Genomic DNA, 57,671 nt, shown 5'->3' with positions numbered 1-57,671 from the left:
GACCTGCGGGAGGGCTCCCCTTGGTCGACTACACGAAGCGTCCGAAGTCCCCGCCGCCGCAGCCGCCGCCCCCGCAGCCGCCGGCCCAGCAGCCGCCGCCGGGACAGCCGTACGGGGCACCCCCGGCCCAGCCGCCGTACGGACAGCAGCAGTACGGGCAGCAGCAGTACGGGCAGCAGCCCCCGCCGGCCGGCGGCGTCAGCATGAGCAAGGTGTCGCTGACCAAGTCGGCGCCGTCGGTCTCGCTCACCAAGACAGCCGGCACCACCGGGATCCTGAGGGTCAACCTCAACTGGAACTCCAGGCCCGGCGGCGCCGGCGGCGGTGGCGGGTTCCTCAAGCGGCTCGCCGGGGCGGCCGGCGGCGGCGCCATCGACCTCGACCTCGGGTGCCTGTACGAGTACGCCGACGGCTCCAAGGGCGTCATCCAGGCCCTCGGCAACGCCTTCCGCGGGCAGCACAACCTGGGCAACGGGCAGTCGATCGCGTGGCTGGACGGCGACGACCGCTCGGGGTCGACCGCCGGCGGGGAGAACCTGCTCATCGACCTGCAGCACACGCAGCTGATCCGGCGGATCCTCGTGTTCGCGTTGATCTACGAGGGCGTGCCGAACTGGGGTCAGGCCGACGCCGTCGTCACGATGTACCCGGCGTCCGGGCCGCAGATCGAGGTGCGGCTCGACGAGCACGACCCGCGGGCCCGCATCTGCGCCATCGCGATGATCCAGAACCAGGGCGGTCAGCTCGTCGTCAACCGCGAGGTGCGCTACGTGCACGGCGGCCAGGACGTGCTCGACCGCACCTACGGCTGGGGCATGGACTGGACCCCCGGCCGCAAGTGAGCCGCTGAACCGCCGGGCCGGCGGGGCACCTGCACGACGACGGAAGGGGATCCCCCGTGGTGGAGCGCAGGCTGCCCCGCTGGTCCGAGGTGGGCGAGCTGGTCCGCCCGCGCCGGCCGCCCGGCGACGCCACCGACCGGCGGCTCGCCCGCGCGGCGAGCATCGGCGACCTGCGCGAGCTCGCCCGCCGGCGGGCACCGCGCGCCGTCTTCGACTACACCGACGGCGCCGCCGGGGCGGAGATCGCGCTGCGGCGCGCCCGCGAGGCGTTCCGGCGGGTCGAGTTCCGGCCCAGCGTGCTGCGCGACGTCTCCGTCGTCGACCCCTCGACGGTGCTCCTCGGCCGGCCGTCGGCGCTGCCGCTGGCGTTCGCGCCGACCGGTTTCACCCGGCTCATGCACACCGAGGGCGAGACGGCGGTGGGCCGGGTGGCCGAGCGGGTCGGCATCCCGCACGCCCTGTCGACCATGGGGACCACGACGATCGAGGAGCTGGCGGCCGCCGCACCCGCCGTGCGCCGCTGGTTCCAGCTCTACCTGTGGCGGGACCGCGCGGCCAGCGCCGCGCTGGTCGAGCGGGCCGCCGCGGCCGGGTACGAGGCGCTCGTCCTGACCGTGGACACCCCGGTGGCCGGCCCACGGCTGCGTGACGTGCGCAACGGCCTGACCATCCCGCCCGCGCTGACCCTGCGGACCGTCGCCGACGCCGCCGTCCACCCCCGCTGGTGGATCGACCTGCTCACCACCGAGCCGCTGGAGTTCGCCTCGCTGCGCTCCTGGGGCGGCACGGTCGCCGAGCTCGCCGACCGCGTCTTCGAGCCGGCCGCCACGCCGGACGACGTCCGCGCGCTGCGGCAGACCTGGTCCGGCGCGCTGGTGGTGAAGGGGGTGCAGACGGCGGAGGACGCGCGGGTGGTCGTGGACGCCGGGGCCGACGCGGTCGTCGTCTCCAACCACGGCGGACGCCAGCTGGACCGCGCGCCCACCCCGCTGGAGGAGCTGCCCGCGGTGGTGGCCGCGGTCGGCGACCGTGCCGAGGTCTACCTCGACGGCGGCATCCTGGACGGCGCGGACGTGGTGGCCGCCGTCGCCCTCGGGGCCCGCGGCTGCCTGGTGGGCCGGGCCTACCTGTACGGGCTCATGGCCGGCGGCGAGCGCGGGGTGCAGCGGGCCGCGGACATCCTGGCCGGGGACGTCACCCGGACCCTGCGGCTGCTCGGCGTGACCTCGATCGCCGAGCTGACGCCGGACCGGGTGCGGCTGCGCGACTGACCGGCGCCGGTTGCCCTGCCCACCTGCGAGTTCCTAGGGTGCGGCGATGGACGTCGTCGAGGTCGTTCCCCGGTTCGAGCAGTACGCGTTCACCTTCGGCGGCGTCGCTCCCCTGATGCGGATCAGGCCCGGCACGGCGCTGCGGGTCTGGTCCGACGACGCGTTCTGCGGCGCGCTGCAGAAGCCGACCGACCTGTCCGCGGAGAAGGTCGACCTGCGGTTCGTGAACCCGCAGACCGGCCCCTTCCACGTCGAGGGCGCCGAGCCGGGGGACACCCTGGCGCTGCACTTCGTCGCGATGGAGCCGGCGCGCGACTGGGGCGCCTCCGCGGCGATCCCGTTCTTCGGCGGGCTCACCAGCACCGACCGGACGGCGACCCTGCAGGAGCCGCTGCCGGACACGACCTGGATCTACGAGCTCGACCGGGCGGCGAACACGGTGACCTTCGCCGCGCGGCACAGCGAGCTGCAGGTGGCGCTGCCGGTGGCGCCGATGCTGGGCACGGTCGGGGTCGCCCCGCCGGGCGGCGAGGTGCGCAGCTCGCTGGTGCCCGAGCGCTTCGGCGGCAACATGGACTCCCCGCAGATGCGGCCCGGCACCACCTGCTTCCTCGGCGTCAACGTCGAGGGGGCGCTGTTCTCGATCGGCGACGGGCACTACCGCCAGGGCGAGGGCGAGGCGTGCGGCACCGCCGTCGAGGGCGCGATGACCACCACGCTGGTCGTGGAGCTGGTGAAGGGCGGGGCGCCGCTGTGGCCGCGCCTGGAGGACGACACGCACTGGATGACCGTCGGGTCGAGCCGGCCGCTCGAGGACGCCTGGCGGATCGGGCAGGTCGAGCTGGTGCGGTGGTTCGGCGAGCTGTACGGGCTGCACCCGATGGACGCCTACCAGCTGCTGTCCCAGATCACCGAGGTGCCGATCGCGAACGTGGTCGACGCGAACTACAGCACCGTGGTGAAGGCCCGCAAGTCGCTGCTGCCCCGCGCCGCCGCCTACGACGGGCTGCACGACGACCTCCGCCGCCGCGCGGCGTCCCTGCTCTGACCGGGAGGACCCCATGGACCTGCAGCTCACCGGCTCCCGCGTGCTCGTCACCGGCGGCACCCGCGGGATCGGCCGCGCGATCGTTGACAGCTTCGTCGACGAGGGCGCCGTCGTGGAGTTCTGCGCCCGCGACGCCGCGGAGATCGAGGCGACGCAGAAGGCGGTCGCCGAGCGCGGCGGCCGGGCGACCGGCGTGCGGCTCGACGTCCGGGACGGGCCGGCCCTGACCGGCTGGGTCGAGGCCGCCGCCGGCCGGCTCGGCGGGCTCGACGCCGTCGTCGCCAACGTCAGCGCGCTGGCGGCCGGGCCGGGGGAGGAGAACTGGTACGCCTCCTTCGAGGTCGACCTCATGCACACCGTCCGGCTGGCCACCGCCGCGCTGCCGCACCTGGAGGCCAGCCCGAACGGGTCGATCGTCGCGGTCTCCAGCGTCTCCGGGCGCGAGGCCGACTTCGCCGCCGGCCCCTACGGGACGATGAAGACGGCGATCGTCGGCTACGTCTCCGGGCTGGCGTTCCAGCTGGCCGGGCGGGGGGTGCGCGCCAACGTCGTCTCGCCGGGCAACACGTACTTCGAGGGCGGCTTCTGGCAGGGCATCGAGAACGGGAACCCGGAGCTGTTCGCCTCGTCGCTGGCGCTCAACCCCACCGGCCGCATGGGGACGGCGGAGGAGATGGCCCGCGCCGTGGTCTTCCTGTCCAGCCCGGCGTCGAGCTTCACGACCGGCACCAACCTCGTCGTCGACGGCGCCCTCACCCGCGGCATCCAGCTCTGAGCGTCGGGTCGGCGGCTGGACCGCTCCCGGGTCCACCGCGCCCTCCCGGGCTCCGTTGCGCCCGGTCACCGGGCCGAGGAGCCTCGGCGCATGCCGTTCCACTACTTCACCGACGCCGACCGGCAGGCCATGCGCGACGCGGCCGAGGAGATCCGGGTCTACTGGGACCTGGTGGATCGGTACACGGTGTGGCGAGAGCCTGACGACGGGCCGGTCACGCGGGGACAGCTGGAGATCATGGGCGGGCTGCGGAAGATCGACCCGAACCGCCGGAAGTAGCGGTCACGCCACCTCCTGCCGGTGCCGAGGCCACTGAGGACACATCCGGCGTCGAGGTCGAGGGCCACCGGACGCCGGGCGTGGGACTGGCGCAGTCGTGGTGCCTGGAGTACCGGGTGCGGACGCGGTAGCGCTCACCAGCCCCGGGCGCGCCACTCCGGCAGCGACGGGCGCTCGGCGCCCAGCGTCGTGTCCTTCCCGTGGCCGGGATAGACCCAGGTGTCGTCGGGCAGGGCGCCGAAGAGCCGCTGCTCGACGTCGTCGATCAGGCTGCTGAAGTCCTCCGGCGACCAGGTCTTCCCGACCCCGCCGGGGAAGAGGCTGTCGCCGGTGAAGGCGTGCGTGCCGGCGTCGCCCGGGCCGCGCCAGACCAGCGTGATGCTGCCGGGCGTGTGCCCGCGCAGGTGCACCACCTCGAGCGCCTGCTCACCGACCTCGACGGTGTCGCCGTGGGCCACGGTGCGGTCGACCGGCACCGGGAGGTCGCCGGCGTCGGCGGCGTGCGCCACCGTCCGCGCCCCGGTGGCCGCGACGACGTCGGGCAGCGCGCGGTGGTGGTCCCAGTGCCCGTGCGTGGTGACGACGGTGCGCAGGTCGGCGTCGCCGATCAGCGCGCGCAGCGTCTCCGGCTCGGCCGCGGCGTCGACGAGCAGCGCCTGCCCGGTGGCGGTGCAGCGCAGCAGGTAGGCGTTGTTGGCCATCTCGCTGACCGCGACCTTGCTGATCACGAGGCCGGGCAGCTCCCGCACGTCGGCCGGGCCACCCACCTCGACGTCGCCGGTGTAGGTCATCGGGCCTCCGTTCGAGAAGTGTCGGCGATCGCGGTTACGGTCGCGCCCATGGACGCTAGCGGAGGTCCCGGCGGCGGCCGGGTCGTCGGTCTGCCCGCCACCGAGATCGCCGCGCGGGTCCGCTCCGGCGAGGTCTCCGCCGTCGAGGTGGTCCGCGCGCACCTGGCCCACCTCGCCGACGTCGAGCCGCGGATCGGCGCGTTCCGCGTGGTCCGCGAGCAGGCGGCCCTGGCCGAGGCGGCGGCGGTCGACGCCCGGCCCGACCGCGCGTCCCTCTCGCTGGCCGGCGTCCCGGTGGCGGTGAAGGACAACCTGGCCGTCGCCGGCGAGACGGTCACCGACGGCTGCGCCGACCACCCCGGGGTGGAGGCCGTGGCCGACCACGAGGTCGTCGCCCGGCTGCGCGCCGCCGGGGCCGTCGTCGTCGGCGTCACCCGGGTGCCCGAGCTGTGCCTCTACGCCGCCACCGACGGGCCGGGCACCGTCACCCGCAACCCGTGGGACACCGCCCTGTCGCCCGCCGGGAGCTCCGGCGGCAGCGCGGCCGCCGTCGCCGCCGGCGTCGTGCCGCTGGCCCTGGGCAACGACGGGATGGGCTCCCTGCGGCTGCCGGCCGCCGCCTGCGGGCTGGTCACGCTCAAGCCCGGCCGCGGGCTGGTGCCCACCCTGCCGCTCGACTGGGACGGCATGGTCGAGAACGGCGTGCTGGCCACCACCGTCGCCGACCTCGCGCTCGGCACCGCCGTGCTCGCTGGGCAGTTGCCGGCCGCCCCGCCCGACCCGGGCCGGCCGCTGCGCGTCGCCGTCGCCCGCCGGTCTCCGGTCCCCGGCGCCCGCCCCGACGGCCCGGCCCGCGCCGCGGTGGAGCGGACGGCGCGGCTGCTGCGCGGCGCCGGTCACGTCGTGGTCGAGCGCGAGCCGGTGGTGCCGCTCGACGCGGCGGTCGGCGGCCTCGCCCGCTGGTTCGCCGGTGCGCACGACGACGCCGCCGCGCTCGGGCTCGACCACGCGGCGCTGCAGCCGCGCAGCCGTGGTCACGCCCGCCTCGGCCGGCTGGCCCGGCGCGCCGGCCTGGTCCGGCCGGCCACGGCCGAGCGGTTCCGGGCGCGGACGGCGGCGTTCTTCGCCGAGCACGACCTCGACGTGCTGCTCAGCCCCATCACCAACGGCCCGCCGCTGCCGGCGCGGCCCTGGCACGAGCGCGGTGTGTGGGCCAACGTCACGGCCGGCGCCCGCTGGGGCCCGTGGGCCTCGCCGTGGAACCTGGCCGGGTTCCCCGCCGCCGTCGTGCCGGTGGGGACCCGGCCCGAGGGGGTGCCGGTGGCCGTCCAGCTGGTCGGCCCCCCGGGCAGCGAGACGCGACTACTCTGGCTGGCCGGAGAGCTGGAGCGCCGGCAGCCCTGGCGGCGGCACGCGCCGGTCTTCGACCCCGCCGGAGCGCCGTCGCCGGCTCCCGTCTGAGCACACCCGCAGCAGACGGCAACGTCGCCGTCGTCACGGATTGCGCCCGGGCAGTGACGGCGTTGCCCGTATCGACATCTCGACACTGCCACCACATCACCATGCAGGGCCCGGCGAGACCGGCCGGCCCGGCTGACCGACAGGGATCACATTGGACCGTCTCGTCGTCCGCGGCGCCCGTGAGCACAACCTCAAGGACGTCCACCTCGACCTGCCCCGCGACGCCCTGATCGTCTTCACCGGGCTGTCCGGGTCGGGCAAGTCGAGCCTGGCCTTCGACACGATCTTCGCCGAGGGCCAGCGGCGCTACGTCGAGTCGCTGTCGGCCTACGCCCGCCAGTTCCTCGGCCAGATGGACAAGCCCGACGTCGACTTCATCGAGGGCCTGTCCCCGGCGGTGTCGATCGACCAGAAGTCGACCAACCGCAACCCGCGCTCGACCGTCGGCACGATCACCGAGGTCTACGACTACCTGCGGCTGCTCTACGCCCGCGCCGGCCAGCCGCACTGCCCCAACTGCGGCAAGCCGATCTCGCGGCAGACGCCGCAGCAGATCGTCGACCAGGTGCTGGCGATGGAGGAGGGCACCCGCTTCCAGGTGCTCGCCCCGGTCGTGCGCGCCCGCAAGGGGGAGTACGTCGACCTGTTCAGCTCGCTGCAGACCCAGGGCTTCTCCCGGGTCCGGGTCGACGGCACGGTGCACCCGCTGACCGAGCCGCCGAAGCTGAAGAAGCAGGAGAAGCACACCATCGAGGTCATCGTCGACCGGCTGACGGTGAAGGAGAGCGCGAAGCGCCGCCTCACCGACTCGGTCGAGACGGCGCTCGGCCTGGCCGGCGGCCTGGTGGTCCTCGACTTCGTCGACCTGCCCGAGGGCGACCCCGAGCGCGAGCGAACCTTCTCCGAGCACCTGGCCTGCGTCGACGACGGCCTGTCGTTCGAGGCGCTCGAGCCGCGCAGCTTCTCGTTCAACTCGCCGTTCGGCGCCTGCCCCGAGTGCACCGGCATCGGCACCCGCAAGGAGGTCGACCCCGACCTGGTCGTCCCCGACCCGGAGAAGAGCCTCGCCGAGGGTGCGGTCGCCCCGTGGGCCGGGTCGATGAGCAACGAGTACTTCCAGCGGCTGCTGTCCGGGCTCGCCGACCAGCTCGGCTTCTCCATGGACACCCCGTGGGAGAAGCTGCCGGCCAAGGTACAGAAGGCCGTGCTGCACGGCTCGCCGGACCAGGTGCACGTCCGCTACAAGAACCGCTACGGCCGCGAGCGCAGCTACTACGCCGCGTTCGAGGGCGTGCTGCCCTTCCTCGAGCGGCGGCACGAGGACACCGACAGCGACTACATGCGGGACAAGTACGAGGGCTACATGCGCGACGTGCCCTGTCCCGTCTGCCACGGCACCCGGCTGAAGCCGGAGATCCTCGCCGTCAAGCTCAACGGCCGATCGATCGCCGAGGTCACCGGCCTGTCGATCGGCGAGGCGGCCGACTGGCTGCGCGCGCTGGAGCTCGGCGAGCGCGAGCGGGCGATCGCCGACCGCGTCCTGAAGGAGATCCAGGCGCGGCTGTCGTTCCTCGTCGACGTCGGCCTGGACTACCTGTCCCTCGACCGGCCGGCCGCGACGCTGGCCGGTGGTGAGGCGCAGCGGATCCGGCTGGCCACCCAGATCGGTTCGGGCCTGGTCGGCGTCCTCTACGTCCTCGACGAGCCCTCGATCGGGCTGCACCAGCGCGACAACACCCGGCTGATCGAGACGCTGGTGCGGCTGCGCGACATGGGCAACACGCTGATCGTCGTCGAGCACGACGAGGACACCATCAAGACCGCCGACTGGGTGGTCGACATCGGCCCCGGCGCCGGCGAGCACGGCGGTGAGGTGATCGTCAGCGGCACCGTGGAGGAGCTGCTGGCCAGCGAGCGGTCGATGACCGGGCAGTACCTGTCCGGCCGCCGGGAGATCACCGTGCCGAAGGTGCGGCGGCAGCCGCAGCCCGGCCGCGAGCTGGTGGTCAAGGGCGCCCGTGAGCACAACCTCAAGGGCGTCGACGTGACGTTCCCGCTCGGCCTGCTGGTCGGGGTCACCGGGGTGTCCGGGTCGGGCAAGTCCAGCCTGGTGAACGACATCCTCTACACGGTGCTGGCCAACCAGCTCAACCGGGCGCGCATGGTGCCCGGGCGGCACCGTACGGTCACCGGCCTGGAGCACCTGGACAAGGTGGTGCACGTCGACCAGTCGCCGATCGGGCGCACGCCGCGGTCCAACCCGGCCACCTACACCGGCGTCTGGGACCAGGTCCGCAAGCTGTTCGCGCAGACGTCGGAGGCCAAGATCCGCGGCTACCAGCCGGGGCGCTTCTCCTTCAACGTCAAGGGCGGGCGCTGCGAGGCGTGCTCCGGCGACGGCACCATCAAGATCGAGATGAACTTCCTGCCGGACGTCTACGTCCCGTGCGAGGTGTGCAAGGGCGCCCGGTTCAACCGGGAGACCCTCGAGGTGCACTACAAGGGCAAGACGGTCGCCGAGGTCCTCGACATGCCGATCGAGGAGGCCGCGGACTTCTTCGCCGCGATCCCGTCGATCTCGCGCTACCTGCGCACCCTCACCGACGTCGGGCTGGGCTACGTGCGGCTCGGCCAGCCGGCGACGACGCTGTCCGGCGGCGAGGCGCAGCGGGTGAAGCTGGCCAGCGAGCTGCAGAAGCGGTCCAACGGCCGCAGCGTGTACGTCCTCGACGAGCCGACCACCGGCCTGCACTTCGAGGACATCCGCAAGCTGCTGCTGGTGCTGCAGGGCCTGGTCGACAAGGGCAACTCGGTCATCGTCATCGAGCACAACCTCGACGTGATCAAGAGCGCCGACTGGCTCATCGACATGGGTCCCGAGGGCGGGTTCCGCGGCGGCACGGTGGTGGCCGAGGGGCCGCCGGAGTTCGTGGCGTCGGTGCCCGAGTCGCACACCGGCCGCTACCTGGTGCCGCTGCTCGACCCCGCGGCGGTCGAGGCCGCCGCGGCCGGCCCGAAGAAGCGGGCCACCCGCAAGCGCGCCAGCTGACGCCTCCTGCACGACGGCGCCGGTCCCGGGACGTGCCCGGAGCCGGCGCCGTCGCGTCTCGGGCCTCGGCTGCGCTGCGGCGGCTCAGCCGCGGCGGCGGAGCCGGAGGACGACCACCGCGCCGACGGCGAGCAGGGCCACCGCGACGGCAGGGAGCACCCAGCCGGGGAGGCCCCCGTCGTCGGACGACGCGGACGCGGTGTCGGTCCCGGTGGCCGGGGCTGCCTCGTCGGGCGTGGGTGTCGGCGGGGCGGTGGTCGGCGGGGCGGTGGTCGGCGGGGCGGTGGTCGGCGGGGCGGTGGTCGGCGGGGTGGTGGTCGGTGCGGCGCTGCTCGGGATCGGTGCGGCCGGGGCGAACTCGAACCCGAAGGTGCCCTCCAGGGTGTGACCGTCGTCGGACACCGCCGACCAGGTGACGGTGTGCCGGCCCGCTGCGGTCAGCGTGACCGGCGCGGTGAGGACGGCGCCGTCGTGCGCCACCGGCCCGGACCCCACGGACGTGCCGTCGGGCCCGGCCACCGTGACCTCACCGCCGAGCACGGAGGCGCTGAAGGTGAGCGTCACCGCCTGCGGGGCGGTGGTGACGCTCGTGTCGGCCGTCGGCTCGGTGGCCCGCAAGGCGGTGTGCGCCGATGCGGTGCCGGGCGCGGCCAGGAGGAGGCCCAGGACGAGCACCACCGTCGCCAGGAGGCGCGCCGGTGGGGCGGGGGAGCGAGCGACGGCCGGCGACACGGGACCTCCAGGGGCACGGGTGTTCACGTGCATGGTCGTCGCCGGAGGCCGTGCGGTTCCCGCTGGTCCCTCTCAAGGTCCGGTGGCGTCGTCGCTCAGTAGGGCGGTGGGGCGGTGGTGGCCGGTGCAGTAGCCGGCCAGGTTGGCCGCGGTGGTCGGCCCGGCGGGCCGGAGGGTGTGGTGGTCGAGTTCGCCGCGGCGGGGGACGGGGTGGCGGCAGCCGATGAAGCGGCAGCAGCGGTCGCGGGCGCGCACGTACCGGTCCAGGCCTGCGGCGGGCCGGTAGCCGGGGCTGGCGCCGGGGGCGACGAGGCCGGTGCCGGCGCGGGCGGCCTGCCGCAGGGCGGGCAGGTCGGTGAGGGCCAGCAGGGCGCCGGTGAGGGTGTCGGTGAGGGCGAGGCGGGGCCGGTCGGCCAACCCGCCGCCGGCGGTGCGGCCGAGCAGGCCGGCGAGGTCGGCACGGGCCTGATCGGTGGCTGCGGCCAGTGCGGTCAGCGCGTCGGGCGCGGCCGAGACGCGGCCGGCGGGGCCGGCTGCCCAGGTGGTCTCCTCGGCGGTGTCGGCGCGCTCGGCGGTGGCCACCAGGCGGCGGGCGTGGCCGAGGGCGCGGTCGAGGGTGAGCAGGGCGGTGCTCGCGTCGTCGACGGCGCGGTCGGCGCGCGCCCACCACCCGTCCGGGACGGGCGAGACAGGGCGGTCCGGGGGTGGGTCGTCGGGCCCGGTGTCGGGTGGTGGTCCGTCCTCGTCGAGGTAGCAGGGGGCCGGTTCGGCGTCGAACTTCCCGGCCAGGATGCGGCGCTCCATCTCCTCCATCCAGCGTGCGAAGTCCTCCTCCTCGGACACAACCGCGGACGTGCACGCCGTGCCGGTCGGCGCCGTGCCGGTCGACGCCGTGCCGGTGGGCCCCGGATCGGTGGGCTCGGTGTCGGTGGCGGCGTCGATCCGGTGGCCGGTGAGGGCGGCGAGCAGCGCGCGGACCACCTCGGCGGGGACCACCTGCCCGTCGATCTCGCACGCGGCGTCTCCGCCGAGCAGCGCCCCGGCCGGGGCGACCACGGTGAGAGCCACCTGCACCGGCGGCAGCCCGCACTCGCCGGGGCGCAGCACCAGCTCCAGCAGGCAGTCGGCCATCTCCTGCCCCCTGGTGCGCCCATCGGCCGGGTCGGCGGGCAGCGCGTCGGCGTAGGCGCCCAGCGCCGCGAGCAGCGTGGCGGCCTCCGGCGTGGTCAGCAGCGCCGACACCACCGACATGCCGTCCACCCGGTCCGGGCGGGCGGACACGCCGCGCCGGCGGACGGCGCGGGCCAGGTCGCGGGCGGCGTCGCGGGCGGCGTGGGCGAGCACCATCCGGCGCACCTTGTCGCCCAGCTGCGCCGGGGTGGTCACCGACCGGCCGGCCAGCCACGAGAGCAGCTCCGATTCCACCCGGGCGCGCAGCGCGTCCTCCGCGATCGGCGCCACGTGCTCGAGCAGGCACCACAGGTGCCCGACGTGCAGCACCCCCGGCCTGCAGCGCGGCCAGCACCCGCGGCAGCCGGTGCACCAGCGTGAGGGAGCGGACCAGCTCCTCCTCCGCCCGCTGGGTGCTCACGTTCAGCGCGATCGCCAGCTCGGAGGTCGCCCACTCGCTCACCGGGCGCAGCACCTCCGCCCGAGAAGCCCACCGCTCCGCCGCCATCGCACCCGCCTCACCGGGCTGCCGATCGGCCGACGCCGGCCGCGACGCGGCAAAGGCAGCGATCGCCCGCGCCCGCAGCGCCGTCTGCCGGCCGATCTCCCGGTCGGCGGCCTGCACCGCGCCCAGCGGCCCCGACGCCCAGCCCACCGGGGGCTGGGCGACCGCCAGGACCTCCGTCACGGATCGATCATATGTTCTAACAAGCGGTCGATCATGCTGTGTGCGGAGGGAAACCGCTGCTCAGAGGCGAACAGCGGTGTCGTCCGCGAGTCCGAGCCGCCCGGTGATCACCCCTTGAGCAGAACCGGCCCCGGCCCGTATCGTCGCTGTGACCGGCGTCACGCCGTCGATCGGGCGTGACGGGGTCCTGCGATGGAGGAGACGCCGATGAGCGCGCTCACGCCCGACTGCGATCCCGACCTGTCCCACTGCGGCAAGCCCGCGCACAGGTCCGGGGGCGTGCGCTCCACCCTCGTCCTCCTCGCGCTGGTGACCGTCGCCGCGCTGGCGGTCACGGGCGACGCCGTCCCCGGAACCGTCGCCGTCCTGGCCGGCGGGGTGGGGCTGGTCGCGGCGCTCGTGCTCGGTGCCCGCGTCGTCCGGCTCGCCCAGCGGGCCGCCGCAGCGGTGACGCTTCCGGCGCTGAGCCGGTCCCGCGCCACCGGCTGACCCGGGTGGGGCAGGCTGACCTCCGACGACGAGTCCGAGGAGGCCTGCTCCATGACCGAACCCACCTTCGTCCCCGCCGCCGACGGCGCGCGGCTGGCCGAGCGCCGCTGGACGCCCGACGGCGAGGTCCGCGCCACCGTCCAGGTCGTGCACGGGCTCTCCGAGCACGCCGGCCGCTACGGCCGGCTGGCGTCCGCGCTCACCGCCCGGGGCTTCGCCGTCGCCGCGCTCGACCAGCGCGGGCACGGGCTCACCGCGCGGTCCACCGGGCCCGGCCGCTTCGGCGACCCCGCGGCCGGGCACGCGGCCACCAGCGACGCCGTCCTCGACGACGTCCGCGACCTCGGGGACCGGCTGGCCGCCGACCACCCCGACGTCCCGCGGTTCCTGCTCGGCCACTCCCTGGGCTCGGTCGTGGCGCTGGCCTCGGCCGAGCGCGACGGCGGCCACCTCGACGGGCTGGTGCTCTCCGGTCCCATCGGCGTCGCCCCGCACTTCGCCGCCGCGGCCGAGCAGCTGGCGGCCGCGGTCGCGGGCGGCATGGGGGAGCAGCCGATGGACGCCCTCAGCGGGTTCAACGCGGCCTTCGAGCCCGCCCGCACGCCGTACGACTGGCTCAGCCGTGACCCGGCCGAGGTCGACGCCTACCTCGCCGACCCGCTCTGCGGCGACGACGTGCCGCCCACCCACGGCTACGGCGCCGCGATGTTCGCCCTCGCCGCCCGGGTGGCGAGTCCCGAGGCGGTGGCCGGCCTGCCGGCCGGGCTGCCCGTGCTGGTCCTGTCGGGACAGCGCGACCCGGTCGGCGGGGACGACGCCGCCCAGGTCACCGCGCTCGCCGGGCTGCTGCGCGAGCGCGGCCTGCCGGTCGAACAGCACGTCTACCCCGACGCGCGGCACGAGGTCTTCAACGAGACCAACCGCGACGAGGTGACCACCGACCTGCTCTCCTGGCTCGAGGACCACCTGCCCTGACGGCGCCGGGTCCCAGGGGGACGACACCGTGAGCAGGGCCGGCGAGGACTCCAACCGGCGGATGCTGCGCGCCCGGGACGCCATGGACCGCAGCTACGGCGAGCCGCTCGACGTCGCCGCGCTGGCCCGGATCGCGCACGTCTCGCCGGCGCACTTCAGCCGCACCTTCCGGGCCACCTTCGGGGAGACGCCCAACAGCTACCTGCGGCGACGGCGGGTGGAGCGGGCCATGTTCCTGCTGCGCAGCACCGACCGCTCGGTCACCGACGTCTGCCTGGCGGTCGGCTTCTCCAGCCTGGGCACGTTCAGCCGGGTGTTCACCGAGATCGTCGGCGAGCCGCCGAGCGCCTACCGGCGGCGCGGGCCGCTGGCGCCGGTGCCCTCGTGCTTCGGGATGCGCTGGCTGCGGCCCAGCGAGAAGACAGCAGTTCCGGAGAAGCCCGCCGACGGTGGCGGCCCCTAGCGTCCTGCGCATGCTGACCTCGATCTCGATCACCTCCCTCTACGTGCTGGACCAGGACCAGGCGCTGGACTTCTACGTCGGCAAGCTGGGCTTCGAGGTCCAGACCGACCAGCAGTTCGGGCCGATGCGCTTCCTCACCGTCGCCCTGCCGAGCGACCCCGGGCACGCCGTGCTGCTCGAGCGGCCCGCCCCGCCGTCGGTGAGCGCGGAGGTCGCCGACACGGTGCGCGACCTGGTCACCAAGGGCGCCGGCGGTGGGCACCTGTTCCTCACCACCGACGACGCGCACAAGGCCCACGCCGAGCTGAAGGCGAAGGGCGTCGAGCTGCCCGAGGAGCCGGTCGTGCAGCCGTACGGCATCGACTTCGGCCTGCGCGACCCGTTCGGCAACTCGGTGCGCATCGCCCAGATGACGCCGGCCGGCTGACCCCCGGCAACCCGACGGTGTCGGCGGCGCCCCCGAGCAGCAGGACGTCGGGGCCGCCGCCCACCCGCTCGGTCCGGACGTCGAGGCCGCCGGTGCGGACGTGGGTGCCCATGGCCGCGCTCCTCCCGGGTGGCCGCCCCCCGCGCGGCCGAGGACGGTGCCCGGACCCGTGGGACAGGGCCGGAGGTCCCCGGGGGCCCGTGGAGGCCGCCGGAATGCCACCGGTGTGGTTCCCGGGACGGGAGACGGGCGGACCGTCGTCCTCCCCACCTAGTGTGGATGCGTGCCCGACCCGTCCACGTACCGACCGGCGGTCGGCTCCATCCCCGAGTCGCCGGGGGTCTACAAGTTCCGCGACCCCAACGGCCGCGTCGTCTACGTCGGCAAGGCCAAAAACCTCCGCCAGCGGCTGAACAGCTACTTCGCCGACGTCGCCGGCCTGCACCCGCGCACCCGCCAGATGGTGACGACGGCGGCCGCCGTCGAGTGGACCGTCGTCGGCACCGAGGTCGAGGCCCTCCAGCTCGAGTACAACTGGATCAAGGAGTTCGACCCCCGGTTCAACGTCCGGTACCGCGACGACAAGAGCTACCCGTCGCTGGCCGTGACGCTCAACGAGGAGTACCCGCGGCTGCAGGTCATGCGCGGGCCCAAGAAGAAGGGCGTCCGCTACTTCGGCCCCTACGCCCACGCCTGGGCCATCCGCGAGACGCTCGACACCCTCACCCGCGTCTTCCCCGCCCGCACCTGCTCCAACGGCGTCTTCAAGCGCGCCGGGCAGATCGGCCGGCCCTGCCTGCTCGGCTACATCGGCAAGTGCGCCGCGCCGTGCGTGGGCCGGGTCAGCGCCGAGGAGCACCGGCAGATCGTCGACGACTTCTGCGACTTCATGGCCGGCCGCACCGACCTCATGGTCAAGCGGCTGGAGCGGGAGATGACCGAGGCCGCCGAGGCCATGGAGTACGAGAAGGCCGCCCGGCTGCGCGACGACCTCGGCGCGCTCAAGCGCGCGATGGAGAAGCAGGCCGTCGTCCTCGGCGACGGCACCGACGCCGACGTCGTCGCCTTCGCCCAGGACGAGCTCGAGGCCGCCGTCCAGGTCTTCCACGTCCGCGGCGGGCGGGTCCGCGGCCAGCGCGGCTGGATCATCGACAAGGTCGAGGAGGTCACCACCGGCGAGCTGGTCGAGCAGTTCCTGCTGCAGGTCTACGGCGGCGTCGACGAGGCCACCGGCGTCACCGAGGGCGGCGAGGCGGTGCCCAAGGAGGTGCTCGTCCCCGAGCTCCCCGACGACGCCGACGTCTACGAGGAGCTGCTCGGCGAGCTGCGCGGCTCCCGGGTGTCGCTGCGGGTGCCGCAGCGCGGTGACAAGCGCAGCCTCATGGAGACCGTCGAGCGCAACGCCAAGGAGGCCTTCGCCCGCCACCGGGTCAAGCGCTCCAGCGACCTCACCGCCCGCTCGCTCGCGCTGTCGGAGCTGCAGGAGGCCCTCGAGCTGCCCGAGGCGCCGCTGCGCATCGAGTGCATCGACGTCTCGCACGTGCAGCAGACCGACGTCGTCGCCTCGATGGTCGTCTTCGAGGACGGGCTGCCCAAGAAGTCCGACTACCGGCGCTTCTCCGTCCAGCACGGCACCGACGACACCGCGGCCATGGCCGAGGTGGTGCGCCGCCGATTCGCCCGCCACCTCAAGGAGGAGGCCGACCGCCGCGACGAGCAGGGGGTCGCCGCGGAGGAGGGCCGGCCGCGCCGGTTCGCCTACCCGCCGAACCTGCTCGTCGTCGACGGCGGCGCCCCGCAGGTGGCCGCGGCGGCGCGCTCCCTCGACGAGCTCGGCGTCGTCGACGTCGCCGTCTGCGGGCTGGCCAAGCGCATGGAGGAGGTGTGGCTGCCCGGCGAGTCCGACCCGGTGGTCCTGCCGCGCACCTCCGAGGCGCTGTACCTGCTGCAGCGGGTGCGCGACGAGGCCCACCGGTTCGCGATCACCTACCACCGGCAGAAGCGGTCGGTGAGCATGCTGGTCTCTCTCCTGGACGACGTCCCCGGTCTCGGGGAGACGCGGCGGAAGGCGCTGATGAAGCAGTTCGGGTCGCTCAAGCGGCTGCGCGCGGCCACGGTCGAGGAACTCGTGGCGGTGCCCGGCATCGGCCGGCGCACGGCCGAGGCGGTGCTGGCCGCCGTCGCCGAGCCCGCGGAGGCCCCCACCGGGCCGGCGGGGGAGGGTCCCGCCGAGCAGGTCGTGGAGAGCACCACGGCGCCGGCCGGCCCGGCGCAGCGGGGCACGCCCACCCCCGGCGCCGGCGCCACCGCCGAGGTCGGCCGGGTCGCCTCGTGAGCGGGGACCGGATGACCGGCACCGGCCCCGACGCCCCGACCGCCGGGTCGGCCGCGCGCGAGGGGCAGGCCGGCCCGCAGGCCGACGTCCCCGCCGGGCTCGACGGCACGAGCACCGAGACGCCGCCGGTCGAGGTCGTCGTCGTCACCGGCCTGTCGGGCGCGGGCAAGAACAGCGCCGGGCGGGTGATGGAGGACCTCGGCTGGTACGTCGTGGAGAACCTGCCGCCGGCGCTGCTGCTGCCGATGGTCGAGCTCGGCGCCCGCGGCGACGTGCGCCGCTTCGCCGCCGTCGTCGACGTCCGCAGCCGGGCCTTCTCCAGCGACCTGCAGGAGGCCATCCGGGTGCTCGCCGAGGCCGGGCACCGCCCGCGGGTGGTGTACGTGCACGCCCGCGACGAGGTGCTGGTGCGCCGCTACGAGTCCAACCGGCGCGAGCACCCGCTGCAGGGCTCCGGGCGGCTCATCGACGGCATCACCGCCGAGCGGGCGCTGCTCACCGGCATCGCCGGCGAGGCCGACCTGTGGGTGGACACCAGCGACCTCAACGTCCACCAGCTGCGCGCCACCCTGGAGAACGCCTTCGCCCGCGAGGGCCGCACCCCGCCGCTGACGGCGACCGTGCTCAGCTTCGGCTTCAAGTACGGCCTGCCGCTGGACGCCGACCTCGTCGTCGACGCCCGCTTCCTGCCCAACCCGCACTGGCTGCCCGAGCTGCGGCCGCACACCGGGCAGGACCCCGACGTGCGCGACTACGTCCTCGGCCAGCACGACGCCGGGCCCTTCCTCGACCGCTACACCGAGGTGCTGCGGCTGCTCATCCCCGGCTACCGGCGCGAGGGCAAGCGCTACCTGACGCTGGCGGTCGGCTGCACCGGCGGCAAGCACCGCAGCGTCGCCATCGCCGAGGAGTTCGCCCGCCGGCTGGCCGCCGACGGCATCGACGCGGTCGCGCGCCACCGCGACCTGGGCCGCGAGTAGTGGGCGGCCCGAAGGTCGTCGCGTTCGGCGGGGGCCACGGCCTGGCCGCCGCGCTGGCCGCCTGGCGCCGGATCACCCCCGACCTCACCGCCGTGGTCACCGTGGCCGACGACGGCGGCTCCTCCGGCCGCATCCGCCGGGAGATGCCGGTGCTGCCGCCCGGCGACCTGCGCATGGCGCTGGCCGCCCTCGCCGACGACGAGGGCGGCCGCCAGGAGATGGCCCGGCTGCTGCAGCACCGGCTCGGCGGCTCCGGCGCGCTCGCCGGCCACCCGGTGGGCAACCTCGTCCTCACCGGGCTGGTCGAGCTGCACGGCGGGGACACCGTGCGCGCGCTCGACGCCGTCTGCGCGCTGCTGCGCACCCGCGGCCGGGTGCTGCCGATGGCCGACGTCCCGCTCGACCTCGTCGCGCGCGTGGAGACCGTCGACCCCGACGACCCCGCGCGCACCCGCACCATCCGCGGGCAGGTGGCCATCGCCTCCACCCCCGGCCGGGTCCGGGAGATCCTGGTGTCGCCGCCGGACCCGCCGGTGCACCCCGACGTGCTCGAGGCCATCGCCGCCGCCGACGTCGTCTCGCTCGGTCCCGGCTCGTGGTACACCTCGGTGCTGCCGCACCTGCTGGTGCCGCGCCTGCGGGAGGCGCTGGCCGCCAGCCGTGCCCGCGTGGTCGTCGTGCTCAACCTGGAGCCCCAGCCCGGGGAGACCGACGGGTTCTCCCCGGAGGAGCACCTGCGGGTGCTGCAGGCCCATCTGGGCGGAGTGGCGCTGCACACCGTGATCGCGGATGTGGACTCGGTGGTTGACCGCTGTGGTCTCCTGTCAGCGGTGCGCGAGTGCGGCGCCGAGCTCGTGCTCGCTCCGGTGGCCGAGTCCGGCGGGTCCCCGCGGCACGACCCCGGCCGGCTGGCCGCGGCGCTGGCCCCGGTGGCCGGGGCGCCGACGGCGGGCCGGCCGGAGGTCGGGCAGGGGGAGGGCACACACGTCGCAACCGGTGCACCAGGACCGGTGGTGCCCGGACGGTTCGAGGGGGAGAGGTGACGCCGATGAGGGCGCCGCAGCGGAAGGAGTGGTCGTCGTGGCGATGACGGCCATGGTCAAGGACGAGTTGTCCCGGGTGGAGTGCACGCGGACCTCCGAGCGCAAGGCCGAGGTCACCGCGCTGCTCCGCTTCTCCGGGGGGCTGCACATCGTGGGCGGCCGCGTGGTGATCGAGGCCGAGCTGGACACCGGCTCGGTCGCCCGCCGGCTGCGGCGGGACATCAGCGAGGTCTACGGCTACACCAGCGGGGTCAGCGTGCTCGCCGGCGGCAACATCCGCCGCGGCGTGCGCTACCTCGTCCGGATCGCCAAGCACGGCGAGGGCCTGGCCCGCCAGACCGGCCTGGTCGACCAGCGCGGCCGCCCGGTGCGCGGCCTGCCGCCGTCGGTCGTGTCCGGCAGCATCAACGACGCCGAGGCCGCGTGGCGGGGCGCCTTCCTCGCCCACGGCTCGCTCACCGAGCCGGGCCGCTCGTCCTCGCTCGAGGTGACCTGCCCCGGGCCCGAGGCGGCCATGGCGCTGGTCGGCGCGGCCCGCCGGCTGGGCATCGCGGCCAAGGCCCGCGAGGTGCGCGGCGCCGACCGGGTCGTCGTCCGCGACGGCGACGCGATCAGCGCACTGCTCACCCGGATGGGCGCCCACGACGCGGTGCTGGCCTGGGAGGAGCGGCGGATGCGCCGCGAGGTCCGCGCCACCGCCAACCGGCTGGCCAACTTCGACGACGCCAACCTGCGGCGCTCGGCACGCGCGGCCGTGGCCGCCTCGGCCCGGGTCGAGCGGGCGCTGGAGATCCTCGCCGACGACGCCCCCGAGCACCTGCTGGTCGCCGGGCGGCTGCGCCTCGAGCACGGGCAGGCCTCGCTGGAGGAGCTCGGCCAGCGCGCCGACCCGCCGATGACCAAGGACGCCGTCGCCGGCCGCATCAGGCGGCTGCTGGCCATGGCCGACAAGCGGGCCAAGGACCTCGGCATCCCCGACACCGAGTCGGTGGTCACCGAGGACATGCTGGCCCAGTAGCAGAAGGACCCCTCCGCCCCCACCGCTCGCAGGCTCGCGGCGGGACCCTGCAGAGGGGCCGTTCCATCCGCTCACCCGGGGCGCCCTCCGCCGTCGCGGAGGGCGCCCCGGTGCGTTCACCCGGCCGGGTGAGGCCGGCTCCAGGGGGGCGCGGCGGCCGTCGATGCACGCACCAGTGGCGCGCAGTCGGTCGCGCCCTCGCAGCGAGGGGCCCGGGATGAGCGCGGCGCAGTGGGCGCTGGTGTTCGCGTGCGCGGCGCTGGTCGCCTCGTGCACGGCGGCGCTGGCCTGGAGCCGGCGCTCCCGCACCCCCGCCGCCACCGCGCTGGCGGTCACCATGTCCGGTGTCGCCGTCTGGTCGGCCGCCGACGTGCTGCTCCACGGCGTCGGGTCCGACGGGGTGGTCGAGGCCTACCCGCCGCTGCTGCTGGCCTCCGTCGGGCTGGTGGTCGTGGGCACCTACGTCCTCGCCCGCACCGTGTCCGACCCCTCCTGGCGGCTCGGCCGCCGGGCGGCCCTGCTGCTGGCGGTCGAGCCGGTCCTGCTCGTGGTCACCGCCACGCTCCCGGCGACGCGTGACCTGGTGATGTCCGGCCTGACCCCGGCCGACGGCGCGGGCGAGGGCCGGGTGACCTTCGGGCCGCTGTTCCTGGCCCACACCGCCTACTCCTACGCCCTCGTCGTGGTCGCCTACGCCCACCTGGTCCGCCGGTACCGGCACGCGGCGGGCGTCTTCCGCCGGCAGATCGCGGTCCTGCTCTCGTCGGCGCTGGTGTCCAGCGTCGGCAACGTCGTGTCGGTCGGCAGCCAGCTCGACGGCAGCGGCATCGACGTCACCCCCCTGTTCTTCCTGGTCACCGGGCTGGTCGACTGCTGGGCGATCTTCCGCGTGGGCCTGCTGCGGATGGTGCCGGTCGCCCGGGAGCAGGTGGTCGAGACCGTCCCCGACGCGGTGCTCGTCGTCGACCCCGGCGGTGTCCTCATCGACTGCAACCCCGCCGCGACCCGGATGCTGCGGCGGCTGCGCCCCGAGCTCGGCGGCGACCTCGTGGGCCGGGCCCTGACCGACGTCGCCGGCCCCCGGGCGGTCGCCGTCCTCGACGGCACCGAGCGCCGCGACGGGCACCGCGTCGCGCAGGTGCGGCCGGGCCTGTGGCTCGACGTGCGCGACTCGGCGGTCAGCGACCCGCGGGGCCGGCCGCTGGGGCGCATCCTCGTCGTCCGCGACGTCTCCGAGCAGCAGGAGCGGCAGGCCGCCATCGAGGCGCTCAACGCCCGCCTCGCCGAGCAGGTGGAGGTCATCGAGCGGCTGCGCGCCGAGCTCGCCGAGGAGGCCGTGCGCGACCCGCTGACCGGCCTGCACAACCGGCGCCACCTCGACCGCGCGCTCGGCGCCGACCTGGCCTCGCGGCCGCGCACCGGCCGGCTGTCGGTGCTGCTCGTCGACGTCGACCACTTCAAGTCCGTCAACGACCGCCTCGGCCACGCCGCGGGGGACCGGGTCCTCACCGCGGTCGCGCGGACCCTCGCCGGCGCCGTCCGCGAGGGCGACACCGCCGCGCGCCTCGGCGGTGAGGAGTTCGTGCTGGTGCTGCCGGGCGCGGGCCGCGAGCAGGCCCTCGAGCGGGCCGAGCAGGTCCGCCGGGCGATCGCCGGGCAGCGGCAGTCCCTCGACGGCGAGGACGTCGGCGTCACCGTCAGCATCGGCGTGGCCGTCTGCCCGGCCGACGGCGCCTCCGCCCCGGCGCTGCTGGAGGCCGCCGACCGCGCGCTCTACACCGCCAAGGCCACCGGCCGCGACCGCGTCGTCGCCGACCCCGCCGCCCCCGTACCGGCCGCCGACGTCCCCGCCCCGGCCCCCGCGGCCGACGACGTCGCCGAGCTGGTCCCCGGCGGCTGAGGGCTCGCCCGGACGGCTGCCGCCGGGGCCGATAGGGTCGTCGCCGACGCAAGCCGCGCGCCCGCGCGGCCGACGCACGCGACGGCGCCGGACGGCGCCCCGGATCCGTGGAGGTCAGCAGTGACGGTGCGGGTGGGTATCAACGGGTTCGGCCGGATCGGCCGCAACTTCTGGCGGGCGGCCGCGGCCAGCGGCAAGGACATCGAGATCGTGGCGGTCAACGACCTGACCAGCCCCGAGGTCCTCGCCCACCTGCTGAAGTACGACAGCATCCTGGGCGTCCTGTCCGAGGACGTCGCCGCCGACGGCGAGGGCATCAAGATCGCCGGCAGCACGATGAAGGTGCTCTCCGAGCGCGACCCGGCCGCGCTGCCCTGGGGCGACCTGGGCGTCGACGTCGTCGTCGAGTCCACCGGGTTCTTCACCAAGGCCGCCGACGCCCGCAAGCACGTCGACGCCGGCGGCGCCAAGAAGGTGATCATCTCGGCGCCGGCCACCGGCGACGACCTGACCATCGTCATGGGCGTCAACCACGAGAAGTACGACGGCTCGCAGACGATCATCAGCAACGCGTCGTGCACCACCAACTGCCTCGCGCCGCTGGCCAAGGTGCTCAACGACGCCTTCGGCATCGAGCGCGGCCTGATGACCACCATCCACGCCTACACCGCCGACCAGAACCTGCAGGACGGCCCGCACAAGGACCTCCGCCGCGCCCGCGCGGCCGCGCTCAACATGGTCCCGACCAGCACCGGCGCGGCCAAGGCGATCGGCCTGGTGCTGCCCGAGCTGCAGGGCAAGCTCGACGGCTACGCCGTCCGCGTCCCGGTGCCCACCGGCTCGGCCACCGACCTCACCGTCCAGCTCACCCGCGAGGTGCCGGCCGACGAGATCGACGCCGCCTACCGCGAGGCCGCCGCGGGCCCGCTCGCCGGCATCCTCAAGTACACCGACGCCCCGATCGTGTCCTCCGACATCGTCACCGACCCGGCGTCGTGCATCTACGACAGCAAGCTGACCAAGACCTTCGGCCCGATGGCCAAGGTGCTCGGCTGGTACGACAACGAGTGGGGTTACTCCAACCGGCTCGTCGACTCCGTCGAGCTCGTCGGCCGCTCCCTCTGATGGCCCGCTCCCTCGACGACCTGCTCGCCGAGGGGGTGACCGGCCGGCGCGTGCTCCTGCGCGCCGACCTCAACGTCCCCCTCGACGGGCAGACGATCACCGACGACGGGCGCATCCGGGCCAGCCTCCCCACGCTGCAGGCGCTGCGGGAGGCCGGCGCCCGGGTCCTCGTCGCGGCGCACCTGGGCCGGCCGAAGGGCGCGCCCGACCCGCGGTACTCCCTGGCGCCGGTGGCCGCCCGGCTCGGCGAGCTGCTCGACGCGGAGGTGCCGCTGGCCGCCGACGTCGCCGGCGACGACGCCCGGGCGCGGGCCGCGGCCCTCGGCGACGGCGACGTCCTGCTGCTGGAGAACGTGCGCTTCGAGGCCGCCGAGACCAGCAAGGACGACGCCGAGCGCGGCGAGCTGGCCGACCGGCTGGCCGCGCTGGCCGACGTCTACGTCGACGACGCGTTCGGCGCGGTGCACCGCAGGCACGCCTCCGTGTACGACGTCGCCCGGCGGCTGCCGCACGCGGCCGGGCGGCTCGTCGCCGCCGAGCGCGACGTGCTCACCCGGCTCACCACCGACCCCGCGCGGCCCTACGTCGTCGTCCTGGGCGGCTCGAAGGTCAGCGACAAGCTCGGCGTCATCGAGGCGCTGCTGCCGAGGGTCGACCGGCTGCTGGTCGGCGGCGGCATGTGCTTCACCTTCCTCGCCGCCCAGGGGCACGGGGTGGGCACGTCGCTGCTGGAGGCCGACCAGGTCGACACCTGCCGGCGGCTGCTCGCCGAGGCCGGCGACCGCATCGTGCTGCCGGTCGACGTCGTGGTCGCGCCGGAGTTCAGCGCCGACGCCCCGACCACCACGGTCGGCGTGGACGCCATCCCCGGCGACCAGATGGGTCTGGACGTCGGGCCGCGCACGGTCGAGCTCTTCGGCCGCGAGCTGGGCGGCGCCCGCACGGTGTTCTGGAACGGGCCGATGGGCGTGTTCGAGCTCGCGCCGTTCCAGGCCGGCACGCGCGGCGTGGCCGAGGCCGTGGCCGCCGTCGACGGGCTGTCGGTGGTCGGCGGCGGGGACTCCGCGGCCGCGGTCCGGCAGCTCGGGCTCGACGAAGCGGCCTACGGCCACATCAGCACCGGCGGCGGCGCGTCGCTGGAGTTCCTCGAGGGCCGGGAGCTCCCGGGCCTCGCGGTGCTCGAGGACTGAGGGGGCGCGGTGGCACGCAGGCAGCCGGCCCCCGCCCGCCGGGAGGGCCGCCGCCCGCTGATCGCGGGCAACTGGAAGATGAACCTGACGCACCTGGAGGCCATCGGCCTGGTGCAGAAGCTGGTCTTCAGCCTCAGCGAGAAGGAGCTCGACGACGTCGAGGTCGTCGTCCTGCCGCCGTTCACGGCGCTGCGCAGCGTGCAGACGCTGGTGACCGGTGACCAGCTGGCGGTCGGGTACGGCGCGCAGGACCTCTCCGCGCACGACTCCGGCGCCTACACCGGCGAGGTCAGCGGCGCGATGCTGGCGGCGCTGGCGTGCGGCTTCGTCGTCGTCGGCCACTCCGAGCGGCGCGAGCTGCACGGCGAGGACGACGCGGTGGTGGCCACCAAGACCCGGGCCGCGCTGCGGCACGGCCTCACCCCCATCGTGTGCATGGGGGAGGGGCTGGAGGTCCGGCAGGCCAACGGTCAGGTGGTGCACTGCACCGACCAGCTCGACGCCTCCCTCGCCGGCCTCGACGCCGAGCAGGCGGCCCGCGTCGTGCTGGCCTACGAGCCGGTCTGGGCCATCGGCACCGGCGAGGTGGCCACCCCCGAGGACGCCCAGGAGGTGTGCGGCGCACTCCGGTCGCGGCTCGCCGAGCGTTTCGGCCCGGAGACCGCCGCCGTCGTCCGTATCCTCTACGGCGGGTCGGTGAAGGCCGGCAACACGGCCGGGATCCTGGCCGGGCCGGACGTCGACGGTGCACTCGTCGGGGGCGCGAGCCTCGACGGCGACGAGTTCGCGCGGATCTGTCGGATCGCCGCCGGGGGCAGCTGAGCACGCTCCCCCGGCAGCCGAGCGGGGGTGGGTGGGTGAGCAGCGCGCTGCAGCGACCTCCCCGCTCCCGCTCCTCCCGGGCGGCCGGGCTGCTGCGCGGCACGGCCGCCCGCGTGCTCGGCCTGGCGGTCGTCGTCGTGCTGGTGGTCGCGGTCGCGGTCAGCTGCCGCGACGGGGGCGACGGCGGCAGCGGCGTGCCGGTCCTCGGCGACGGCCCCGACGCCGGCGTCGAGGGCGTGCGCGCACCCTCCGACGAGGCCGGCGGCACGCTGCGGGTGGTCACCGGCGAGGTCGACAGCCTCGACCCGCAGCGCTCCTACCAGCCCGGCGTGTGGAACCTCATGCGGCTCTACGCCCGCACGCTGGTCACCTACTCCTCCGAGCCCGGCGCCACCGGCAACCTCGTCGCCGACCTCGCCACCGACCTCGGCACCACCCCCGACGGCGGGCTGAGCTGGACGTTCACCCTGCGCGCGGGCGCGCGGTTCGAGACCGGCCGGCCGATCACCTCGCGCGACGTCAAGTACGGCATCGAGCGGTCCTTCGCCTCCGACGTCATCGTCGGCGGCCCCACCCACGTGGTGGAGCTGCTCGACGACCCCGAGAACCCCTACGCCGGGCCCTACCAGGACGAGGACCCGGCCAAGCTGGGGCTCGCCGCCATCGAGACCCCCGACGACGCCACGATCGTCTTCCGGCTCCGCTCGGCGCAGCCGGACTTCCCCTACGTCCTGGCGCTGCCCTCCAGCAGCCCGGTGCCGGTGGAGAGCGACACCGGCGCCGCCTACGGCGCCGACCCGGTCTCCTCCGGTCCCTACGCGGTCACCTCCGTCGACCCGGTCACCGGCATCGTGCTCGACCGCAACCCCGCCTGGGACGCGGCCGCCGACGGGGTGCGCACGGCGCTGCCCGACCGGGTCGTCGTCCGCACCGGGCTGTCCAACCTCGAGCGCGACCAGGCGCTGCTCGCCGGCTCCGCCGACGTCGACGTCTCCGGCACCGGGGTGCACCCGGCCACCGCCGCTCGGCTGACGGGGGACACCGGGGGAGTGGTGCCCCTGCCCGACCGGGTCGACGACATGACGACCGGCGCGGTGCGGCTGCTGGCGCTGCCCACCGACGTCGCCCCGATGGACCAGCCCGACTGCCGCGCCGCGGTGGCCGCCGCGATCGACCGCCGCGCCGTCCAGGACGTGCTCGGCGGCGACCGGGCCGTGCGCACCGCGCGGCTGTGGCCGGCCGCGCTCCCGGGAGGTCCCGACGAGGCCGACCGCGGGCCCGACCCCGACGCCGCCCGCGCGGCGCTGACCGCGTGCGGCCGGCCCGAGGGCTTCAGCACGGTGATGGCCGTGCCCGACGCGCAGGCCAGCCTCGACGTGGCCGACGCCGTCGCCGCCCAGCTCGCCGAGGTCGGCATCACCGCCGAGGTCCGTCCCCTGCCGGCGGCCAGCTTCTACGCCACCGACGTCGGCAGCCCCGACAACGTCACCCGCAACGGCTTCGGCATCGTGCTGGCCACCCGGACGGCCGACCTCCCGACCCCCGGCTCGTTCCTCGTGCCGCTGGTCGACGGCCGCTCGGTCAGCCCGGTCGCCAACACCAACTTCGCGCGGCTGACCGACCCGGCCCTGTCGGCGGCGGTCGACACCGCCCGCGCCGCGCCCGACCCCGGCGCCGCCACCACGGCCTGGGGGGAGGTGGCCGCCGCCGCCCTCGACACCGGCGCCTACGTGCCGCTGGTGGAGACCCGCGTGCAGCTGCTGGCCGGTCAGCGGCTGCACAACGCGGTGGTGCTGCGGCCCTACGCCGGCTACGACCTGGCCACCGCGGGCGTGCGCTGACCGGAGCGGCTCCGGGCACCGGTTACCCTGGTGCGCATGGTCGAGCTCGTCCTCAACGTGCTGCTGGTCCTCGCCAGCGTCCTGCTGGTGGTGCTGATCCTGCTGCACCGGGGCAAGGGCGGCGGCCTGTCCTCGATGTTCGGCGGTGCGGTCTCCTCGCAGCTGTCCGGGTCCTCCGTCGTGGAGAAGAACCTCAACCGGCTCACGGTCTTCACCGGCTTCGTCTGGGCGATCTGCATCGTGACGCTGGGCATACTGCTCAAGGTCTAGTCACTCGCGCCGGTCGACCGGGCATCGCTGCGCCCGCGGCGAAAACGTGATCGAGAGAACGTCCCCGAGGCCCTAGACTGCGCGAACGGCGTGGTCCGCGCCGGGCAGGTCGGTCTGAGGGGGCGCTCGTGGCTGGTGGCAACGCGATCCGGGGGACCCGGGTCGGAGCGGGTCCGATGGGAGAGGCGGAGCGCGGCGAGGCCGCACCGCGGCACAGGATCGGCTACTGGTGCAGCCAGGGCCACGAGACCCGGGTGGCGTTCGCCACCGACGCCGAGGTGCCCGAGTTCTGGGACTGCCCCCGTTGCGGCCAGCCGGCCGGCCAGGACGCGCAGTCGCCGCCCCCGGCGCCGCGCACCGAGCCCTACAAGACCCACCTCGCCTACGTCCGGGAGCGGCGCAGCGACGCCGACGGCGACGCCCTGCTCGAGGAGGCCCTGGCCAAGCTGCGGGCCCGCCGCGGCGCCTGATCCGCCGCGAGGCCTAGGGCCTCGAGGCCCGGGCCGGGCACGGCACCCAGCCGGCCCGGGCGGGGTCCCACCACCGCTGCCGGCCGCGGGGCCGCCACGGCACGCGCGCCAGGTGGTCGGTGCCCAGGAACGCCCGCCGCAGCTGCGGGCTGAGCCCGTCGAACGGCGAGGCCTGCGAGCGGTGCTCGGCGATCGCCACCTCCCGCCGGTCGAGGACGGCCCGCACGTCGAGGACGTCGGTCACCTCGGCGTCGGGCCGGCCGAGGTCGGCGGGGTCGATCGCGTGGTAGGCGGTGTCCGGCCGCAGCGTGCGCATCTCCTCCAGCCAGCGGCACATGAGCGAGTGCGGCAGGCAGTGCTCGACGAGCACGGTGGCCGCCCCGGCGGCGTCGCGCACCGCGGCGGCCGTGGCGGTCCGGATCCGCCGGTGGTCGCGGTGCCCGTCGCTGCCGTCGAGCACGAGCACGACGTCGGGCCGCACCTCGGTCACCAGCCGCGCCAGCACACCGGCGACGTCGTCCGGCGCGGCCGCGCACAGCGACCCGCGGGGCGGCTCCCCGTCGAACCCCGAGTCGCGGTACCCCAGCAGTTCCACCGAGCCGATGCCGAGCGCGGCGGCCGACCGGTAGAGCTCGGCCTCCCGCACCGCGCCGAGGTCGGCGCAGTCGGCCAGTCCGGGCGCGGGCTCGCCCGCCTCGCCGCGGGTGGCGCAGGCGAGCGTCACCCGGGCACCGGCCGCCGCGGCGCGGGCGATGGTCGAGCCGCAGCCGAAGGCCTCGTCGTCGGGGTGGGCGACGACGACCAGCCAGCGGTCCCCGGGCCGGACGTCGGTGACGGGGTCGCGCGGGGGAGCGGACGGGGTCGGGACGGGAGTCGCGGTGGTCATGGCGCCGAGGGTGGCGGCCCGGACTGGGCGGCGTCTTGGTGTCCACTGACGCCGGTGCCGGCGGCCCGTGCGGCCGCGAGCAGCCGGGTCAGCTCCGGCACCCAGTAGCGCTCGCCGCGCTCGGCGACGGCCAGCCCTGCCTCGCACGTCGCCGCGGCCGCGGCGGGGTCCCCGGCGGCCAGTGCGGTGGCGGCCAGCAGGCCGAGGAACACCGACCGGCCGGCGGCCAGGCCCTGCTCGGCCAGCGCCGCGTGCGCCGCCCGCATCGCGGCCAGCCCGGCCCGCGGGTCGCGACCGGCCAGCAGCCACCCCTCGGCGAAGGCCACCACCGCCGACGGGTAGCGGTACCGCTCCCAGGCCGGTTCGCGCAGCGGGAGCGCGACCAGGGAACGGACCCGGTCGGGGTCGCCGTCCACCAGTCCCAGGACCAGCGCCCAGCGGCGGGCGAAGCCGGCCGCGCCCAGGCCCGCCTCCTGCGCGACGGCGAGGGCGGTGTCGGCCTGCGCGCGGGCGTCGTCGCGCCGGCCGAGCAGCCACAGGCACAGGGCGCGGACGACGGCCAGGCGGGTGGGCGGGGAGAACGCCAGCGAGCGGGACAGGTCGACCCGGCCGCCGTCGACGTGCGCCGCGGCCCGGTCCACGTGCTCGAGCGCCTCGGCGGGGCGGGCCTGCATCCACCGCACGACGGCGGTGATGTCCTCGGTCAGGTAGCCGGCCGTGGGGTCGTCGAGCCGCCCGGCCAGCCCGGCCATGCGTGCCACGGTGCGGTCGGCGTCGTCGAGCCGGCCGACCTGGCACTGGAACAGGGTGGCCGCCCACAGCAGCTCGACGTCGCCGGGGAGCGGCGGGTCGGGCACCTCCCAGGCGGCGGCGAGCCGGCCGTACTCGCGGATCGTGGGGCTGTCGTAGCCGGCCGCCCACGCGTCGGCGTACGCCGTCCGGCTCAGCGCGCGCAGCTCCCGGCGCCGGCGGTCCGGCCCGGCGGGCAGCGCCGCGGCCGCCGCGAGCAGCGGCCCGCCCAGCTCGCGCAGCTGGTCGAGCGCCGAGACCCGCACCGCGTGGTCGGTGGCCCGTTCCAGCCACGGCACGGCGGCGGCGCCGCCGTCGAGGACGCGGGCGGCGAGCAGGTGGGCGGCGACGCGCGAGGCCTGCTCGTCGTCGTCGCCGGCCCGCGCGGCCAGCCGCTCGCCGACGGCGCGGTGCAGCCGGGCGGCGCGGGCGCTGGACAGCTGCGCGCGCAGCACCTCCCCGAGGAGCGCGTGCCCGGGGGCGAAGGTGCCCTCCCCGCCGTCGACGGCCAAGCGCGCGGCCACCGCCGCCTCCAGGGCGTCGAGCGCCGTCCCGACGGGCACCCCGGCCACCGCGGCGAGGTCCTCCACCGGCAGGGGGGACCCGGCGACGGCCGCGGCGGTGAGCAGCTCGGGGCCGGGAGGCGGCAGGCGGAGGACCCGCTGGCGCAGGACGTCGTGGACCGCCGCCGGCACCCCGCCGACCGCCCGGCCCCGGCCCGTCGGCGCGGCGCCGCCCGGCGCGGGGGCCGCCCGCGCCAGCTCCAGGGCGAAGAACGGGTTGCCGCCGGCGCGGGTGACCGTCTCCCGGACGCCGTCGTCACCCAGCCCGGCGGGGGCGGCGGCGCGCACCAGGTCGGCCACGGCGTCGGCGGGGAGGGGTTCGAGGTCCAGCCGCACCAGCCGTGGCAGCCGGCCGAGGGCCGCCAGCGCGTCGACCAGGGCCGGGCCGCCGTCCTCGCCGCTGCGCAGCGCGAGGGCGAGGACGGCCGGGGCGGCGGCGACGTCCGCGGCCAGGCCGGCGACCAGTCGCAGCGTCGCGGGGTCGGCGGCCTGCAGGTCGTCCAGGGCCAGGACCGCGGGCCGGCCGGCGGCGCCGAGCACGGCGCCGAGCGCGTCGGTCAGGTGCACCAGGACCATGGCCGGGTCGACGCCGGCACCCGGCGGCGGGTCCCCGAGACCGGGGACGACGGCCCGCAGCGGGCCGAGCGCGCGGGCCACCTCCTCCCGGGCGGCGGCGTCGAGGACGGGGACGGCGGCGCGCAGCGCCTGCAGCACCGGCCAGTAGGGCGGCCCGGCCACCCCGTCGCGGCAGGTGCCGGTGTGCGCGCCGCCGCCCGCCGCGACGGCCGCCGCGGTGAGCCACTGCAGCAGCGCCGACTTGCCCATCCCGGCGTCCCCGGTGACGAGCACGACGGCGCCGGACCCGGCGGCGGCGCCGGCGAGGACGTCGGCCAGCAGGGTGCACTCGGCCTCGCGGCCGCGCAGCGACGGGGGCGGCCGGTCCGGCCGCGGCGCCGGCGCGGGTCGGGACGCGGCCGGGGACGTCGGCGCGGGGGCCGGCCGCAGCCCCGGGTCGTGGCGGAGGATCTGCTCCTCCACCTCGCGCAGCGCCGGGCCGGGGTCCAGCCCGAGCTCGTCGCGGAGCAGCCGTCGCCCCTCGGCGAGCACCGCGAGCGCGTCCGCGGCACGGCCGGCGAGGTACAGCGCGCGGGCGAGGGTGGCCCGGGCCTGCTCGCGCAGGGGGGAGCGGGTCAGGTGCTCCTGCAGGTCGGCGACGGCGCGACCGGTCTCGCCGAGGCCGAGCAGCGCCGCGGCCCGCTGCTCGACCGCGCCGAGCCGCAGCCCCTCCCAGCGGTCGACGGCGGCGCGGGCGAACGGCTCGTCGGCGAACTCGGCCAGCGCCGGCCCGCGCCACAGCGCGAGGGCGTCGTCGAGCAGCGCCACGGCGCGGGCGTCGTCGCGGCCGGCCACACTCCCGGCCTCGACCAGGAGCCGCTCGAAGACGTCGGCGTCGATCTGGACGGCCTCGCGGGCGAGCCGGTAGCCCGGCGGCGCGCTGAGCAGCACCGAACCGCTGGAGCGGGGGGCCCGGCCGGGGTCGAGGGTGCGGCGCAGCAGCGCGATGGTGGTGTGCACCGACGCGGCGACCTTGGGCGGCGGGGCGCCGTTCCACAGCAGGTCGGCGAGCCGGTCGACGGGCACCAGCCGGCCCGCCTCCACCGTGAGCACCGTCAGCGCCGCGCGCTGCAGCCGGGCGCCGATCGGCACCGGCACGCCGTCGCGGCGCAGCTCGAGGTGTCCGAGCACCCCGATCCACAACCCCCCGGGAGCCGGCGGCGCCACCGTCAGCCGTCGGTGCCGGGGCCTCCGGCACCCGTTCCGTCGGCGTCGGCCGCTCCCGGCAGCCGGCTCGCGGCCGCGGCGTCGAGCAGCCAGCGGGTGGCCCGCCGGCCGCACGCGCCGGCCGCCGGCACGTCGAGCGGGTCGGCGCCGCCGAGCGCCCGGGCGACCGCCTCGGCCTTGCCCTCCCCGGCCACCAGCAGCCACACCTCCTCGGCGCTGCCGATCGCGGAGAACCCGAGGCTGACCCGGGTCGGGGGCGGCTTGGGGCAGTCGCGCACCGCCACCACCGGGCGGTCGTCGGAGGCGGCCGGCGAGTGCGGGAAGATCGACGCCACGTGGCCCTCGGGGCCCATGCCCAGCAGCAGCACGTCGAAGCGCGGCAGCGGCCCGTCGGCCCCGGAGTCACGAGCCGCGTCGGAGAGGACGCCGGCGTACCACTCCGCGGCCTCCTCGGGCTCGGCGAACCCGGCGTCGGAGGCGGGCATCGGGTGCACCCGCTCCGGCGGCACGCCGACCCGGTCCAGCAGCGCCTCGCGCGCGCCCTTCTCGTTGCGCTCGTCGTCGTCGGCCGGGACGAACCGCTCGTCGCCCCACCACACGTCGACCGCCGTCCAGTCGACGTCCTGGCCGGGTGCCGGCTCGGCGGCCAGTCCGGCGACGTGCCGCAGCACCGCGGTGCCCACGCCGCCGCCGGTGAGCACCACCGACGCCGTCCCGTGCACCAGTTGCGCGGCGGCGAGCCGGGCCACCAGCGCCGCGGCGACCGCCCGGGCCAGCGTCTCGGCGTCGGGCTCGACGATCACGTCGGGCACCGGCCCCTCGCTGCGCCGGGACAGCTCCTCGACGATGCGGTCCCCCGGGGTGAGGGTCACCGGACCGCCTCGGACGTCTCGGGCGCCGTCGGGTCGGGGGTGTCGTGCTCGCCGTGCAGGGCCACCTCGTCGGTGCCCTCGGACGTCGGGGGGACGGTGGGTGCCGCGCCGTGCGGGCTGCCCTCGTCGACCTGCTCGGCGTCGACCGCCCCGGAGCCGGCGCCGTCCTGCTCGGCGGGGTCGACCCAGACGTGCGAGCGCACGCCGGTGCGGCCGGCCAGCCCGGAGACCCCGGTGGTGACCTCCAGCGCCTCGGCGTAGGGCTCGTCGGGGTCCAGCCGGCGCAGCTCCTCGCCGAGCAGGTCGCCCAGCGAGCGGTCGGGCAGGGCCATGGTGGCGTCGGGCCGGTAGGGCTGGCTGATGACCGCACCGCCGCGGCGGTCGGCGTGCACGCGCACCTCCTCGTCCTGGTCGAGCTGCAGGACCACCGAGTCGATGCCGCTGGGACCCGCGTGCCGGGTGGCCTGGACGACGTCGAGCCGGGCGCCGGAGCGCGACTGGATCCAGCCGGCCAGCAGCTGCGCGGTGGCCGCGCCCGGGTCGCCCTCGATCCGCCCGCCGAGGACCTGCACGGCGTCGCCCCGGCGGCCGGAGACGGAGTCCAGCGCCGAGGTCAGCGTCGCGCGCCAGCCGGTGGCGCGGGTCCAGGCCAGGTCGGTGTCACCGGGCGCGTAGTCCTGCGCGCGGGTGCGCAGCGCGCGCATCTGGTCGGCGGCCACGGTGCTGTCGGTGATCCGCCGGTCGGCGATGACGGCGAGCGCGTCGGTGGTCAGCCGGCTCGGCGGGTCGCTGTGCCACCAGGTGACCACCGGGGCGTCGGCGGCCAGCAGCGGCAGCACCACCGACTCGGCGTGCAGCGCCAGCCGCCCGTACATGCGCATGACGACCGCCTCGCCGGGACCCAGCCGCCCGCCGATGGACACCTCGGCGTCCAGGCGGGGGACCGGTGCGTCGATCTGCCGGCGCACCACCACCAGGATCCGGCAGGGGTGCTGCTCGGCGGCGGTGGTCGCGGCGTCCTCGGCCTCGGTGACCCGGCCCTCGTCGGCGACGACGACCAGCGTCAGCGCGACGCCGGAGAGCACCGCGCCGCCGGTCCGTCGCTGGGCGGCCAGCTCCTTGACCACCGCGGATCCGGTGGTGTCCCACAGCGTCGTCACGGGTTCTCCTCCCGTCGGCTCGCGCTCACGGCCGCCGCCACCGGCGGCCCTCGGCGGCGAGCATCTCGTCGGCGGCCCGCGGGCCCCACTCCCCGGCCCGGTAGGGCTCCGGTGTGCCGCCCGCCCAGAACTCCTCGAGCGGGTCGATCACCGCCCAGGAGGCCTCCACCTCGGCGTTGCGCGGGAACAGCGTGGCGTCGCCCAGCAGCACGTCGAGCAGCAGCCGCTCGTAGGCCTCGGGGCTGGTCTCGGTGAACTGCTCGCCGTAGAGGAAGTCCATGGACACGTCCCGGACCTCCATGACGCTGCCGGGCACCTTCGAGCCGAACTTCAGCGTCACGCCCTCGTCGGGCTGCACCCGCACGACGAGCTGGTTGTTGCCCAGCTCCTCGGTGTCGGTGTCGGCGAAGGGCAGGTGCGGGGCCCGCTTGAACACCAGCGCGATCTCGGTGACCCGCCGCGGCAGCCGCTTGCCGGTGCGCAGGTAGAACGGCACGCCGGCCCACCGGCGGGTCTCCACCCCGAGCCGGACGGCGGCGAAGGTCTCGGTGGTCGACTCCGGGTCGACGCCCTCCTCCTGCCGGTAGCCCCGGGCGCGCTGGCCGGCCAGCCAGCCCTGCTCGTACTGGCCGCGGACGGCGAAGGTGCGCACGTCCTCGGGCAGCGACACCGCCCGCAGCACCTTGAGCTTCTCGGTGCGGATCTCGTCGGCGGAGAACTCGACCGGCTCCTCCATCGCGGTCAGCGCCAGCAGCTGCAGCAGGTGGTTCTGCAGCACGTCGCGGGCGGCGCCGGTCTTCTCGTAGAACCCGGCCCGCCCGCCGATGCCGACGTCCTCGGCCATCGTGATCTGCACCGAGTCGACGTGGTGGCCGTTCCAGATCGGCTCGAACAGCGTGTTGGCGAACCGCAGCGCCATCAGGTTCTGGACGGTCTCCTTGCCCAGGTAGTGGTCGATGCGGAAGACGTCCTCGGCGCTGAACACCGAGTCGACCAGCTCGTTGAGCTCCCGGCTGGAGGCCAGGTCGGTGCCGAAGGGCTTCTCGACGACGACGCGCCGCCACCGGTCGGGCGTGCTCTCGGCCATGCCGGTGCGCTGCATCTGCTTGAGCACGACCGGGAACATCGCCGGCGGGATGGACAGGTAGAACGCGGCGTTGCCGCCGATGCCGTGGCTGCTCTCGAGGTCGGCCAGCGCGTTGGCGAGCTCGTCGAAGGCGTTGTCGTCGTCGAAGGAGCCCTGCACGAACCGCACGCTGCTGGCCAGCCGCTCCCACACCTCCTCCCGCCAGGGGGTGCGGGCGGCGTTGCGGGCGGCGTCACGGGCCAGCTCGGCGAAGTCCTGGTCGCCCCAGTCCCGCCGCGCGAAGCCCAGCAGCGCGAAGTTGGTCGGCAGCAGCCCCCGGTTGGCCAGGTCGTAGACCGCCGGGAGCAGCTTCTTGCGCGCGAGGTCACCGGTGATGCCGAAGACGACGAGCGCGCAGGGCTCGGGGACGCGCGGCAGCCGCCGGTCCCGCGGATCGCGCAGCGGGTTGGGGATCACGAGTCCTCCTCTGGGCTCCTCGTGCCGACGGTCGTGCCGGCGGCTCCGGTGCTACCCCGGCGGTCAGCCGAGGGCACCGAGGACCTGGTCGATCCCGGCGGCGCGGTCGGTCAGGTGCAGGTGCAGCAGCGGCCGCTGCCGGTCGGCCAGCGCCTGCCGGTCGCCGGCGGCCTGGGCGGCCTGCAGCGTGGCGAAGGAGAACGGCCGGTCGGGCACCGGCAGGTCCGTCGCCGTGGCCCCGGTGAGCTGCAGGAACGCGCCGACCTGCGGCCCGCCCTTGTGGTACTGGCCGGTCGAGTGCAGGAACCGCGGGCCCCACCCGAAGGTGACCGCGTGCTCGGTGCGCCGGGCCAGCGCCGCGCGCAGCTCCCCGGCGCGGGCGTCGGCCTGGCGGTCGAGGTACGCCATGACGGCGAGGTAGCCGCGCGGGGGCACCGCGGCCAGCAGCGCGTCGAGCACCAGCCGCAGCCCGTCGTGCGAGGAGAGGTCGACGCCGTCGAGCACCCCGCCCGAGCCGTACACCTCGACCGCGCCGATCGTGGCGGCCGGCTGCTCGTCGGGGAGGCCGGCGTCGAGGATGCGGGCGGTGTTCTCCTTGGACTCGGTGACGTTGGGCTGGTCGAAGGGGTCGATGCCGAGGATCCGCCCGGCCACCGCCGTCGCGTACTCCCACCCGAGGAACTGGGCGCCCAGCGGGCCGCTGACCCCCACCGAGGGCCGGCCCTCGACCGGGTCGCCGTCGACGACGGCCAGCAGCGCGTCGTGCGCGGCCGAGCCCGGGGCGTCCACCGACTCCAGGACGACGGGCAGCAGCCCGCGGCCCTCCTTGCCGGTGGACTCGGCGATCAGCTGCTCGGCCCAGTCGCCGAAGCCCTCGATGCGGCCGCTGCCGGTGCCGCCGTCGGCGAGCGCCACCTTGTCGCGGCCGGTGCGGAAGCCCGCGCCCAGCGCGATCCCGAGCTCCAGGGCCGGGTTGCCCTGCTCGGCGAGCTGCTCGGCGAGCTCGGCGGCCCGGTCGAGGAGCGGCTCGACGTCGACCCCGGCCAGCGCGGCCGGCACCAGCCCGAACGCCGACAGCGCGCTGTAGCGGCCGCCGACGTTCGGGTCGGCGAGGAAGACGGCGCGGGCGCCCATCGCCGCCGCGGTGTCGGCCAGCGGCGAGCCGGGGTCGGTGACGACGACGAACCGGCGGCCGGCCTGCTCCTCGTCGAGGCCGGCCTCGGCGAAGGCGGCGAGGAAGGCGCGCCGATGGCTGTCGGTCTCGATGGTGCCGCCGGACTTGGAGCTGACCACCACCACGGTGCGGTCGAGGTCGGTCATGGCCGCGGCGACCTGGCCGGGGTCGGTGGTGTCCAGCACGACCAGCGGCACACCGGCGGTGCGGCAGATGACCTCCGGCGCCAGCGAGGACCCGCCCATGCCGGCGAGGACGACCCGGTCGAGGCCCTCGCCGGCGAGCTCCGCGCGCAGCGCCGCCAGCCGCGGCACCAGCTCCCGGGAGGAGGCGGGCAGGTCCAGCCAGCCCAGCCGGATCGAGGCCTCGCTCTCGGCCTCCGGCCCCCACAGCGTCGCGTCCTTGGCGACCAGCCGCGCGGCGACGTCGTCGTCGGCGAGCTGGGTGCGGACGTTCTCGGGGACGTCGAGACCGCTGCAGCTGAACTGCAGGGTCATGCCTTGTCCTCGAGCTCGCTGCGGACGGAGTCGGTGAGCTCGTCCCACGAGTCGACGAACTTCTGCACGCCCTCGTCCTCGAGCACGCGGAAGACGTCGTCGAGGTCGACCCCGGCGTCGGCGATGGCCTTCATCGTGGCCGCCGCGTCGTCGTAGGTCTGCTGCACCGGGGTGCCGGCCTCGCCGTGGTCGGCGTAGGCCCTGAGCGTCTTCTCCGGCATCGTGTTGACCGTGCCGGGGGCGACGAGCTCGCTGACGTAGAGGGTGTCGGAGTACTCGGGGTTCTTCACGCCGGTGGAGGCCCACAGCGGGCGCTGCGGCCGCGCACCCTTGGCCTCCAGTGCCTTCCAGCGGTCGGAGGAGAAGACCTCCTCGTAGGCCTGGTAGGCCAGCTGCGCGTTGGCCAGCGCCGCCTTGCCCTTGAGCTGCTCGGCGCCGACCTTCTCCAGCCGCTTGTCCACCTCGCTGTCCACGCGGGACACGAAGAACGAGGCCACCGACGCGATCTGGGTCAGGTCGGCGTCGGCGTCGTCGGCCAGCCGCTGCTCCAGCCCGGCCAGGTAGGCGTCCATGACGGCGCGGTACCGCTCGGGGCTGAAGATGAGGGTGACGTTGACGCTGATGCCGCGCGCGATCGAGGTGGTGATCGCCGCCAGCCCCTCCTCGGTGGCGGGGATCTTGATGAACAGGTTCGGCCGGTCGACCAGCCACCACAGGTGGGCGGCCTCGGCCGCCGTGGCGTCGGTGTCGTGGGCCAGGCCGGGGGCGACCTCCAGGGACACCCGGCCGTCGCCGGGCTGGCGCTGCGCGACCGGCGCGAGCAGGTCGCAGGCGTCCCGGACGTCGGCGGCGGTGATCGTGCGCAGCGCCTCCTCGACGCTCACCCTCCGCACGGCGAGGGCGTGCACCTGGTCGTCGTAGGAGTCCGACCCGCTGATCGCCGCGGCGAAGATCGTCGGGTTGGTGGTGACGCCGACGATGGAGTACTCGTCGACCAGCGACTGCAGGTTGCCGCTGCGGATGCGGTCGCGGGACAGGTCGTCGAGCCAGACGGCGACCCCCGCCGACGACAGCTGCGCCAGCTTCTCGTTCTGTGCCATGTCACTGCCTTCCTGGTGAGGTGCTGGAACGGCCCTGCCGCAGGGTCCCGGCCCGAGCTCGCGGGGGTCGGGGGGCGACAGGGTCCTTCATCTGTCGCCGGTGGGGTGGGGGAGGCCGCCGGTGGCGGCCACCGGGCCGGCCGGGACGGCGGGGCCCGACGCGGCCGCCTCGATCGACTCGCGGGCGGCGGCGACGACGGCCTCGTCGGTCAGGCCGAACTGCTCGTAGAGGACGGAGTAGGAAGCGCTGGCGCCGTAGTGGGTGAGCCCGACGATCCGCCCGGCGTCGCCGACGAACTCGCGCCAGCCCATGGGCACGCCGGCCTCGACGCTGACCCGGGCGCGGACGCTCGGCGGGAGCACCTCGTCCTTGTAGGCCTGGTCCTGGTCGGCGAACCACTCGACGCAGGGCACCGACACCACGCGGGTCGGGACGCCGTCGGCCTCCAGCCGCTCGCGGGCGGCGACGGCGATCTGCACCTCCGAGCCGGTGCCGAGCAGGATCACCTCGGGCTGCCCGTTCGACGCGTCGGCCAGCACGTACGCGCCGCGGGCCACGCCCTCGGCCGAGCCCGTCTGCGACCGGTCGAACACCGGCAGGTTCTGCCGGGACAGCAGCAGGCCGGCCGGGCGGTCGTTGTTCTCGAGGATCGTCCGCCAGGCGACGGTCACCTCGTTGGCGTCGGCCGGGCGGACGACGTCGAGGCCGGGGATGGCGCGCAGCGCGGCGAAGTGCTCGATCGGCTGGTGGGTCGGGCCGTCCTCGCCCAGGCCGATCGAGTCGTGCGTCCACACGTAGGTGACCGGCAGCTGCATGAGCGCGGCGAGGCGGACCGCGCCGCGCATGTAGTCGCTGAAGGTGAGGAAGGTGCCGCCGTAGACGCGGGTGCCGCCGTGCAGCGCGATCCCGTTCATGACCGCGCCCATGGCGTGCTCGCGGACGCCGAAGTGCAGGGTGCGGCCGTAGGGGCCGCCGCTCCACATCTTCGTCTGGCGGTCCGACGGCAGGAACGACGGCTCGCCCTCGACGGCGGTGTTGTTGCTCTCGGCGAGGTCGGCCGACCCGCCCCACAGCTCCGGCAGCGCGGGGTAGAGGGCGGCGAGCACCTTGCCCGAGGCCTTGCGGGTGGCCACGCCCTTGGGGTCGGCGTCGAAGGTCGGCAGGCCCTCGGCGAAGCCCTCGGGGAGCCGGCGCTCGCGCATCCGCTCCAGCAGCGCGGCGCGCTCGGGGTCCTGCTGCGCCCAGGCGTCGAAGCGCTGCTGCCACTCCTGGTGTTCCTGGCGGCCGCGGTCGACCACCGCGCGGGCGTGGGCGAGCACCTCGTCGTCGACGTCGAAGCTCTTCTCCGGGTCGAAGCCGAGGACCTCCTTGGTGGCGCGCACCTCGTCCTCGCCCAGCGCCGAGCCGTGCGCGGCGCCGGTGTTCTGCTTGTTCGGCGCCGGCCAGGCGATGATCGTGCGCAGCACGATGATCGACGGGCGGCCGGTCTCGGCCTTGGCGGCGGCGAAGGCGGCGTCGACCGCGGCCAGGTCCTCGCCGTCGTCGACGTGCTGCACGTGCCAGCCGTAGGCCTCGTAGCGCTTGCCGACGTCCTCGGTGAAGGCGACGTTGGTGTCGTCCTCGATGGAGATCCGGTTGTCGTCGTAGACGAGCACCAGGTTGCCCAGCTGCTGGGTGCCGGCCAGCGAGGAGGCCTCGCCGCTGACGCCCTCCTCCAGGTCGCCGTCGGAGGCGAAGACCCAGACGGTGTGGTCGAAGAGGCTCTCGCCCTCGGGGGCGTCGGGGTCGAGCAGGCCACGCTCGCGGCGGGCGGCCATCGCCATGCCCACGGCGTTGCCGACGCCCTGGCCGAGGGGGCCGGTCGTCGTCTCCACGCCGGGGGTGTGGTTGACCTCGGGGTGGCCGGGGGTCTTCGAGCCCCAGGTGCGCAGCGCCTCGAGGTCGGCCAGCTCCAGGCCGTAGCCGGATAGGTACAGCTGCACGTACAGCGTCAGGCTCGAGTGGCCCATCGACAGCACGAAGCGGTCGCGGGCGACCCAGTTCGGGTCGGTCGGGTCGTGGCGCAGCCACTTGTGGAAGAGCAGGTAGGCAGTGGGCGCCATGCTCATCGCGGTGCCCGGGTGGCCGTTGCCGACCTTCTGGACGGCGTCCATGGCCAGCACGCGGGCGGTGTCGATGGCCCGGCGGTCGAGGTCGCCGAAGCCGTCGGGCAGCGTGGGGTGCGGCTGTCGCGGGTCGCCGGTGGGGGAGTCGGTGGCGGCCTCGGCCGGGGCCTCGGCCTCCGTGCTCCGGGTACCCGAGCCCGTGGTGTCGCTGGTCATGTCGGACGGTGCTCCTCGAGGTCGGCCGGTGCGGGGCCGTCCGGGGACCGGTTGTCCCGTGCTCCCGGGCGGGCGACGCGGGCGCGGTGTGCAGCTGATCCGGTGTGCACCCGGGCCATCACTGGCCCGGACGCTCCGTCGTCGGCGACGGCCCTACCCGCTGTCCGCGCGGCGTCAACGTGATCAGACCCTAGTCATCCCGACCCGTGGGCGCGGCTCCTGCGGGATAGAGTGGGGACCGTTCATCCCCCGGTTCGAAGGGACCCCCGTGCTGTCTGCGTGCCCGGTGGCGCCCTGCGAGCACGCGGGGGAGGACGTGCGGTGACGGCGCTCACCGAGCGCCCGGTCGTTCCCGCCCGCCGCCTGCCGGCGGTGGTGGGCGCCTACGTGGCGCTGACCAAGCCCAAGCTCGTCGAGCTGCTGCTGGTCACCACCCTGCCGGCGATGATGATGGCCGCCGACGGCTGGCCGTCCTGGCGGCTGGTGGGCGCCACGATGGTGGGCGGGACGTTCGCCGCCGGCGCGGCCAACGTCTTCAACTGCTGGTACGACCGCGACATCGACCGGCTGATGTCGCGCACCCGGAACCGCCCGATCCCGGCGGGGGTGGTGTCGCCGCGGGCGGCGCTGGTGTTCGGGCTGGTCCTCGCCGCGGCGTCGCTGACCCTGCTGTGGGTGGCCACCACGCCGCTGGCCACGGCGCTCGCCGCGGTGGCGATCCTGGCCTACTCCGTCGTCTACACGATGGTGCTCAAGCGCCGGACCCGGCACAACACGGTCTTCGGGGCCTTCCCCGGGGCGGCGCCGGTGCTCATCGGCTGGGCGGCGGTGACCGGCTCGCTCGACTGGCCGGCGCTCGCCTTCTTCGCCGTCGTCTTCTGCTGGCAGATGCCGCACTTCTGGGCGCTGGCCAGCCGCTTCCGCGAGGACTACGCCCGCGCGAACGTGCCCATGCTGTCGGTGGTGGCCGGGCCCGAGAGCGTCGGCCGGCAGTCGGTCGTGTGGGCGTGGGCGACCCTGGGCGCCACCCTGCTCATGGGCTCGGTCACCCCGGTCCTCAACTGGGCCTTCGCCGTCGGCGGGGGGCTGCTCGGCGCGTGGTACGTCGCCGAGTCCCACCAGTGGCTGGACCGGATCCGCGCCGGCGTCCCCGACCGGCCGATGAAGCTGTTCTCGGTGTCGATCACGCACATGACGCTGCTGTCGATCGCCATCGCCGTCGACGTCCTCGTCTGAGCCGCTCGGCTCCCGCTCCCCTCCGTCGAGATCCCGTGATCTCGACCGTCGGGGGTTTGCGCCGGCGCGCCCGGTGTCGACCCGTTGCGACCTCGGCGGCGACGAGACCGCGCCAGGTCGACACGCGGCGATCTCGCGGGCTCAGGTGCGTCCGCCGGCGCGACCGAGGGCAGCCCGGCGACGTCGCCCCGGGCCTCGGCCCGCAGTGCCCGACCTCACCCCGCAGGGCGAGGTCGGGCACCGTGCGGTGGGGCCCGTGCGGTGGGCCCGCCGCCGGAGGCGCCGGTCGAGCGGCTCAGCGGGCGGCGGCGGTGGGGACGGCGGGGGTGTCCAGCGGCTGCTCGGTCGCCGGGCCGCGGACCGACCACGCCAGCCGCGCGGTGTAGGCGGTCACCAGCACCGCGCCGAGCATGTGCAGCAGCACCAGCACCACGGGCAGGTGGGTGAAGTACTGCACGAAGCCGACCACGCCCTGCAGCAGCTGCACGACCAGCAGGTCGCGCGCGGCCCGGCGCACCCGGCCGGGGGAGTCCATGGCGTACAGCGCCACCAGCAGCGCGACGGTCAGCCCGACGAGCAGGAAGACGACGTCGGCGTGCAGCTGGCTGACCGTCTCCGGGTCGAAGCCCATCCGCCCGCCGGAGGGGGCGCCGGTCTCGTCGAGGTCGCCGCTGTGCGGGCCCGACCCGGTGACCACGGTGCCCAGCACCAGGACCGCCGCGGTCACCGCGGCGATCCCGCCGACCAGCAGCGCGATCGGCCGGCGGACCAGCGGCTGCCCGACCCCGGGCTCCCGCGAGCGCAGCCACAGCACCGTGGACACCGCGACCAGCACCGACGACAGCAGGAAGTGCGCGGCCACCGTCCACGGGTTCAGGCCGGTCAGCACGGTCACCCCGCCGAGCAGCGCCTGCGCGGGGATGCCCAGGAACGCGACGACGGCCAGCCGCCGCAGGTCGCGGCGGCCGGAGCGGAAGACGGCGACGACGGTGGCGATCGCGACCGCGGCCAGCACGAAGGTCAGCAGCCGGTTGCCGAACTCGATCGCGCCGTGGCCGGCCAGCTCCGGCGTGGCCACGAAGCTCGCGTCGGTGCACCGCGGCCAGGTGGGGCAGCCCAGCCCGGAGCCGGTCAGCCGCACCGCGCCGCCGGTGACGACGATCGCGCCGTTGGCCAGGAGGTTGACCAGGGCGATCCGGGAGACGACGGCAGAGGAGACCCGCACGGCCCGATGCTAGCCGCGGGCGGGGCCCCTCCCGGTTCGCTCAGGGCAGATCACACCGGGGAAGCGCGGCGTGCCCGGCCGCGCTGGAGAGAGGCGAATGGCTGATGCGCCGCTCTCGGTGACGGTGTGCCATCCCGGGTACGGGCTCCCCCTACGCGAGCCCTCCGGCGACCACCTCCCGACCCCACCCGACCGACCTGGACGTGAGGCATGACCAGCCCCTTCTTCCCCGGCCCCTACGGGAGCCCCTTCGACGACTTCTTCGCCCGCTACCTCAGCGGCGGGCAGGGCGCGCCCCGTCAGCGCGTCGACATCACCCAGTTCCTCAGCCAGCAGGCGCGCGAGCTCGTCAACGCCGCCGCGGGACAGGCCGTGGCCACCGGCAGCGCCGACCTCGACACCGAGCACCTGCTGTGGGCGATGACCGGCGACGAGACCACCCGCGCCTTCCTCGCCCGCACCGGCACCGACCCCGACCGGCTGCGCGGCGAGCTCGAGGCGCAGCTGCAGCGCGGGGAGCCGCGCGAGGAGGCGCCGTCCCTGACGCCGGCCGCCAAGCGCGCGCTGCTCGACGCCCACCGGGTGTCGCGCGCGCTGGGCAGCACCTACATCGGCCCCGAGCACCTGCTGTTCGCCCTCGCCGTCAACCCCGACTCCCCGGGCGGCCGGGTGCTGCGCGAGCACGGCGTGACCCCGGAGGCCCTCCAGCAGGCCGCCACCGGCGGCCCCCAGCCCGGCGGCGGGCGCCCCGGCGGCCCCGGCCAGGGGCAGCAGTCGAGCACCCCGACGCTCGACGAGTACGGCCGCGACCTCACCGAGCTGGCCCGCAACGGCCAGATCGACCCGGTGATCGGCCGGGAGGCGGAGATCGAGCAGACCGTCGAGGTCCTCTCCCGGCGCCGGAAGAACAACCCGGTGCTCATCGGCGACGCCGGCGTCGGCAAGACCGCGATCGTGGAGGGCATCGCCGCCCAGATCGTCGAGGGCGACGTCCCCGAGACGCTGCGCGGCCGCCGGCTCGTCGAGCTCGACCTCACCGGCCTGGTGGCCGGCACCCGCTACCGCGGCGACTTCGAGGAGCGGCTCAAGAAGGTCATGGACGAGATCCGCGAGCACTCCGACGAGGTGATCGTCTTCATCGACGAGCTGCACACCGTCGTCGGCGCCGGCGCCTCGGAGGGCTCCGGCGGGGCGGGCAACATGCTCAAGCCGGCCCTGGCCCGCGGCGAGCTGCACATCATCGGCGCGACGACGCTGGACGAGTACCGCCGCAACATCGAGAAGGACGCCGCGCTGGAGCGCCGGTTCCAGCCGATCCTGGTGGCCGAGCCCGGCGTCGAGGACACCGTGGCGATCCTGTGCGGCCTGCGCGACCGCTACGAGGCCCACCACCAGGTGCGCTTCACCGACGAGGCCATCCGCGCCGCCGTCGACCTCTCCGACCGCTACGTCCCCGACCGGCACCTGCCGGACAAGGCCATCGACCTCATCGACCAGGCCGGTGCCCGCGTCCGCCGCCGGGTGAAGACCCCGCCGACGGACCTGCGCGGCCTCGAGCAGGAGGTCGAGCGGCTGCAGCGGGAGAAGGACCAGGCGGTGGCCGCCGAGCAGTACGAGCGCGCCTCGGAGCTGCGCGACCAGCTCGCCGAGGCCCAGCGCCGGCTGGAGGAGGCCCGCACCGGCGGCGGCCAGGCCGGCGTCCCGGAGGTCGGCGTCGACGACGTCGCCGAGGTCATCTCGCGGCAGACCGGCATCCCGGTGGCCCAGCTGACCCAGGAGGAGATGGCGCGGCTGCTGTCGCTGGAGGAGCGCCTGCACCAGCGGGTGGTCGGCCAGGACGACGCCGTGCGCGTGGTGGCCGAGGCCGTCCGCCGCTCCCGCGTGGGGCTGGGCGACCCCGACCGGCCGATCGGCAGCTTCCTGTTCCTCGGCCCCACCGGCGTCGGCAAGACCGAGCTGGCCCGGGCGCTGGCCGAGGCGCTGTTCGGCGACTCCGACCGCATGATCCGGCTGGACATGAGCGAGTTCCAGGAGCGGCACACCGTCAGCCGGCTGGTCGGCTCCCCGCCCGGGTACGTCGGCTACGAGGACGCCGGGCAGCTCACCGAGGCGGTGCGCCGCCGCCCCTACTCGGTCGTGCTGCTCGACGAGATCGAGAAGGCCCACCCCGACGTCTTCAACACGCTGCTGCAGGTGCTCGACGACGGCCGGCTCACCGACTCGCAGGGCCGCACGGTCGACTTCAAGAACACCGTGCTGATCATGACCAGCAACCTCGGCTCCGAGCTGATCCAGGGCCGCAACGCCCCGCTCGGCTTCGGCACCGGGGACGCCGCGGCCGCCGACGCCGGGCTGCGCGACCGGCTCGTGCGCCGGCTGCGCGAGTCCTTCCGGCCGGAGTTCCTCAACCGGATCGACGAGATCGTGGTCTTCCAGCAGCTGGAGACCGAGCAGCTGCAGCAGATCACCCGGCTGCTGCTCGACGAGACCCGCCGCCGGCTCGCCGCCCAGGACATCGCGGTCACCTTCACCGACGAGGCCGTCGCCTGGGTCGCCGAGCGCGGGTTCGAGCCGCAGTTCGGCGCCCGGCCGCTGCGCCGGGCGATCCAGCGCGAGGTCGACAACCCGCTGGCCCGGCTGCTGCTCGACGGCCGCGTCGCGGCCGGCCGGCACGTCGTCGTCGACGTCGCCGACGGTGCCCTGGACCTCCGTGTCGAGGACACCGAGCACGACGCCGAGCCGGCCGTGGCCGGCCAGGCGTGACCTGTCCCACCCGGCTCCTGACCTGCGCGGTCGGGGGCCGGGTGGGTTAGGGCGACCTTGCTTGCGAGGCCTCCGAAATAGGTCACAATCGTGTTGTGGAAACCAGCACGGTGCAGGGCGGGACGGCGCGCGCCGACGACGTCCGCACCCGTGACCGGGTGACCGCTCTGCTGCTCGAGCACGGCCCGCAGACCGCCAGCGAGCTCGCCGGCCGGCTGGGGGTGAGCCCGGCCGCCGTCCGGCGCCACCTCGACGGCCTCGCCGCCCAGGGGCGGGTGGAGGAGCGCGCGACCCCCGGCGGTCACCGGGGGAGGGGCCGGCCCGCCCGGCACTTCCACCTCACCGACGCCGGCCGCTCCGGCTTCGCGCACGCCTACGACGACCTCGCGCTCACCGCGCTGCGGTACGTGGCCGCCTCGGGGGGTCCCGACGCCGTCCGCGCCGTCGCCCAGGCCCAGCTGGCCGGCCTCGAGCAGCGGGCCTCCGACGCGGTCGCCCGCGCCGACGGTGCGCCGGTCGAGCGGGCCCGGGCGCTGGCCGAGGCGCTGACCGCCGAGGGCTACGCTGCCTCGGCGTCGGCGATCGCCAGCGGCGGGCAGCTGTGCCAGCACCACTGCCCCGTGGCGCACGTCGCGGCGGAGTTCCCGCAGCTGTGCGAGGTCGAGACGGCGGTGATCGGCCGGCTGGTGGGCACCCACGTGCAGCGGCTGGCCACGATCGCCCACGGCGACGGCGTCTGCACCACGCACATCCCCGGGCCGGCGCACACCGGTGACCGCGTCCGGGACCACACCCGCGGGGGGAACAGAAGCACCCTCGCAGGCCCTGTACCCGGTGAGAGGGCAGCGCGGGCCGTCCCACGCCAGGCAGGCCCCGCACCGTCCACCAGCACCACCCCCACGAACGACCGGGAGAGGACGCCCGCATGACCAGCACCCAGCAGCCGGTGACCGGCACGCCGCTGACGCAGGACGAGCAGATCGAGCAGCTCGGCCGCTACCAGTACGGCTGGGCCGACGCCGACGTCGCCGGGGCCTCCGCCCGCCGCGGCCTGGACGAGGACGTCGTCCGGGACATCTCGGCGCGCAAGAACGAGCCCGAGTGGATGCTCGAGCGCCGCCTCAAGGCCCTCAAGCTCTTCGACCGCAAGCCTATGCCCGACTGGGGCTCGGACCTGTCCGGGATCGACTTCCAGAACATCAAGTACTTCGTGCGCTCCACCGAGGCGCAGGCCACCTCGTGGGACGAGCTGCCCGAGGACATCAAGAACACCTACGACAAGCTGGGCATCCCCGAGGCCGAGAAGCAGCGGCTGATCGCCGGTGTCGCGGCCCAGTACGAGTCCGAGGTCGTCTACCACAAGATCCGCGAGGACCTCGAGGAGCAGGGTGTCGTCTTCCTCGACACCGACACCGCCCTCAAGGAGCACCCGGACCTGTTCCGCGAGTACTTCGGCTCGGTCATCCCCTCCGGCGACAACAAGTTCGCCGCGCTGAACACCGCGGTGTGGTCGGGTGGCTCGTTCATCTACGTGCCGAAGGGCGTGCACGTCGAGATCCCGCTGCAGGCCTACTTCCGGATCAACACCGAGAACATGGGCCAGTTCGAGCGGACGCTGATCATCGTCGACGAGGGCGCCTACGTGCACTACGTCGAGGGCTGCACCGCGCCGATCTACAAGTCGGACTCGCTGCACTCCGCGGTCGTGGAGATCATCGTCAAGAAGAACGCCCGCTGCCGGTACACGACCATCCAGAACTGGTCGAACAACGTCTACAACCTGGTCACCAAGCGGGCGATCGCCCACGAGGGCGCGACCATGGAGTGGATCGACGGCAACCTCGGCTCCAAGGTCACCATGAAGTACCCGGCGGTCTGGATGACCGGCGAGCACGCCAAGGGCGAGGTGCTGTCCATCGCCTTCGCCGGCGAGGGCCAGCACCAGGACGCCGGCGCCAAGATGGTGCACGCCGCCCCGAACACCTCCTCGACGATCGTGTCGAAGTCGGTGGCCCGCGGCGGTGGCCGCACGTCCTACCGCGGCCTGGTCCAGATCGACGAGGGCGCGCACGGGTCGAGGTCGACGGTCAAGTGCGATGCGCTGCTGGTCGACACGATCAGCCGGTCGGACACCTACCCCTACGTCGACGTCCGCGAGGACGACGTCGCCATGGGCCACGAGGCGACCGTCTCCCGGGTCAGCGAGGACCAGCTCTTCTACCTGATGAGCCGCGGCCTGTCCGAGGACGAGGCCATGGCGATGGTGGTGCGCGGCTTCGTCGAGCCGATCGCCCGCGAGCTGCCCATGGAGTACGCCCTCGAGCTCAACCGGCTCATCGAGCTGCAGATGGAAGGTGCCGTCGGCTGATGCCGGAGCAGAACACCCCCAGCACCACCGGTCTGACCACCGAGTCCGCCACCCTCGCCGGCGAGCTGTTCGGCGAGGGGGTGGGCACCCAGGCGGGCCCGCCGGCCGTCCCCGCGGCCGGCACGGGCACCGCCGGCCAGGCGGCCCCGGGCGCGCACTCGCACGGCGGCACCGCCCCCACCGGCTCGCCGGCCGAGCGGTTCACCTCGACCGACCCCGAGGCCTTCGGCCGCGTCACCGGCCGCGAGGAGGAGTGGCGCTTCACCCCGATGCGCCGCGTCCGCGCGCTGCTCGAGGGGGCGCCGTCCGAGGCGCACCTGCAGTGGACGACCGACCTGCCCGAGGGCGTCGAGCTGACCGGCGTCGACGCCGACGACCCGCTGCTCAAGGGCCTGCCCGAGCCGGTCGACCGGCTCGCCGCGCTCGCCCGACGGCGCAGCGGTGGCGCGGCCGTCGTCCGCGTGCCGGCCGAGGCGCGGCCCGACCGCCCGGTCACCCTCGGCCTGGCCGGCACCGGGTCCGACGACGTCGTCTGGGGTCAGCTCGTCGTCGAGGTCGGCGCCTTCGCGGAGACGACCGTCGTCCTCGACCACAGCGGCCTGGCCCGCTACGCCGGCGGCGTCGCCGTCCTCGTGGGCGACGGCGCGCGGGTGACCGTCGTGTCCGTGCAGGACTGGGCGCCGGGCGCGGTGCACGGCGGCCAGTTCGACGCCGTCGTCGGCCGCGACGCCACCTTCCGGCAGGTCGTGGTCACCCTCGGTGGCGACCTCGTGCGGCTGGTCAGCAACGTGCAGTACGCCGGCCCCGGCGGCACCGCGGAGCTGTTCGGCGTCTACTTCTCCGACGAGACCCAGCACCAGGAGCACCGGCTCTGGGTCGACCACGCGGTGCCCAACTGCACCAGCAACGTCCTCTACAAGGGCGCGCTGCAGGGCGAGGGTGCGCGCACGGTGTGGGTCGGCGACGTCCGGATCCGCCCGGCGGCCACCGGCACCGACACCTACGAGCTCAACCGCAACCTGGTGCTCACCGACGGCGCCCGCGCCGACTCGGTGCCCAACCTGGAGATCGAGACCGGCGAGATCGTCGGCGCCGGCCACGCCAGCGCCACCGGCCGGTTCGACGACGAGCAGCTGTTCTACCTGTGCTCGCGCGGCATCGACGCCGAGACCGCCCGCCGCCTGGTGGTGCGGGGCTTCTTCGCCGACGTCGTCCAGCACATCGGCGTCGACGCGCTGCAGGACCGCATCATGCGCTCCATCGAGGCCCGCCTCGGCGCGCTGCCCGGCCTCGAGGACCAGCACGTCGAGGTGGCCTGACCCATGGCCTTCGAGCGGGTCTGCGCCCTCTCCGACGTCCCGGAGAACGGGGCCCTGCGGGTCGAGCTGTCCGACGTCGACGTCGCCGTCGTCCGGTTCGAGGGCGAGGTCTACGCGGTCCAGGACGTCTGCTCGCACGCCGAGGTCCCGCTGTCCGAGGGCGACGTCGAGGAGTTCGACGGCGCGCCCACCATCGAGTGCTGGCTGCACGGGTCGTGCTTCGACCTGCGCACCGGCGAGCCCACCAACCTGCCGGCCACCGAGCCGGTCGACGTCTACCCGGTCCGCGTGGAGGGGGAGGACGTGCTCGTCGACACCGAAGCCGACGGCAGCCTCCCGCTCGCGGCCGGCAACTGAGGAGCGAGAGAAGAAGTGTCGGTTCTGGAGATCCGCGACCTGCACGTCACGGTCGGCGAGGGGGACGACGCCAAGGAGATCCTCCGCGGCGTCGACCTGACCGTCCGGTCGGGCGAGACCCACGCGATCATGGGCCCCAACGGGTCGGGCAAGTCCACCCTCGCCTACTCGATCGCCGGCCACCCGAAGTACACGATCACCGGCGGCACGGTGACCCTCGACGGCGAGGACGTCCTCGCGATGAGCGTCGACGAGCGCGCCCGCGCCGGGCTGTTCCTCGCGATGCAGTACCCGGTCGAGGTCCCCGGCGTCTCCGTGTCGAACTTCCTGCGCACCGCCGCCACCGCGGTCAAGGGCGAGGCCCCGAAGCTGCGCACCTGGGTCAAGGACGTGCGCGAGGAGATGACCGCGCTGGAGATGGACCCGGCCTTCGCCGAGCGCAACGTCAACGAGGGCTTCTCCGGCGGTGAGAAGAAGCGCCACGAGATCCTGCAGATGCGGCTGCTCAAGCCGAAGATCGCCGTCCTCGACGAGACCGACTCCGGCCTCGACGTCGACGCGCTGCGGGTCGTCTCCGAGGGCGTCAACCGCACCCGCGAGGAGGGGGACGTCGGCGTCCTGCTGATCACCCACTACACGCGGATCCTGCGCTACATCCAGCCCGACTTCGTGCACGTGTTCGTCGGCGGCCGCGTCGTCGACGAGGGCGGCAAGGAGCTCGCCGACAAGCTCGAGGCGGAGGGCTACGCCGCCTACGTCCAGGGCTCGAAGGAGACCGCGAAGGCATGACCTCGACCGTCTCGCGTCCCGCTGCCGGGGCGCAGAAGCAGCCCCTGCCCCTGGACGTCGAGGCGATCCGGGCGGACTTCCCGATCCTGTCGCGCACCGTGCGCGACGGGCGGCGGCTGGTCTACCTCGACTCCGGCGCCACCTCGCAGAAGCCCCGCAGCGTCCTCGACGCCGAGCGGGACTTCTACGAGAACCACAACGCCGCCCCGCACCGCGGCGCCCACCAGCTCGCCGAGGAGGCCACCGGCCTCTACGAGGCGGCCCGCGCGACGATCGCCGGGTTCATCGGCGCGGCCGTCGAGGAGGTCGTGTTCACCCGCAACACCACCGACGCGGTCAACACCGTCGCCTACGCGCTGTCCAACGCCGCCACGGCCAAGGAGCCCTCCTTCCGCCGGTACGCCGTCGGGCAGGGCGACGAGATCGTCGTGACCGAGATGGAGCACCACGCCAACCTGGTGCCCTGGCAGCAGCTGTGCGAGCGCACCGGCGCCACGCTGCGCTGGCTCGGCCTCACCGACGACGGCCGGCTGGACCTCTCCGACCTGTCCACCGTCGTCAACGAGCGCACCAAGCTGGTCGCGGTCACCCAGCAGTCGAACATCCTGGGCACGATCAACCCGCTGGAGCCGATCGTGGCCCGGGCGCGGGAGGTCGGCGCGCTGGTGCTGGTCGACGGCGCGCAGTCGGTGCCGCACCAGCCGGTCGACGTCACCGCGCTGGGCGCGGACTTCCTCGTCTTCTCCGGCCACAAGATGCTCGGGCCCACCGGCGTCGGCGTGCTGTGGGGCCGCTACGAGGTCCTCGACGCGCTGCCGCCCTTCCTCACCGGCGGCTCGATGATCGAGGTCGTGCGCATGGAGGGCAGCACCTTCATGCCGCCGCCGCAGCGGTTCGAGGCCGGCGTGCCGATGACCGCGCAGGTGGTCGGCCTCGGTGCGGCGGTGGAGTACCTGCAGGCCCTCGGCATGGCGAACGTGCAGGCGCACGAGGAGGCGCTCACCGCCTACGCCCTCGAGCAGCTGCAGGCGATCCCCGGCGTCACCGTGATCGGCCCGCCCGACACCGTCGCCCGCGGGGGAGCGGTGTCCTTCACCGTCGAGGGCATCCACCCGCACGACGTCGGCCAGGTCCTCGACGACCTCGGCATCGCCGTCCGGGTGGGCCACCACTGCGCGTGGCCGGTGGTCCGCCGCTACGGCGTCCCGGCCACCACCCGCGCCACGTTCTACGTGCACACCGGGTACGACGACGTCGACGCGCTGGTGGAAGGTGTGCGGGCTGCGCAGCGTTTCTTCGGAGTGACGCCGGAGGAGGCAACCGCCTGATGCAGCTGCAGTCCATGTACCAGGAGATCATCCTGGACCACTACCGCAACCCGCACGGCCGCGGGCTGCGCGACCCCTACGAGGCCGAGGTCCACCACGTGAACCCGACCTGCGGGGACGAGGTGACCCTGCGGGTGCACCTCGACGGCGACACCATCGCCGACGTGTCCTACGAGGGCATGGGCTGCTCGATCAGCCAGGCGTCGGTCTCGGCGATGTACGACCTCGTCGTCGGCCGCCCGGTCACCGACGCGCTGGCCACCGGCGAGCACTTCATGACGCTGATGCAGTCCAAGGGCGACCCGGCCGTGGCCGAGGAGCTCGAGGACGAGCTCGAGGACGCCGTCGCCTTCGCCGGCGTGTCCAAGTACCCCGCGCGGATCAAGTGCGCGCTGATGAGCTGGATGGCCCTCAAGGACGCCTCCGCCCGCGCCCTGGCGGCCGCCCCCACTGGAGGACAGGCATGAGCGAGACCACCGAGAACGCCACCCCCGAGCTGCCGGCCTACAAGTCCGCGCTGCTCGAGGACGTCGAGGAGGCCATGCGCGACGTCGTCGACCCCGAGCTGGGCGTCAACGTCGTCGACCTCGGTCTCGTCTACGGCATCGACGTCGCCGACGACGGCGGCTCGCAGGTCGCCGTCCTCGACATGACGCTCACCTCGGCGGCGTGCCCGCTGACCGACGTCATCGAGGACCAGGCGCGCCAGGCGCTGACCGGCGGTCCCGGTCCCGGCCTGGTCGACGACATCCGGATCAACTGGGTCTGGATGCCGCCGTGGGGCCCGGACAAGATCACCGACGACGGGCGCGAGCAGCTGCGCGCCCTCGGCTTCCGGGTCTGAACCTCGGCGAGCTCCTCGACGACCTCGCCCGGTCGGCCTCTCCGCAGGGGCCCGGGCCGAGCGTGCGAGGCCTGGGGGGCGGAGAGGTCCTTCGACTGCCCGCGCCCTCCGGGGCGCGGGCAGTCGTCGTCGGGGGGACCGCCTGGCACGTCGTGGCCGCCGACGTCGACCCCGCCTGGGTGGCGCGCTGCGTGGCCCCCGACCCGCTGGCGCTGCCGCTGGGCGCGCGGTTCCTCGCCGCCCTCGCCGACCGGGTCGGCGCCGAGCCGGGGGTGGTGGACGCCGTCCTCGTCGCGCCGCCGCCCGCCGCCGGGCCCGGTCTCGAGCTCGTGCCCGCCCAGGTCGACCACCCGCGGGTCGCCCGGGCGCGGCTGCACCGCACCGACGTCCGGGTGTGGACGACGCCCGACGGCGCCGGGGTGCTCGTCCTCGGGCGCGGCGTCGCCGGGCGGGCGGAGGTCAGCGTCGAGGTCGACCCCGCCGCGCGCGGGCGCGGGCTGGGCACCGCGCTGGTCGCCGCGGCCCCGGCACTGGTGCCCGGCGGCGGGCCGCTGTGGGCGCAGGTGGCGCCGGCCAACACCGCGTCGCTGCGGGCGTTCCTCGCCGCCGGCTACCGGCCGGTCTGCGCCGAGGTGCTGTTCGGGCCCTGAGAGGAGCTCCGCATGACCGAGACCTTCCGCCTGGGCCGCATCGCCGGCATCCGGGTCGGCGTCAACGCCAGCGTGCTGGTGATCGTGCTGATCATCGCGGCCGGTCTGGCGTTCGGCCGGTTCCCGCTGGTGCTGCCGGGCCGCAGCGGCCTGGCGTACGCCACGGCCGCCCTGGTGGCCGCGGCCGCGTTCCTCGCCTCGCTGCTGGCGCACGAGCTGGCGCACGCGCTGGTCGCCCGCCGCAACGGCGTGGAGGTCGAGGGCATCACGCTGTGGCTGCTCGGCGGGGTGGCGCGGCTGCGCGGCGGCGCCCGCACGCCCGGGGCGGAGTTCCGCATCGCCGGGGTCGGCCCGCTGACCAGCCTCGTCCTCGGCGCGCTGTTCATGGCCGCCGGCCTGCTCGCCCGCGCGGCCGACGCCGGCGGCCTGCCCGTGGCGGTGCTGGACTACCTCGCGGTCATCAACGTCTCGCTGGCGGTGTTCAACCTGGTCCCGGCCGCTCCGCTCGACGGCGGGCGGCTGCTGCGGGCGCTGCTGTGGTGGCGGCGCGGCGACCCGTGGTCCTCGGCGGTGACCGCGTCCCGGGCGGGCCGGCTCTTCGGGTTCGCGCTCATCGCCCTCGGCGCGCTGCAGCTGGTCACCGGCCGCGGGCTCGGCGGGCTGTGGCTGGGCCTGATCGGCCTGTTCCTGGTCAACGCCGCGACCGCCGAGGAGCAGCAGGCGCGCGTGTCGGCGCGGCTCGGCGGGCTGCCGGTCGGCCGGGTGATGAGCGGCCCGGTGCTGACCGCCGACCCCGACCAGCCCGTCGAGCGGTTCCTCCACGAGGTGGCGCTGGTGCACCGGTTCAGCACCTACCCGCTGGTGGACGCCGGCGGGGCGCTGGCCGGGCTGGTCACCCTCAACCGGCTGCGGTCGGTGCCGCCGGGCGCCCGGGCGACGACGCGGCTGCGCGACGTCGCCTGCCCGCTGCCGGAGATCCCGACCGCCCGCCCCGACGAGCCGCTGCTGGACCTGCTGGGCCGGATGCAGGGCTGCACCGACGGGCGGGCGGTGGTCCTCGACGGGAGCCGCGTCGTGGGCGTGGTCTCGCCGAGCGACGTCACGCGCACCCTCCAGCTCGCCGACCTCGCCGCGGCCGGCCGGTACCCGCCCGCCGGCGGTGGGGCCGACGTCGCCCCGCGGCAGGGGCCCGGCCCGGGCTGAGCCGCCGGCTCAGCGCATCTCCGACAGCCGCGCGCCGAACCCGGCCACCGGGCGCAGCTCCCGGCGGGCGCCGATGCCCAGCAGCGCGGCGCCGACGACGAGCGCCCCGCCCAGCGGCAGGGGCAGCGCGACGAGGGCCAGCCCGACGCCCAGCGCGACCGCGGTGACCGCGCCGGTGAGCAGGGCCGCGCGGACCGCGGTGCGCGCGCCGAGGGCCATGACCGCCGCGGCCGTGACCAGCACCAGCACCGGCCGCAGCGCGCCGGGCAGCAGCACCGCCGCCACCGTCGAGGGCACCGCCGCGACCACCAGCCCCGGACCCCACGCCGGCCACGACGGCCCGAGCCGCAGCCGCGGCCCGGCGGCCACCCACAGGCCCACGGCGGCCGGCAGGCTCCACGCCTCCACCGCGGCGGCGCCGGCCAGCGCGGCCGCGGTCCAGGCCGCCGCCACCAGCTCGGTCGCGCCGGTGCGCCAGGTGGCGACCTCCTCGGGTCCGCCGTCCCGGCCACCGCCGCGCGCCTCGCGGGACAGCAGCGCGGCCCAGCCGCAGGTGAGCACCCCCTGCACGGCCAGGTGCAGCGCGAGCTGGGTCCAGGCGGCGTCGACCGCGACCACCGCCAGCGCCGCGCCGGCGCAGACCGCCCCGACCGTGCCGGTGGGGCCGCGCACGTCCCGGTCCATCGCCGGCCGGCCGGCCAGCGTGACCGCGTACAGCCCGGTGAGGGCCACCGCGGCGCCCCCGGGCGGGAGCAGGCCGGCCGGGACCGCGAGCAGCGCGGCCGCGGCCAGGCAGCCGGTCGCCGTGGGCAGGGCCGTGGGCCGCTCGTCGCGCCGCAGCGCGGCCACCCCGGCGACGGGCAGCGCGGTGAGCAGCAGCAGGACCACCAGCGCCGTCCACCGGGCGGCCAGCGCGAGCTGCCCGACCGCCAGCACCACCAGCGTGCTGCCGGCGGCGGTGGCCGCGGGGAGCAGCAGGCCCCGCCGCCAGCCGCTCAGCACGGTCGCGGCCACGCTGACCAGCAGCACGCCGAGCTCCCCGGCCAGCGGCAGCGACACCGGGTCGCCGGTGGACAGCGCCGCCCCGACCGCGCCGCCGGCGGCGAGCCCCGCCACCACGGGCACGAGGCGCGGCGGGCCGAGCAGCGGCTCGACCGCCCGGACCAGCCGCACCGGCAGCAGGGCTCCGGCCACCGCCACCGTGAGCCCCGCGGCGAGCCAGCGCGCCGGGCCGTCGGCGCCGGCGGCCGTGACCAGCCCGCTCGTGACGCCGGTGACCCACCAGGGCCCCGTGGTGACGAGCACGATCCGCCCGAGCGCGGGCCGCGCCGCGAGGGTCGCGGCGAGCCCGGTGAGCGCGACGGTGAGCAGCAGCGCGGTGCGCGGCCCCCCGCCCTCGACGAGGGACAGCGACCGCAGCGCGGCCACCTGCACCGCCGCCCATGCCGCCAGCGGCCAGCTCAACGGGCGGGGGAACAGCACCCGCAGGCTCCCCAGCACGGCCGCCACCAGCAGCACCGGCAGCGGGCCGCCCTCGAGCGGGTGGTCCCCGGCGGCGGCGCCGGTGAGCGCGAGCGCCGCCGCGGCCGCCGCGCAGGCCTCCTCGGTGCTGCGCAGCGGCGACCGCGCGGCCAGCGCCGAGGCGCACCCGACCAGCAGCGCCAGCAGCAGCACGCCGACCCGGCCGGCCGGCCCGGCCAGCGCGGGCCCGGCCAGCCCGACGGCGACCAGCAGCACCACCCCGACGCCGAGCAGCACCTGCGGCGGGCGCAGCCGCGACGGCAGCGGCGGCGCCGGGGCGGCGGGGACGCGCCCCGGCGGGCCGGCGTAGGGGAGCGGGGGCAGCCGCGCGTCCGGCGTCACCGGTCCTCCCCTCGCTGGTGCACGGCCCCAGGTTGGGGCCGCTCAGCGCATCTGTGCCACCCAGGCGACCGCCTCCCGGGCCTGCTGGCGCCGCCGCTCGTAGGTGGCGCCCACGACCAGCAGCAGCAACCCCGCCGTGGCGAGCGTGACCCAGCGGGGGACCAGCGGCGCGTAGGGCGCCAGCCGCCCGAGGACGACGACCGCCAGCGCCCCGGCGCCCACGACGAAGGGCGCCTGCCGATGGGTGAGCGTGCCGGCGACGGTCAGCCCGGCGGCGACGGCCACGACGCCGACCAGCCGCAGGGCCGTCGGCTCGTCGACCACGACCAGCGCCGAGGGCAGCAGCGCGACCGCCACCGCCGGGCCCTCCGCGGCCCAGGACACCGCACCCGTCCGCAGCGCCGGGACCGCCAGGAGGAGCAGGCCGGCGGCGGCGGGCAGCGTGTAGACCTCCGGCGTGCCGACGTCGGCACCGGCCGCCGCGATCCAGCAGGCCAGGACCAGGTCGGCAACCGCGAGCACGGCGACCGGCTGGCGGCGGGCGACGACGGCGTAGCAGCCGGCGGCCGCGCCGACGACGGCGAGGTCGACCGCGAGCTGCCCCCACGCGCCGGCGTCGGCCGCGACCAGCCCCGCGGCGAGGCCGGCCAGGGTGCCGGCGACCGCGGCGGCACCCTCCTCCGGGAACCGGGCGCGCAGCGCGGAGACCGCGAAGGACGCCGCGCCGCCCAGCGCGAGCAGCAGCGCGGCGGGGACCGGCCCGAGCAGGTCCCCCTCCAGCGCCACCAGCACCGCAAGGCCCGGCGCGGCCAGCGCGGCGCCCGTGGCGGCCGGCCGCACTCCCGGGCGCAGCACCGCCGCCAGCCCGGCGGGGACGGCGGCGGCCAGCACCAGCAGGGCCAGCGGGCCGCTGCGGCCCTCCTCGGCGAGCACCGCCGCGCCGGCCCCGGCCAGCACGCCGCCCGCGGCGACCAGCGCGGCAAGCGCCGCGGCGGCCGTGCCCGGCGGGGCCGCCGCGGTCAGCAGCACCAGGCCCAGCCCGGCCGCGGTGACCGCCCCGCCGACGCCGAGGCCCGACAGCGACCCGGCCAGGGCCGCGGCCGCGATCGCGGCGGCCACGCCCGACACCACCCGCGGCGGGGGGAGGTGCGCCGCGACGCGGGGCTCGCGCAGCAGCGCGACGGCGCCGGCGGCCGCGACGGCGAGGACCGCGGTGGCGAGCCAGGAGTCCAGCGGTGCGCCGTCCCAGGCCAGCGGCACGCCCAGCAGCACGCCGGCGGTGGTGACCGGCGCGGCGAGGCCCTGCGCCACCGGCCGCAGCGCCGGGCGCAGGAGCAGCAGCGCGAGGACGTCGAGCAGCGCGGTGCCCAGCAGCACCGCCGTCCCCGCCGGGCCGTCGGCGAGGCCGGCGGGCAGCAGCAGCCAGCCGGCGGGCTGGACGGCCAGCAGCGCGACCAGCGGCCAGGTGACCGTGCTGCGGGTGGCGCGGCCGAGGGCGAGGGCGATCCCGCCGGCCACGACGCAGGACAGCCCGCTCCACAGCCGCAGCGGCACGGCATCGGCACCGGCCAGGCCCAGCGCGTG

The 57,671-nt window shown here is 75.7% G+C and carries 48 protein-coding genes (1 of these 48 running past the window's edge); 34 read left to right on the top strand and 14 right to left on the bottom strand.

All coding sequences use genetic code 11. The annotated features are described in order from the left end of the window. Positions 1–20 precede the first annotated feature (20 nt). The 5 genes from CHC04_RS19910 (at position 21) to CHC04_RS19890 (ending at position 4,215) form a co-directional block, all read left to right on the top strand. Complete coding sequence (locus CHC04_RS19910) at positions 21–842, top strand: TerD family protein (protein ID WP_089405683.1); 822 nt, start codon at positions 21–23, stop codon at positions 840–842. 56 nt (positions 843–898) lie between these two features. Further along, the gene (locus CHC04_RS19905) at positions 899–2,113 is read left to right on the top strand and encodes an alpha-hydroxy acid oxidase (protein WP_089405682.1); all 1,215 of its coding nucleotides are present in this window, start codon (positions 899–901) and stop codon (positions 2,111–2,113) included. Positions 2,114–2,159: 46 nt separating this feature from the next. After that, positions 2,160–3,161: an acetamidase/formamidase family protein gene (locus CHC04_RS19900; RefSeq protein ID WP_089405681.1), complete on the top strand. Its 1,002-nt coding sequence runs from the start codon at positions 2,160–2,162 to the stop codon at positions 3,159–3,161. Positions 3,162–3,174: 13 nt separating this feature from the next. Further along, positions 3,175–3,936 carry an SDR family NAD(P)-dependent oxidoreductase gene (locus CHC04_RS19895; RefSeq protein WP_089405680.1) on the top strand — a complete coding sequence of 254 codons (762 nt, stop codon included), beginning with the start codon at positions 3,175–3,177 and terminating at the stop codon, positions 3,934–3,936. A 90-nt stretch (positions 3,937–4,026) separates the two neighbouring features. Beyond that, the gene (locus tag CHC04_RS19890) at positions 4,027–4,215 is read left to right on the top strand and encodes a hypothetical protein (protein WP_089405679.1); all 189 of its coding nucleotides are present in this window, start codon (positions 4,027–4,029) and stop codon (positions 4,213–4,215) included. A gap of 134 nt (positions 4,216–4,349) precedes the next feature. Here CHC04_RS19890 and CHC04_RS19885 read toward each other — a convergent pair whose 3' ends face one another. After that, on the bottom strand, positions 4,350–5,006 hold the full coding sequence (locus tag CHC04_RS19885; RefSeq protein WP_089405678.1) for an MBL fold metallo-hydrolase: 657 nt from the start codon (positions 5,004–5,006) through the stop codon (positions 4,350–4,352). Between the two features lie 48 nt (positions 5,007–5,054). On the opposite strand from CHC04_RS19885, the gene CHC04_RS19880 reads away from it, so the two are divergent. Next, positions 5,055–6,467: an amidase gene (locus tag CHC04_RS19880; protein WP_089405677.1), complete on the top strand. Its 1,413-nt coding sequence runs from the start codon at positions 5,055–5,057 to the stop codon at positions 6,465–6,467. A gap of 151 nt (positions 6,468–6,618) precedes the next feature. Further along, entirely contained in the window at positions 6,619–9,516 is a 2,898-nt protein-coding gene (gene uvrA, locus CHC04_RS19875; RefSeq protein WP_089405676.1) for an excinuclease ABC subunit UvrA, read from the top strand. A gap of 84 nt (positions 9,517–9,600) precedes the next feature. Here the strand turns inward: uvrA and CHC04_RS19870 are convergent, their stop codons facing one another. Next, a complete protein-coding gene (locus tag CHC04_RS19870; protein WP_176450109.1) occupies positions 9,601–10,248 on the bottom strand; it encodes a copper resistance CopC family protein in 648 nt (215 codons plus the stop codon). Between the two features lie 72 nt (positions 10,249–10,320). Beyond that, entirely contained in the window at positions 10,321–11,748 is a 1,428-nt protein-coding gene (locus tag CHC04_RS25380) for a DUF222 domain-containing protein (RefSeq protein WP_089405674.1), read from the bottom strand. A gap of 565 nt (positions 11,749–12,313) precedes the next feature. Here CHC04_RS25380 and CHC04_RS19860 point away from each other — a divergent pair. From CHC04_RS19860 to CHC04_RS19790, 15 genes are all read left to right on the top strand, one after another. After that, positions 12,314–12,595: a hypothetical protein gene (locus CHC04_RS19860; RefSeq protein WP_089405673.1), complete on the top strand. Its 282-nt coding sequence runs from the start codon at positions 12,314–12,316 to the stop codon at positions 12,593–12,595. 51 nt (positions 12,596–12,646) lie between these two features. Continuing rightward, on the top strand, positions 12,647–13,570 hold the full coding sequence (locus CHC04_RS19855; RefSeq protein ID WP_089405672.1) for an alpha/beta fold hydrolase: 924 nt from the start codon (positions 12,647–12,649) through the stop codon (positions 13,568–13,570). A gap of 28 nt (positions 13,571–13,598) precedes the next feature. Then, positions 13,599–14,033, top strand: coding sequence for a helix-turn-helix domain-containing protein (locus CHC04_RS19850; protein ID WP_217897463.1), 435 nt, complete (start codon positions 13,599–13,601; stop codon positions 14,031–14,033). A gap of 10 nt (positions 14,034–14,043) precedes the next feature. Continuing rightward, positions 14,044–14,460 carry a VOC family protein gene (locus tag CHC04_RS19845; protein ID WP_089405751.1) on the top strand — a complete coding sequence of 139 codons (417 nt, stop codon included), beginning with the start codon at positions 14,044–14,046 and terminating at the stop codon, positions 14,458–14,460. 283 nt (positions 14,461–14,743) lie between these two features. Next, positions 14,744–16,795: an excinuclease ABC subunit UvrC gene (gene uvrC / locus CHC04_RS19840; protein ID WP_089405671.1), complete on the top strand. Its 2,052-nt coding sequence runs from the start codon at positions 14,744–14,746 to the stop codon at positions 16,793–16,795. Next, entirely contained in the window at positions 16,792–17,775 is a 984-nt protein-coding gene (gene rapZ / locus CHC04_RS19835) for an RNase adapter RapZ (RefSeq protein ID WP_245817527.1), read from the top strand. Before uvrC ends, rapZ begins: the two co-directional genes overlap by 4 nt. Next, complete coding sequence (locus tag CHC04_RS19830; RefSeq protein ID WP_089405670.1) at positions 17,775–18,818, top strand: gluconeogenesis factor YvcK family protein; 1,044 nt, start codon at positions 17,775–17,777, stop codon at positions 18,816–18,818. Before rapZ ends, CHC04_RS19830 begins: the two co-directional genes overlap by 1 nt. 43 nt (positions 18,819–18,861) lie before the next feature. Beyond that, positions 18,862–19,836, top strand: coding sequence for a DNA-binding protein WhiA (whiA, locus tag CHC04_RS19825; protein WP_204263308.1), 975 nt, complete (start codon positions 18,862–18,864; stop codon positions 19,834–19,836). A gap of 217 nt (positions 19,837–20,053) precedes the next feature. Further along, positions 20,054–21,736: a GGDEF domain-containing protein gene (locus tag CHC04_RS19820; RefSeq protein WP_176450108.1), complete on the top strand. Its 1,683-nt coding sequence runs from the start codon at positions 20,054–20,056 to the stop codon at positions 21,734–21,736. Between the two features lie 120 nt (positions 21,737–21,856). Continuing rightward, positions 21,857–22,861 (top strand): type I glyceraldehyde-3-phosphate dehydrogenase, encoded by a 1,005-nt coding sequence (gene gap, locus CHC04_RS19815; RefSeq protein WP_089405668.1) that lies wholly within the window; start codon positions 21,857–21,859, stop codon positions 22,859–22,861. After that, positions 22,861–24,051 (top strand): phosphoglycerate kinase, encoded by a 1,191-nt coding sequence (locus tag CHC04_RS19810; protein WP_281252258.1) that lies wholly within the window; start codon positions 22,861–22,863, stop codon positions 24,049–24,051. The genes gap and CHC04_RS19810 overlap by 1 nt, the downstream gene beginning before the upstream one ends. Positions 24,052–24,060: 9 nt before the next feature. Then, positions 24,061–24,873, top strand: a complete 813-nt coding sequence (gene tpiA / locus CHC04_RS19805) for a triose-phosphate isomerase (RefSeq protein WP_245817526.1) — start codon at positions 24,061–24,063, stop codon at positions 24,871–24,873. A gap of 35 nt (positions 24,874–24,908) precedes the next feature. Then, entirely contained in the window at positions 24,909–26,714 is a 1,806-nt protein-coding gene (locus CHC04_RS19800) for an ABC transporter substrate-binding protein (RefSeq protein ID WP_245817524.1), read from the top strand. Positions 26,715–26,750: 36 nt separating this feature from the next. Next, the gene (secG, locus tag CHC04_RS19795) at positions 26,751–26,984 is read left to right on the top strand and encodes a preprotein translocase subunit SecG (protein WP_089405745.1); all 234 of its coding nucleotides are present in this window, start codon (positions 26,751–26,753) and stop codon (positions 26,982–26,984) included. A gap of 128 nt (positions 26,985–27,112) precedes the next feature. Next, positions 27,113–27,454, top strand: a complete 342-nt coding sequence (locus CHC04_RS19790; RefSeq protein ID WP_089405667.1) for an RNA polymerase-binding protein RbpA — start codon at positions 27,113–27,115, stop codon at positions 27,452–27,454. A gap of 13 nt (positions 27,455–27,467) precedes the next feature. Here CHC04_RS19790 and CHC04_RS19785 read toward each other — a convergent pair whose 3' ends face one another. The 8 genes from CHC04_RS19785 to tkt form a co-directional block, all read right to left on the bottom strand. Further along, entirely contained in the window at positions 27,468–28,340 is an 873-nt protein-coding gene (locus CHC04_RS19785) for a PIG-L deacetylase family protein (RefSeq protein WP_089405666.1), read from the bottom strand. Continuing rightward, positions 28,337–31,438, bottom strand: coding sequence for an ATP-binding protein (locus CHC04_RS19780; RefSeq protein WP_176450107.1), 3,102 nt, complete (start codon positions 31,436–31,438; stop codon positions 28,337–28,339). Before CHC04_RS19780 ends, CHC04_RS19785 begins: the two co-directional genes overlap by 4 nt. A 38-nt stretch (positions 31,439–31,476) precedes the next feature. After that, positions 31,477–32,346: a 6-phosphogluconolactonase gene (gene pgl / locus CHC04_RS19775; protein ID WP_089405664.1), complete on the bottom strand. Its 870-nt coding sequence runs from the start codon at positions 32,344–32,346 to the stop codon at positions 31,477–31,479. Next, positions 32,343–33,506: a glucose-6-phosphate dehydrogenase assembly protein OpcA gene (locus CHC04_RS19770; protein ID WP_089405663.1), complete on the bottom strand. Its 1,164-nt coding sequence runs from the start codon at positions 33,504–33,506 to the stop codon at positions 32,343–32,345. Before CHC04_RS19770 ends, pgl begins: the two co-directional genes overlap by 4 nt. A 25-nt stretch (positions 33,507–33,531) precedes the next feature. After that, entirely contained in the window at positions 33,532–35,049 is a 1,518-nt protein-coding gene (gene zwf / locus CHC04_RS19765; protein ID WP_089405662.1) for a glucose-6-phosphate dehydrogenase, read from the bottom strand. Between the two features lie 63 nt (positions 35,050–35,112). After that, complete coding sequence (locus tag CHC04_RS19760; protein ID WP_089405661.1) at positions 35,113–36,720, bottom strand: glucose-6-phosphate isomerase; 1,608 nt, start codon at positions 36,718–36,720, stop codon at positions 35,113–35,115. Beyond that, complete coding sequence (gene tal / locus CHC04_RS19755) at positions 36,717–37,820, bottom strand: transaldolase (protein WP_089405660.1); 1,104 nt, start codon at positions 37,818–37,820, stop codon at positions 36,717–36,719. The genes CHC04_RS19760 and tal overlap by 4 nt, the downstream gene beginning before the upstream one ends. A gap of 87 nt (positions 37,821–37,907) precedes the next feature. Continuing rightward, the gene (gene tkt / locus CHC04_RS19750; protein ID WP_089405659.1) at positions 37,908–40,142 is read right to left on the bottom strand and encodes a transketolase; all 2,235 of its coding nucleotides are present in this window, start codon (positions 40,140–40,142) and stop codon (positions 37,908–37,910) included. 321 nt (positions 40,143–40,463) lie between these two features. Here tkt and CHC04_RS19745 point away from each other — a divergent pair, with 321 nt between their 5' ends. Further along, complete coding sequence (locus tag CHC04_RS19745; protein WP_089405658.1) at positions 40,464–41,378, top strand: heme o synthase; 915 nt, start codon at positions 40,464–40,466, stop codon at positions 41,376–41,378. Between the two features lie 295 nt (positions 41,379–41,673). Here CHC04_RS19745 and CHC04_RS19740 read toward each other — a convergent pair whose 3' ends face one another. Continuing rightward, on the bottom strand, positions 41,674–42,603 hold the full coding sequence (locus tag CHC04_RS19740) for a COX15/CtaA family protein (protein ID WP_089405657.1): 930 nt from the start codon (positions 42,601–42,603) through the stop codon (positions 41,674–41,676). A 210-nt stretch (positions 42,604–42,813) separates the two neighbouring features. Here CHC04_RS19740 and CHC04_RS19735 point away from each other — a divergent pair, with 210 nt between their 5' ends. The 11 genes from CHC04_RS19735 to CHC04_RS19685 all read left to right on the top strand — a co-directional run bounded on the left by CHC04_RS19735 (position 42,814) and on the right by CHC04_RS19685 (position 54,224). Then, complete coding sequence (locus CHC04_RS19735) at positions 42,814–45,366, top strand: ATP-dependent Clp protease ATP-binding subunit (RefSeq protein WP_089405656.1); 2,553 nt, start codon at positions 42,814–42,816, stop codon at positions 45,364–45,366. A 95-nt stretch (positions 45,367–45,461) separates the two neighbouring features. Continuing rightward, positions 45,462–46,295 carry a helix-turn-helix transcriptional regulator gene (locus CHC04_RS19730; protein ID WP_176450106.1) on the top strand — a complete coding sequence of 278 codons (834 nt, stop codon included), beginning with the start codon at positions 45,462–45,464 and terminating at the stop codon, positions 46,293–46,295. Then, positions 46,292–47,734 carry a Fe-S cluster assembly protein SufB gene (sufB, locus tag CHC04_RS19725; RefSeq protein WP_089405654.1) on the top strand — a complete coding sequence of 481 codons (1,443 nt, stop codon included), beginning with the start codon at positions 46,292–46,294 and terminating at the stop codon, positions 47,732–47,734. The genes CHC04_RS19730 and sufB overlap by 4 nt, the downstream gene beginning before the upstream one ends. Next, positions 47,734–49,053, top strand: a complete 1,320-nt coding sequence (gene sufD / locus CHC04_RS19720; protein WP_176450105.1) for a Fe-S cluster assembly protein SufD — start codon at positions 47,734–47,736, stop codon at positions 49,051–49,053. Before sufB ends, sufD begins: the two co-directional genes overlap by 1 nt. A gap of 3 nt (positions 49,054–49,056) precedes the next feature. Then, a complete protein-coding gene (locus tag CHC04_RS19715) occupies positions 49,057–49,410 on the top strand; it encodes a non-heme iron oxygenase ferredoxin subunit (RefSeq protein WP_089405653.1) in 354 nt (117 codons plus the stop codon). A 15-nt stretch (positions 49,411–49,425) separates the two neighbouring features. Next, entirely contained in the window at positions 49,426–50,199 is a 774-nt protein-coding gene (gene sufC / locus CHC04_RS19710; RefSeq protein ID WP_089405652.1) for a Fe-S cluster assembly ATPase SufC, read from the top strand. Continuing rightward, entirely contained in the window at positions 50,196–51,527 is a 1,332-nt protein-coding gene (locus tag CHC04_RS19705; RefSeq protein WP_089405651.1) for a cysteine desulfurase, read from the top strand. The genes sufC and CHC04_RS19705 overlap by 4 nt, the downstream gene beginning before the upstream one ends. Next, a complete protein-coding gene (gene sufU, locus CHC04_RS19700; RefSeq protein WP_089405650.1) occupies positions 51,527–51,994 on the top strand; it encodes a Fe-S cluster assembly sulfur transfer protein SufU in 468 nt (155 codons plus the stop codon). Before CHC04_RS19705 ends, sufU begins: the two co-directional genes overlap by 1 nt. Further along, entirely contained in the window at positions 51,991–52,371 is a 381-nt protein-coding gene (locus CHC04_RS19695; RefSeq protein WP_089405649.1) for a metal-sulfur cluster assembly factor, read from the top strand. The genes sufU and CHC04_RS19695 overlap by 4 nt, the downstream gene beginning before the upstream one ends. A 152-nt stretch (positions 52,372–52,523) precedes the next feature. After that, positions 52,524–53,021, top strand: coding sequence for a GNAT family N-acetyltransferase (locus CHC04_RS19690; protein WP_217897462.1), 498 nt, complete (start codon positions 52,524–52,526; stop codon positions 53,019–53,021). Between the two features lie 12 nt (positions 53,022–53,033). Then, entirely contained in the window at positions 53,034–54,224 is a 1,191-nt protein-coding gene (locus CHC04_RS19685; RefSeq protein ID WP_089405648.1) for a site-2 protease family protein, read from the top strand. Positions 54,225–54,233: 9 nt separating this feature from the next. On the opposite strand, the gene CHC04_RS19680 is transcribed toward CHC04_RS19685, so the two are convergent. Next, positions 54,234–56,087 (bottom strand): SCO7613 C-terminal domain-containing membrane protein, encoded by a 1,854-nt coding sequence (locus tag CHC04_RS19680; protein WP_089405647.1) that lies wholly within the window; start codon positions 56,085–56,087, stop codon positions 54,234–54,236. 42 nt (positions 56,088–56,129) lie between these two features. Further along, positions 56,130–57,671, bottom strand: partial view of an SCO7613 C-terminal domain-containing membrane protein gene (locus CHC04_RS19675; protein ID WP_089405646.1) — the 3' portion only. 558 nt of this gene lie beyond the right edge of the window; only the last 1,542 of its 2,100 coding nucleotides appear in the window; the start codon falls outside the window, past its right edge — the gene reads right to left on this strand; it ends in the stop codon at positions 56,130–56,132.

The sequence above is a fragment of the Geodermatophilus saharensis genome, assembly GCF_900188205.1.
Classification (GTDB): Bacteria; Actinomycetota; Actinomycetes; order Mycobacteriales; family Geodermatophilaceae; genus Geodermatophilus; species Geodermatophilus saharensis.
Note: the sequence above shows the minus strand (reverse complement) of the source record. Positions and strands in the feature narration are given on the sequence as shown.

Excerpts from the sequence above, each read along its gene's own strand:
- CHC04_RS19900 (WP_089405681.1), top strand. The coding sequence starts at position 2,160 with ATGGACGTCGTCGAGGTCGTTCCCCGGTTCGAGCAGTACGCGTTCACC.
- CHC04_RS19895 (WP_089405680.1), top strand. The coding sequence starts at position 3,175 with ATGGACCTGCAGCTCACCGGCTCCCGCGTGCTCGTCACCGGCGGCACC.
- CHC04_RS19890 (WP_089405679.1), top strand. The coding sequence starts at position 4,027 with ATGCCGTTCCACTACTTCACCGACGCCGACCGGCAGGCCATGCGCGAC.
- CHC04_RS19885 (WP_089405678.1), bottom strand. The coding sequence starts at position 5,006 with ATGACCTACACCGGCGACGTCGAGGTGGGTGGCCCGGCCGACGTGCGG.
- CHC04_RS19880 (WP_089405677.1), top strand. The coding sequence starts at position 5,055 with ATGGACGCTAGCGGAGGTCCCGGCGGCGGCCGGGTCGTCGGTCTGCCC.
- CHC04_RS19860 (WP_089405673.1), top strand. The coding sequence starts at position 12,314 with ATGAGCGCGCTCACGCCCGACTGCGATCCCGACCTGTCCCACTGCGGC.
- CHC04_RS19855 (WP_089405672.1), top strand. The coding sequence starts at position 12,647 with ATGACCGAACCCACCTTCGTCCCCGCCGCCGACGGCGCGCGGCTGGCC.
- CHC04_RS19845 (WP_089405751.1), top strand. The coding sequence starts at position 14,044 with ATGCTGACCTCGATCTCGATCACCTCCCTCTACGTGCTGGACCAGGAC.
- whiA (WP_204263308.1), top strand. The coding sequence starts at position 18,862 with ATGACGGCCATGGTCAAGGACGAGTTGTCCCGGGTGGAGTGCACGCGG.
- CHC04_RS19820 (WP_176450108.1), top strand. The coding sequence starts at position 20,054 with ATGAGCGCGGCGCAGTGGGCGCTGGTGTTCGCGTGCGCGGCGCTGGTC.
- CHC04_RS19810 (WP_281252258.1), top strand. The coding sequence starts at position 22,861 with ATGGCCCGCTCCCTCGACGACCTGCTCGCCGAGGGGGTGACCGGCCGG.
- secG (WP_089405745.1), top strand. The coding sequence starts at position 26,751 with ATGGTCGAGCTCGTCCTCAACGTGCTGCTGGTCCTCGCCAGCGTCCTG.
- CHC04_RS19785 (WP_089405666.1), bottom strand. The coding sequence starts at position 28,340 with ATGACCACCGCGACTCCCGTCCCGACCCCGTCCGCTCCCCCGCGCGAC.
- CHC04_RS19760 (WP_089405661.1), bottom strand. The coding sequence starts at position 36,720 with ATGACCCTGCAGTTCAGCTGCAGCGGTCTCGACGTCCCCGAGAACGTC.
- tal (WP_089405660.1), bottom strand. The coding sequence starts at position 37,820 with ATGGCACAGAACGAGAAGCTGGCGCAGCTGTCGTCGGCGGGGGTCGCC.
- tkt (WP_089405659.1), bottom strand. The coding sequence starts at position 40,142 with ATGACCAGCGACACCACGGGCTCGGGTACCCGGAGCACGGAGGCCGAG.
- CHC04_RS19735 (WP_089405656.1), top strand. The coding sequence starts at position 42,814 with ATGACCAGCCCCTTCTTCCCCGGCCCCTACGGGAGCCCCTTCGACGAC.
- sufB (WP_089405654.1), top strand. The coding sequence starts at position 46,292 with ATGACCAGCACCCAGCAGCCGGTGACCGGCACGCCGCTGACGCAGGAC.
- sufD (WP_176450105.1), top strand. The coding sequence starts at position 47,734 with ATGCCGGAGCAGAACACCCCCAGCACCACCGGTCTGACCACCGAGTCC.
- CHC04_RS19715 (WP_089405653.1), top strand. The coding sequence starts at position 49,057 with ATGGCCTTCGAGCGGGTCTGCGCCCTCTCCGACGTCCCGGAGAACGGG.
- CHC04_RS19705 (WP_089405651.1), top strand. The coding sequence starts at position 50,196 with ATGACCTCGACCGTCTCGCGTCCCGCTGCCGGGGCGCAGAAGCAGCCC.
- sufU (WP_089405650.1), top strand. The coding sequence starts at position 51,527 with ATGCAGCTGCAGTCCATGTACCAGGAGATCATCCTGGACCACTACCGC.
- CHC04_RS19695 (WP_089405649.1), top strand. The coding sequence starts at position 51,991 with ATGAGCGAGACCACCGAGAACGCCACCCCCGAGCTGCCGGCCTACAAG.
- CHC04_RS19685 (WP_089405648.1), top strand. The coding sequence starts at position 53,034 with ATGACCGAGACCTTCCGCCTGGGCCGCATCGCCGGCATCCGGGTCGGC.